The sequence below is a fragment of the Sphingobacterium sp. R2 genome (assembly GCF_040760075.1).
Classification (GTDB): domain Bacteria; phylum Bacteroidota; class Bacteroidia; order Sphingobacteriales; family Sphingobacteriaceae; genus Sphingobacterium.
This window is the reverse complement of sequence record NZ_CP142884.1, coordinates 4959749-5017419: the sequence shown is the minus strand read 5'-3', so window position 1 is coordinate 5017419 and position 57671 is coordinate 4959749. Positions and strand designations below refer to the sequence as shown.

Here is a 57671-nt window from a genome sequence, read left to right as displayed (position 1 = left end):
TGAACGGTTAGGGAAACCGCAATTTGACCACCACGCGGAGTAAATTTAAACGCGTTGGAGATCACATTATGCAGTATTTTTTCAAAGCTGTTGACTTCGATCCAAATTGGAATATCATCGGCCTCGTTGTGTACGGATAGCTGGATCTGATGGCTGAGCGCCTGATCCTTAAAAATGCTGATGATCTGCTTGACATAATCTACAGCATTGATTTGGCAAAATTTGAGATTCATGTGCCCGCTTTCCAGCTTTCGGATATCAAGCAACTGATTGACTAGACTCAGGATGCGCTGTGCATTGAGATTCATGTTCTGCAGCGTAGCTCGGGTTTGTGGATCTGCTGCATTTTTCATGAGCTTATCAATCGGACTCATGACTAACGTCAGCGGCGATCGGATCTCATGTGATACATCAGTAAAAAGCTGTAACCGGAAAGCATGCAGACGTTCGAGCCGCCGCTCATGCAGATATTTACTGATTAGGAATATAATACCGGTCGCAAGTAGGATATAAACGAAGTAAGCTAGTCCACTTAAATACCAGGGCGGTTGGATATGCAGCGTCACCATAAGGCTTGGCGAGTAGATGCCAAATTTACAGGCGCGTATTTCCAATTCATGCTCCCCCGAAGAAAGGTTGTTGTATGTGATCAGGTTTACTCCCGGAAGCGTAGCATTCCAGCTTTTGTTGATGCCTTTGATACGGTATTCGTAATGTACATTTTCTGGACTGTTAAAATCCATCGTGGATAGTTCAAAAGTGAAACTGTCGTCGTTGCTATGGAAGAAAAATTGATTTGCAGCCATCAGGTCATCTTTATAGATTACGCTTCCACTGGGGGCCATGCCCGGCTTAATGGGCTGGTTCTTGACATACAGATTGGTAATGAGGACAGGATGTGGATAGGTCTGCAGCTGTATCTTTTCTGGAAAAAATGAAGTAATCCCCTGCCGTCCGCCGTAGTATATTTTTCCTTGCGTATCCTGAAAATGCACGCTGCGGTTGTAGGACCGATCGACCAAGCCGTCTCCGGTATAGTAATTGACAATTTTACCTGAACCGGCATTCAGACAGTTGATACCCTTGAATGTGCTACACCAAATATTTCCTTTCTTGTCACTGCCTAAGCCAGTGATCACATTGCTGGATAGTCCGTTATTAGTCGTGTAAATGCTGACCGATCCTGATTTCTTATTGATTTGATATAGGCCGTTGTAAGTGCCTGCCCAGATGTGACCTAAATGATCGTCCAATAGAGAGATGGTGATCTGTTCGGATAATCGATGGGCTGTATACTGTTGAGAGAAGCTCTTTGTGGTAGGATCAAAACAGCTCACGCCCTTATGATGCCCAAGCCAGATAAGACCATCATCAGCGCATAAGACGGTAGCAATCCAATCATTGGCTAAGGCGCCCTTTGTCGAACTGCTGGTATTCATACTATAACTTTGAGCAATTTTTGTATCGAGGTCGTATTCCACAAAGCCCGATCCGAATGTAGCAATATAAATCTTATTGTTTTTGCCTAAGGCGAAAGATTTGACCTGTCTGGATGGGCAGATATCCCTGAGGGTGGATTGTCCTGCTACAGGATCAATTTGTCCAAGGCCTTTATCATAAGAACTGAACCAGATCGTACCGTCCGAAGCCACTTCCAGTTTATTGATATCCGCTATGGTATTTATTTGTTGATGTGAAATGCCTTGACGGTCAGTTTTAAAAACGCCTTCTCGCTCCACGGCATACCAAATGTTACCTTGGCGATCACGTGTAATGGCACTGATGATGTTTTGATCTGTTTTTTCCCGGCCTGAGATACGCCAAAATTCAAACTGTTTGCTTTGCACGGGGATAAAAATCAGGCCCCGTTGAAACCAGCCAAGCCAAAGATTATTTTCTCGGTCCTGCAGCAGCGCACGTATCCGTGCATGTCGGTAGTCATTATCCAAATTAGGAAGCTCAGCTTGTGCAGCAATCAGTGGCTTTTTTTCCAGATCCAGATACCATAGCCCATCGCCCTCGGTACTGATCAGCAGATGGTTTTTCCGGCCTTTTGATAGTTGGATCTCCGTTACGGTAGACTGCAGTTTCGACTTGTATTCAACCGCTTCAAATGTATTGTTTTGCGGATCATAGCGGCTAATCTTTGAGGGCGACGCAAATAGGAGCTTGCCGTCATGTTGCTGCACGATGTCATAATTGCCGCCCTTCGGCATCGGAAGTAGATCCGAAACGATTTGCCTTGCCCGCTTCTGGTCGGCAGAAACCTGCGAGACGCCTACACGGTCTATAGCTACCCAAACCCTGTTCATCCGGTCTTCAAAGAGACTGCGGGCAAACATGCCGCCAACCAGCGTATTGAGTCGCGGTAGCGATAGCGCCTCTCTACGGCTAACTTGAATGTCGAAGATACCCCAGCCTGATGTCGCTACCCAAATGTGACCATTTTTTTTATGGATGATATCTGTAATGTGCGGTGCAATCTGATCGGGAAAATGGATTCGAACAAATTGGTCACTATTTTCATCGTAATACTGCAGTCCATTATTGCAGCCCACCCAGAGTCTTTTGTCGCGATCAAGATAAAGGATGATGATATTATTACTCGATATGGACGTGCTGTCCTGCACATCGTGTAGATATTGTACAAAACGGGTACCGTCAAACTTGTTGAGCCCATACTCGGTACCTGTCCAGATATAGCCGTGTTTGTCCTGACTGATACTGGTGGTCAGATTGGATGAAAGTTCGCCAAAACCATAATCCCTATTGTCATAGATGCGCGTGGCCTGTCCATGGGCATACCCTATAAAAGCAAATAGTAATAAGATTATCGAAAAAAGATCCCTCCGCATTGGTATAATTGGTTTATGCTTTTGAAGATACATATTATTGCGCAACCCTGAAAAGAAAAAAAAAGCTTATGGGTTAATAAACCCTGTTTTACATGAAGATGTAACAAATTGAAATAAATATGAAACGTCAATGCAAGGCGTTGCAACAATGACCAAAGGGAATGTAACAGGTACAAATGCGCCGTTTTATCAAGAGTACTACTTTTAGGTTGCTGAAAATGATCATCATGCAACATTCCTCACGGTGCGAGTATAGCATGGGTAATGGAGGTGCTGCAAGTGCTGAATTCAGGAAGGGAAAAAACCAATTATAATGGAAATCATCATGTTTACTCACCATCGCTTTTGGCGAGCATTTTTGGTCGTTGTGCTGATCTACTGCTGTGGCAGCAATGCCCATGCTGTGTTGCCGAGTTACAGAGATACGGCGGCCCGCAATTTTATAGTTCACGAAGCAGGTCCCGGTTTCCTGGCCTTAGTCAATAATGGGGTGCCTTTGTCTATGCTTGTCGACCCGCAAGATCACAAGGGCGTATTGCGGGCTTACGAAAATCTAAAAAAGGATTTTATACAGGTTACGGGTCATGGTCCCGACCAGCAAAACAACGGGCGCTCTAAGATCATTATCGGTACCTATGGCAACTCGAGCCTGATTGACAGTCTCGTACATAAAGGTCTTTTGGACAGCAGTACGCTTGCCGGAAAGCGGGAAAAGTTTGTGATGACGGTGGTCAATGAGCCGTTGTGGGGAATTGATTCAGCGCTGGTTATCGCCGGCAGCGACAAACGGGGTACGATCTACGGCATTTATGAGCTGTCTGCACAGATTGGTGTTTCGCCCTGGTATTACTGGGCAGATGTGCCAATCCGCAAAGCAACCGCATTGTACGCCAAGCCAGGTCTCTACACACAGGGGGAACCAAAGGTCAGCTATCGAGGTATTTTTCTGAATGATGAAGCACCAGCATTAAGTGGTTGGTCCAAGGCGACGTTCGGTGGATTTAATGCAGATTTTTATGAAAAGGTATTCGAACTGCTATTACGCCTGAAAGCCAATTACCTCTGGCCTGCAATGTGGGGAAGTGCTTTTTATGATGATGATCCAAAAAATGGACCACTGGCGGATGAAATGGGTATTATCATGGGGACCTCGCACCATGAGCCGATGGCTAGGGCGCAGGCGGAATGGAAACGCTACGGCAATGGCGGAGCCTGGGATTATGCTAAAAATAAAGCCGGGTTGCAGAAGTTTTGGCGTAGCGGTATAGAACGTGCACGAGACTGGGAGTCTATCCTGACCATTGCCATGCGCGGTGATGGGGATGAACCCATGAGCGAAAAGCAAAATGTCAGTCTGCTGGAGCAGATCGTCCGCGATCAGCGACGCTTGATTGCGGAAGCCACAGGACGGACGGCAGCCGAGACACCACAGCTATGGGCTTTATACAAAGAAGTACAGGATTATTATGATAAAGGCATGCGGGTGCCGGACGATGTAACACTACTGCTTTGTGATGACAATTGGGGCAATGTACGCAAGCTGCCGGAACCGAATGCCTCGCCACGAAAGGGCGGTTATGGCATGTATTACCATTTTGACTATGTGGGTGCCCCACGCAATGCGAAATGGATCAATGTGTCCCAGATACAGCGGATATGGGAGCAGATGAACCTCACCTATAGACATGGCGTAGATAGAATATGGATCGCTAATGTCGGCGACCTCAAGCCCATGGAATTCCCCATTTCATTTTTTCTCGATATGGCCTGGGATCCAGACCGGTTTAACGCCAGCAACCTGATGGATTACACCCGCGAATGGTGTCGGCAGCAGTTTGGCGAAGCGTATGCCACAGAAGCGGCCAGCATGATCAACCGCTATACCAAATATAACCATCGGGTTACCCCCGAACTGCTGAACGAGCGTACCTTTAGTCTCACGCATTATAAAGAATTTGACAGTGTTGTCAACGATTACAACAGGTTGGCCATGGAGGCCTCGCGACTCCATTATTTGCTGCCAGATTCCCTAAAGGATGCCTTCGATCAGCTGGTGGCTTTTCCAATCAACGCCTGCGCGAACTTGTATGAAATGTACCATGCTAAAGCGATGAACGACTACTATTACGGAAGGAACGATCGCAGGGCAAATGACTGGGCCGATAAGGTAAAGGCTTGCTTTCTGCGCGATTCACTTTTTACCCACCATTACAACCATTCCATTGCCAAAGGGAAATGGATTCACATGATGGATCAGGTGCGCATCGGCTACAGCAGCTGGAATGAACCGCCTAAGGCTATCATGCCTGTGGTTCACTACCTGCCGGATACTGCCGTTCAGGGTTCGCCAAAGGTATTTCTGGAGACCGGCGGCTATATCGCCATGGAGGCCGCTAGCTATGCTGCAGCAAGCAGCGCACCGGGGGTACAATGGGTTGAGATTCCAGACTTGGGAAAGACCGTGTCGGCCATGACAACACAACCCGTTACAGCTAGCCTCGGAAATAACACCGCCCTAGAATACAAGATCCGCGTGAAAGAGAAGCGAGAAGCAAAGATCATAGTACTGTTGTCGCCCACGCTCAACTTCAATGGAAACCGTGGGCTGCGCTATGCGATATCCATTGACGGCGGTCCCGAAAAGCTGGTCAATTTTAATGGACATTATAAGGGCGAACTGGGACAATGGCAGGCACGCCGTATTATCGAAAGTGTGTCAGTACACAGCTTGCTGCCAGGACAACATACCCTTCGAATCCGATTCTTGGATCAGGGAATCGTGTTGCAGCGCATACTCATCGATTTTGGGGGGCTGAAACCCTCTTATCTCGGTCCGCGGCAGAGCGCAACAGCACAGTCGATAGACACGTACAGTAAATAAATATGAATAAAAAAATAATTGTAATCATGGAAAACAACACACATTACTTACTTCCTAACTTCAGCCTTAATCTGTGCGGATCAAAAGGTGGACGTAACGTACGAATAATTGAAATTGCATACCCTGATACAGTCGGTATGCTAGCGGTGGAGGGAAGCTGATGGGACATGTGATCCGATATGGTGTCTGCCTATTGTTAGCCGTGTTGTGCTATATGGCAGGTCAGGCAGAAGACGGTAGCCGACTTTGGTTGCGCTACAGCAAGGTCGAAGATAAGGAAGCTGCACTGCGCAAAATTCACTGCTCACTCCGTGATCCTGTGGCCAATACTGCGGTCCACGAGTTACAGCAGTACTGGCGCAAAGGTGATGTAACGCTGGTGCTGGATAAAAAATGGCCAAAATACCAGCCTGACGGATATCGTATCCGGTCGGAAGCGGGTAAGACGATTATTCGTGCAGGCAACAGTACCGGCCTGCTTTACGGAGCTTATCACTTGCTGCGGTTACAGCAGATCGGGAATGAGCTTACGCAGCTAGATATCGTTGAAACGCCGAGTTACCGTTTACGCATGCTCAACCATTGGGACAATCTGGACGGTACAGTTGAGCGGGGCTATGCTGGCTACTCGCTTTGGAAGTGGGACGAATTACCTGCAATAAAGTCGCCTCGCTACGTTGAATATGCCCGTGCAAATGCGTCCATTGGTATCAATGCGGTTGTGCTCAATAACGTAAATGCGTCACCACTGATCCTGCGCGAAGACTATATAGAGAAGGTAAAGGTGTTAGCGGATAGCTTCCGTCCTTACGGTATCCGCGTGTTTCTATCCATTAATTTTTCGTCACCGGCGATTCTGGGCAATCTTCAGGATTCGGATCCGCTAGATCCCAATGTGGCACGTTGGTGGAAGGACAAGGCAGATGCAATTTATAAGATCATACCTGATTTTGGTGGCTTTTTAGTGAAGGCCAATTCAGAGGGGCAACCTGGACCACAAGATTATGGACGGACGCATGCCGACGGCGCTAATATGCTGGCCGCTGCGCTGAGACCCCACCAGGGGTTGGTCCTGTGGCGTGCTTTTGTGTATAATCCCTCGGCCGAAGATCGCGCCAAACAGGCTTATCAGGAGTTTGTGCCGCTAGACGGCAAGTTTGACGACAATGTGATCCTACAAATCAAAAATGGGCCAATCGATTTCCAGCCGCGTGAACCGTTTAATCCATTGTTTGGAGCGATGCCAAACACGAGCCAGATGGTCGAATTTCAGATCACTCAGGAGTACCTCGGGTTTTCTAATCATCTGGTATACCTCGCTCCGCTGTTTAAGGAGACGCTCGATGCCGAAACCTATACACGAAAGGAAGCGAGTACGGTGGCCGGGCTAACGCAAAAAGGGCCGAATCCACAGCTATCGGCGATTGCAGGTGTTGCCAACATCGGCGAGGACAGCAATTGGTGTGGTCACCACTTTGCCCAAGCCAACTGGTACGCCTTCGGAAGGTTAGCTTGGAACAGCGGCTTATCCAGCGACAGCGTGGCGCGGGAGTGGCTCGCTTCAACCTTTTCGCCAGATTCGACCCTCGTTGCTCCGCTGTTGAAGGTGATGCTGGAATCGCGTGAGGCGGCAGTCAACTACATGATGCCGCTGGGTCTGCACCATATATTCGCTTTCGAACACCACTATGGTCCCGAACCCTGGGGCGATATTCCCGGTGGAAGACCCGATTGGATGCCTTGGTATTACCATAATGCAGATTCGCTCGGGATCGGATTTGACCGGACTGCTTCGGGCAGCAATGCCGTTACACAGTACCATAGCCCCCTCAAGGAGCAGTTTGCAGAGCTGGGCAGCTGCCCTGATAAATATTTGCTCTGGTTTCACCATGTACCCTGGAGCTACAGCATGAAAAATGGTCGCTCCTTATGGGACAACCTGTGCTATGCCTATCAGGCAGGTGTGGATCAGGTACGGTATGTTCAGCGTATATGGGATGGTCTTGAACAAAAGGTGGATGCGGAACGCTTTGAGGACGTGCAGGCAAAATTAAAAATTCAGGCAAAGGATGCCGTATGGTGGCGCGATGCCTGCCTGTTGTATTTTCAGACTTACTCCAAAATGCCCATTCCACCTACCCTGGAGCAACCGGTGCATAGGCTGGACGAATTGAAAAAAATTAAACTAAATCTTAAACACCATAATTAGCTCCTTTGGATAAAATTATTAGCGTTATTCATCGAAGTAAAAACCGCCAAAAAAACAGTATTGGCCGTTGGCGAGCGGAAGAACGTAACAAATTGAAATGCTTTTGTTACATATTTTAATTGTTGTAAATACACTTAAAAGTATGTTTGTATTCAGATAAACCAAATTATAAATAAACCAATCATGTTAAAGCGGAAAAGGAAAATCATGCTGGGCATGTCCGTCGTTATATTGGCGACATTAATGGCATTCAGTACAAAAGAGTATAAAAGAGAACCGCAGAAAGATCGTCTTTCTGGTCCTGTATTTTCGGATTTTGTTTACAAAGGTGGAGACGCAATTTATAAGGAAAACCCGTTAAAGCCGGGGCAGTTTTATTCGCCTATTCTTCAGGGTTGTTATCCCGATCCGAGTATTACGCGTAAAGGCAATGATTACTACCTGGTCAATTCATCCTTTTCGATGTTCCCAGGTGTTCCGATCTTTCACTCGGTTGATCTGGTCAACTGGAAACAGCTGGGGCATGTCCTCGACCGTGAATCGCAGCTAAAAGTGGGTACATCAGGAATTAGCGAGGGAATATATGCCCCTGATATCGTGTACAATCGGCATAACGACACCTTCTACATGATTACGACCCAAATCGCTTCGGGCATCGGAAATATGGTCGTGAAAACCAAAGACCCCAAAGCTGGAGACTGGTCCGATCCAATCAAGCTGGATTTTGATGGCATTGATCCGGCACTATTCTTTGATGATGACGGCAAGGCCTATGTGGTGCACAACGATGCGCCTGATAAAGGTAAGCTCCGCTATGAGGGGCATCGTGTCATCAAACTCTGGGAATACGACACACAGAAGGATCAGATCATTAAAGGGAGTGAGCGTATATTGGTGGATGGCGGCGTGCATCCCGCGGACAATCCCATCTGGATCGAAGGCCCACATATTTACAAAAAAGCAGGAAAATATTACCTGATGTGTGCAGAAGGAGGGACGGGTAGCGATCACAGCGAAGTGATCTTTTCGAGCGAACAGATAGCAGGGCCTTACACTCCGGCACCCAAAAATCCGATACTCTCACAGCGACATCTCGATAAAACTAGGCTCAATCCGGTGGAATGGGCTGGACACGCTGACTTGGTTGAAGGTCCGGATGGATCGTGGTATGGTATTTTTCTTGGCGTCAGACCCAATGAAGTCAACCGGGTCAACACGGGACGTGAAACATTTATCCTCCCGGTAGATTGGTCCGGTGAATGGCCTATCTTTCAAGGCGGCATGGAGCCCCTTAAACCTAGTGTTCCAATGCCTGCCGGTGTGGAAAACAAAGGAAATGCTCCAGGTTATTTTCCCAACGGGAATTTTACGTTCGCCGACCCGATGACTGCAGCGAAGCTCGACCACCGTTGGGTTGCTCTACGTGGAGCCCGCGAACAATTTGTACAGCAGTCCGATAAAGGTACCATCCTAAAGCCATATGCCGTTGATATCAGTGAACAAAAGCCATTATCCGCCCTCTTTTACAGACAACAACATAAGAACTTTGAGAGCACAGTATCGCTAAACTATGTGCCGTCTGCGCCCTCGGATCTCGCAGGCATCACCTGTCTGCAGAGCGAAAAATACCATTATGTGCTAGGACTGACAAAACAAGGCCAGGAAAACTATATCGTGCTGGCTAGAAATGAGAACGGTAGCACCAAAATCCTCGCGAAGGAGAAGATCAATCTGAAAGGGGCTGTGCAATTAAAGGTCAAGGCGGTTGGCGATGCCTATCAATTTTCCTATGCCCTAGCACCCGGCCAGTTTAAGCATATCGGCAATGCGGTATCGGGCGACATCCTGTCGACAGACGTTGCTGGCGGTTTTACAGGTGCGCTGATTGGTCTGTACAGTACCACAGCCAATAAAATCAGGTAGCTGCGGTGACCTACAAAAATGTATTGAAATAACGATTATAAACAGAAGTGAAAACAAAATTTTCTTAAATCCCTAAATTATGAGAATGACGAGATTTACTATTTTTGTGCAACTAAAAAGAGGATTACAGTGTATTCTGCCCTTGCTCTTTTTGCTGGCAGCCCTGCAGGTGGCTTTAGCACAAGATAAGCTGGTAAAGGGCCTGGTCTCGGATCCGAAGAGACAGCCCATTGAAGGGGTGACCGTATCCGTTAAGGGCGGCACCAAAAGTACCATCACCGACAAAAGTGGTGCATTCGCCATCGAGGCGGGCAGTGGTGCCGCATTGGTTTTTACCAATGTAGGTTACAAAACGACCGAAGTCAAAGTACCTGGCAGCGGAATGGTGCAGGTGACCCTGCAGGCTGACGATATTGCCATGGAGGAAGTGGTGGTCATCGGTTATGGTACCCAGCGTAAAGAGGCCGTCACTGGATCGGTGGCTTCGGTAAGTGGCGCCACGATGAATGAAGTGCCTGCAGCCAACATTAGCCGTGCCCTACAAGGACGTATTGCCGGAGTTAATATGCAGCAGAACTCGTCAAAACCGGGATCGCCGATGCAGATTCGCATTCGGGGCACACGCTCGCTGACTGCCGATAACAACCCACTTATTGTACTCGATGGAATTCCATTTGCAGGCTCCATCTCAGACATTAATCCAGCAGACATTAAAAGTGTCGATGTGCTGAAAGATGCTTCGGCAACAGCCATCTACGGTTCGCGTGGTGCAAATGGTGTTATCCTGGTAACGACCAATAAAGGTCGTATGGGACAGGCCGCACAATTGGCCTACAACGGTTTCACTGGCCTGCGCACGGTGTTTTCCAAATATCCGATGATGTCAGGTCCGGAATTTGCCGAAATGCGCCGCTATGTCGGACAATTTCAGAATACACTCGATGAGTCGGACGATACCAATACCGATTGGCAAGATCTCTTTTACAAAAATGGAATGGTCAATAGCCACGATATCAGTGTCAACGGCGGAGCAGAGAAGGGCAATTACAATTTCGGAGCGGGTTACTTTCGCGACGAAGGCGTGGTACCCTTGCAGAACTATACCCGATACAATTTACGTGCAGCGCTGGATCAGCAGGTAGGCAAAATATTCAAATTTGGGTTTAACCTCAACCAGAGCTATAGCATCACCAATGGCAATAACCTGGGGCTTTTTGGTGTGCTCAGCGCGACACCGATTGCTAATCCTTTTAATGCGGACGGCAGCTTGAAGTCGCGAATCCAACAGCAGATTTCTGGACAACAATGGGTACATACCCGCCAGTCCTACGAAGCACTGGGGGATAGTTACATCAACCAGCAGCGCGTGTTCGGTTCGTATAATAATATGTACGGCGAAATCCAGATCCCTGGCGTAGAAGGACTGACTTACCGCACCAATCTTGGACTCAATTTCCGCCAGAACAATGACGGAAGTTACACAGGACAGGGAGTCTTTAGCGGTACCCCCGACAATGTGTCCACTGCTTCGGTGGCAAACGGCAGAACGGTACAGTGGGTCATGGAAAATCTCTTGACCTACGACCGCACCTTTGCGCAAAAACATAATCTAAACCTTGTAGCATTGTATTCTGCCGAACAGAATACAAGCAACAGTACGCTAATATCGGCACGCGATATTCCAATCGATGCGTTCCAGTTTTATAACCTTGGCCGTGCTCAGGGGGAGATCATCGTAGATCCCAATCAGCAGGGCTATGCTAAAAGTAGCCTGATGTCTTTAATGGGCCGCGCCATGTATACTTTCGACAACCGCTATATGCTAACGATGACCATGCGCCGCGACGGTTCTTCCCGCCTGGCGCCGGGGCACAAATGGCATACCTATCCGGCGATTTCAGCAGGTTGGAACGTTCACAACGAGAAGTTTATGTCATCAGTATCTTGGGTAAACCAGCTTAAGCTTCGACTAGGCTATGGCGAGACCTCTAACCAGGCTGTCGATCCGTATAAAACGCTTGGGCTCCTGAGCACAAGACCGTATAATTTTGATACGCAATTCCTGACGGGTTATTACATGTCTGAATTGCCTAACCCGATCTTGGGATGGGAGTTTTCAAAAACCTATAACTATGGTTTGGATTTCGGACTTTTCAAGAACAGGCTGAGCGGTACCTTCGAGTACTATGTTCAAAATACAGACAATATTTTGTTACGTGTAGGGCTGCCACCGACCAACGGTGGTGGGAGTTATATGGCCAATATCGGAAAAACACAGAACAAAGGCTTTGAGCTCTCCCTCAATGGGGCGGTGATCGACAACGAAAGTGGCTGGAAATGGGATGTGGGGGTCAATTTGTATGCCAATCGCAATAAACTTGTTGAACTGACCTCTGGAAGTCAGCGCGATGAAGGCAACCAGTGGTTTGTGGGCCATCCAATAGACGTCATCTTCGACTACAAAAAGATTGGACTATGGCAACAGGACGATCCATATAGGGATATTCTTGAGCCAGGGGGCAATGTGGGAATGATCAAAGTGGAATACACCGGTGAGTACGATGATAAGGGTGCGCCAACACGTGCCATCGGTGCAGCAGACCGTCAGATCATTCATATTCAACCCAATTTTCTGGGAGGATTCAACACGCGTTTGGCTTATAAAAATGTCGACCTGAATGTGGTGGGAACTTTTCAGAACGGCGGTAAACTTATCAGTTCGCTCTATGGTAGCACCGGTTATCTAAACCAGCTAAATACCCGCTCAGGCAACAATGTGAGTGTCGAATACTGGCGCGAAGACCGTACGGATGCCAAATACCCTAAACCAGGAGGCATACAGAGTGGTGACAATCCCAAATATGGCAGTACCCTTGGCTATTTTGATGCCTCTTATTTAAAGGTGCGCACAATCAGCATGGGTTACAATTTTAAACAGAAATGGGTAGAACGCATGGGAATCGGCCGACTGCGGGTATATGCGACGGTGGAAAATCCATTTGTCCTCTTCTCGCCCTACAATAAGGAGTCGGGGGGCGATCCAGAACCCAATTCTTATGGGGACGAAAATGTGGCCGTGGGTGGTCTGAGAAGAATCCTTGTGGTGGGTACCAATACGCCAGCGATGAGAAGTTATATTTTGGGATTAAATCTTTCATTTTAAAACATTCAGGCATGAAAACTTTCAATTCAAAACTTATTATAGGACTATGCGTCGGTTCACTCATGCTCGGCATGAACAGCTGCTCCAAATTTTTGGATGAACAGCCCAGGGGAATCTTTACACCTGGTGATTTTAAGACAGCAAATGGTATTAATAACAGTATTGTGGGACTTTATGCCCACCTGCGCAACATATATGGACAGGCGTATTATTACAATGCCTGCCTGACAGGAACAGATGAAGTGACGTATGCCCAAAGCGCCGACGAAAATTTTCAGGTAATGGACTTTTCAGGTCTCAGTACCATGACGGCTGTAAATAGCCGGGCGGATGTGGCGTGGCAGGCCGCCCTGCCGAACATCAACATGGCTTCGGGCATCATCGAAAATGCACCGGCAGTAGGTACATCGCCGGCGATCATTGCCGAAGCGCATTTTTTTCGCGCATTTGACTATTTCCTGCTTGTGCAAACCTTTGGCGGCGTGCCGCTCGACCTGGGTGGGGGCGAACTAAAATATAGTACGTCTGTAGAGCGAAAATCAACCCGCAATACCGTGGCTGAGGTGTATACACGTGCCATCTTTCCCGATCTGCTGCAGGCAATAGAAGATTTGCCGGAATCACCGCGCTTAAAAGGTGCTGCCACAAAAACTGTTGCCCGCTTGTATCTCGCAAAGGCCTATCTGACCTATGCCTGGTGGCTGGAAAATCCTAAAAACATACCCACTTATCCCGAAACCGCTCGCACGGATCCTGCTGGTAAAACCAGTGCATGGTATTTCCAGCAGGCTTACGACATAGCGGTTGGCGCAATAGAAAATCCGGGACCTTTTGCTTTGCAGCCCACGTTCTATGATGTCAATGTCGGAACAAATGACCGAAACAACGAAATCTTGCTCTTTGCCGATCATACCGAGAGCAGTGAACTGTACAATGGTGGAAGTCTCAGCTATGGAAGCGGTGGTGCACCGGATAACTTTGCGGGCTGGATGATGACCTGGAATTACCCTTCGCTGACGAGTTCGAAAACTACCGAATGGGCTACAGCCGACCTTGTCAATTCGGTACAACGGGAGGCAGCACAAGCACTGGGACGTCCTTGGACACGGATGGCACCGACCATCAATGTGGTCACCGAAACCTTTGCCGATAAAACCAACGACTCGCGTTACGACGGCACCTTCACAACCGTATACCGCGGCAACTGGGATAAAGCCAATATCAGCAATCCTTCATTGTTCAATGCCAACAATATGCCGGTCAAACCAAAGGAAGCAATCTTGACTTTCTTGAATGAAGAACCGCAGACACCCATCAACTACGACAATAAAACCTATAAGAGTAGTATCGGCGCTGGGGTATTGCCGGGTCGGGCCGATTATGTGATCTCTCCAGAGGGCATCAGCCGTCGCGTTTATCCGGGGCTGTGGAAGTTAGGACCTTACCGTACGGACAACGGCAATGGTCTCGGCCAGCCTAACGCGGGCAGCACCCGGCCGTTTAATATTGCCAAATTCTCGGAGTTGTATTTTATCGCTGCCGAAGCAGCGGTAAAAGGAGCTACGACCAAAGCAGGCAAAAGTGCTCGCGATCTGGTCAATGTCATCCGCGGGCGAGCGGGGGTATGGCGTTGGGATAACAATGGAAACATGGCCAAGGAAGCCAACCATCGTGACGACATGATCGCAGCGACACCGGCGCAGATCACACTCAGCTACATCCTGGCGGAGCGTTCCCGTGAGTACTATGGCGAGGGCTATCGCTGGTATGATTTGGTACGTACCCAAACCTGGTCTGATATAGCCAAAACCTACCGCATTGCAGGTTCTAATGTTGGCGACCACACAGCGGTTACCTTTACCCGAACCATACAACCTTTTCATTATCTGCGACCTATTCCGCAGGGACAGCTGGATGCTATGGATATGTCGGCAGCTGAAAAAGCAGCTTATCAGAATCCCGGTTATAATTAATGGGCCTGCTGCGCCTGCCATCCGTGTAGGATGGAAGGCGCAATGGCTCTATTGCTATACTATTCCATCGCATGAAAATAAAAAGAGGAAGATTTTGTGTGGTTTTGCTATCGTTAGCATTACTCTTCTGTGCCGGAGTTTCTTCCGCAGCGATACGGCTACCCGCACTGATTGCGGATCGCATGGTATTGCGGCGTGATACGGAACTGAAAATTTGGGGATGGGCAAACCCCGGTGAAAAAATAACAGTACGTTTCCGGGATAAAAACTATCTTACGGAGACAGATGCTACAGGCAACTGGGCTGTTAGGCTACCCGCACAAAAGGCGGGGGGGCCTTATATGTTACAGGTGAATGAAATTACAGTCCGGGATATCTTGATTGGCGACGTATGGCTCTGCTCGGGACAATCCAATATGGAGACACCAGTCGCGCGGCTGGTAGAACGGTTTCCGGAGATTAACGTGTCCAACAACCATATGATCCGTTATTTTAAGGTGCCAACACAGCACGCGCTAGAAAACCAAAGCGAAATTGCCGATGGTGGGCGATGGTGCTCCGCAGTAGCTTCGGAAGTCATGAATTGGACCGCACTGGCTTATTTCTATGCGCAGCAGAGCTATGCACATAACGGCGTACCCGTCGGTATGCTTGTCTCCAGCCTTGGCGGATCTACCATCGAAAGCTGGATTAGCCAAGAGCAATTAAAGGAATTTCCGAAGCTGCTGCTCGACCGTCCAGCACTGGACAGTATGCGCTTGGCCGAACGTGACCAAGGGATCGACGATTGGATAAAACCCGAATGGGATGATAGCAATTGGCCCACTTTTACGGTACCGGGCTTGTGGCGCGAGCAGCAAGTGGAAAGCAAGGGGGTACTTTATTTCAGAAAGTCGTTTGAATTGCCCGCCGACCTATCAGGTCGATACGGAATGCTTTATCTAGGTACCATGATCGACAGCGATTCGGTATTTGTGAACGGACGTTTTGTGGGAGCCACAGGCTATATGTATCCACCCCGTAAGTATGCTGTGCCAGCGGGCATTTTACGTGAAGGTTCAAATCTGGTTACGATACGCCTTCGGTCAACTAGTGGAAACGGCGGCTTTGTAGCAGGCAAGTCCTATAAACTGGTCGTAAATGATAAAGAGATCAATTTGGCAGGGCAATGGAAATACCGGGTCGGTATGGATCTGGCGTTATCCAAAAGTTATCGCGCGCGACTTAAAAATAAAAATGAGGTCGGGTCGACGCTCTATCATGGAATGATCTACCCATTGAAAGATGTAAAAGTAACTGGTGTCATCTGGTATCAGGGCGAAGCCAATTCAGATGCGCCGCAGAATTACGAACGCTACCTTAAGCTGCTGATCAAAGACTGGCGACTCACATTAAATCGGCCCCAGCTGCCCTTTTTGCTCGTACAGTTGCCCAACTACATGCCTCAACAAGAACGTCCGTCTGAATCGGGGTGGGCGCGCATACGGGAGGCACAGTTTAAAGTAGCCCAAGAGGTGCGCTATACGGCGCTGACAGTCAACTACGATATTGGTGAATGGAATGATATCCACCCTTTAAATAAAAAGGATCTTGCTGCACGGCTACTGCTAGCTGCCCGAAAGTTGGTGTATGGTGAAAAATTGATCAGCACAGGACCAACTTATCAGCGCATGGAAATCAAAGGTAACAAAATCGAACTCTTTTTTACCAACGTCGGAAGTGGTTTAGCGATCCGAGATGGCAAGGTGCTCAAGCATTTTGCTATTGCTGGACAGGACGGCAAATTTAGATGGGCTAGAGCGATTATCAGTGGTCATACAGTGGTTGTAAGCCATCCGGATGTATCCCATCCTGTGGCGGTACGTTATGCATGGGCCGATAATCCAGCCGATGCGAACCTCGTAAACAAAGAAGATTTGTTGGCTTCCCCATTTAGAACAGATAATTGGTAAGCCATACGCGAGCGAACAGGGTAGTCGAACCTATGCCTGGATGTTGTCATTCATAGGGAATTAATTTGTTGTGTAACGCATGGTACATGTCATTGTCTAACGCATGGTACATGAAAAGCATAGTGCATCAAAAAGAAAGACTGGCGTATACATGCGCCAGTCTTTCTTTTTAATGTCTTTTAAATCATCTCAGATTTAGAGATCGCGCATAATTTTAATATTTTCATGCGCTTCCCGTTGCTGGCTGAGTTGAATCTGAATCAGATTTTTAGCACCAACAGATAACTTATCCGCTTCCTCGAGCGCTTTGCTGTAAACCTCGCTAAAAGCAGTCTCGCCACGCTCGCATTGCTGCAATAAATCCTGTAAATCGCCGCGCGACAATTTTGATTTGATCACCATCCATAACCGAAAAAGTTCGCCACTCAATTTGGTGCGATCCGTAGCATATTGACCGGCAAGCTCAACCAGTGGAGTGAGTTCAGTGATAAACTTTTCAGACTGCGCGATGCGTTCTTTGAACACGGCCTCATGGGCACCATCGCCCTGCTCATTGGCTAAGTCAATAGCAAGTTCGTAACCTTCGATGCGGTCATTGTTGATCTTAATAAGGTCATTTAAAATATTGGGGTCGTTCTGATTACTTTTCATTTTTTTCTTTATGCTTTTTGTTTTCCTTTATATTGTTTTTTCTATACATGCTATATTGTCTTTCTTTATGTGCTATCTCACTTATTATATTAATTCCCTTTTTATACTATCTTCCTTCCAGTGCTATCTATTAACATGAACACGGAAGATTAATCATTAGTTTGTCTTTATTTCTTTGATGATAATAAAATACCGGTAACCCTTGATTTTGAGCGGTTTTAATTCGAATGATAATTGACTGTTTCCTATGCTCATGGTGTATAAGAGCATAGGCCATGCAAAATTTTCTCATAAAAACAAACGTTCTGCCTGGTTAAAGAGTTTATTTCTTAAAAACACTAAATACAATGGATTTAAACAAGGAAAAGAAAAGCAAGCTACAAACGTATTGGACGATATTAAAAAATACCGTATCCGGATTTACAAATGAAGACTCGATGAAATATAGTGCGTCCCTATCGTACTACACCGTTTTTTCCATCGGACCAATTTTGGTTTTGATGATTTCATTGGCCGGAATATTCTATGGAGCCGAAGCAATTCAGGGGAAAGTTTTTGACGAACTGAATGGATTGGTAGGAAACAATGCTGCTAAACAGATCGAAGAGGTCATCCAAAACCTTCAATTATCGGGCAAGTCCAACATGGCACTGGTCATCAGTATTGTGACGCTAATTATCGGTGCAACGACCGTTTTTGGCGATATGCAAAATTCGATTAATAAAATATGGCACGTGCGGCCAAAACCTAAGAAAGGATGGTTAAAAATGATTCAGGATCGATTGCTGTCATCGTCGCTTGTGATCGGGTTGGGCTTTTTATTAGTCGTCACATTGATTGTCAATGGAATAATCTTGGCCTTAACGGGGCAGTTGCAACGCTATTTCCCAGATATTACTGTTGTGCTGATGAATGTAATCAATTTTGCCATTTCCTTTATTGTCATTGTAGTACTCTTTAGCGTTATTTTTAAAACCTTGCCGGATGTGAAGATCCAATGGAAGACGGTGCGTGCAGGCGCCTTGTTTACGGCCATTTTATTTGTCATCGGTCGCTACCTGATCGGAATCTATTTGGAACGGTCAGCAACGCAGGATACCTACGGTGCGGCTGGTTCATTTGTGCTTATTCTGCTTTGGGTATATTATACGGCGGCCATACTTTACTTCGGTGCGATATTTACGCGGGAGTATGCAACTGAGATGGCTATCCCAATTGAACCTTCTGAATTTGCGGTACATGTAGAGACTCAGGAGATCGAGCGCGATGTCGATGAGATCCCACCGGCACCGCTGGATGCAGAGGAAACAACAATTGATACAACGGAGCAATAACACCGTAAAAGAACAGGAATATTTTTAACATTTGATAACATTTTTTTTAAAACGATTAAAGCTATAGGCTGTTATATCTATAAAAAACGAAAGGAAAATATTATGAGTGAATTAACATGGAAAGGTCGTTGGAACGAAATTAAAGGTAAGGTAAAACAGCAATATGCAGATCTTACAGATGATGATTTACTATACGCAGAAGGTAAAGAGGACGAATTGGTAGGTAAACTTCAAAAGAAAACAGGAAAAACACAAGATGAGGTGAATAGCTGGTTAAACGGCTTGTAGCATAGTGTTTTTATGGTAAAGGCGGATAACAGCAATGTTATCCGCCTTTTTTATGGCCGCTTTCTGTAAAAAAGATAACTACTTAAAAGACTTACGTTTATAAGAACAGCAAAACTGTTAGAATAGATAATAGTGGTAAGTTCTACAATAAGCTTCAGCAGCATCAAGGGCGAAAGATCGTCCACATTCTTTTCCTTCCAACCGCTGATTAGCTGGGTTAAGCATAGAAATTACGCTTTATAATGCTCAGCTGCTTAACACCATCCCTTAGAATGGGTAACCGATCGCAAGGTTAAACATAAGATTGTCTTTACGCCATCTTGAACTTCCAAAATCGATATCCTTTAACACCCAGCGCTCACCCTTAGGTAAATAAGGTACGCGGAGTGGAATGGAAAAGTCGGTACGCAGGATGAGGAAGGTAAAGTCGAAACGTAAACCTAATCCGCCGCCCACAGCGAGCTCCTGGAGAAAATCTTTACTAAATTTCCCTCCCGGTTTGGTTTCATCTTCACGTTGAAGCCATACATTCCCCGCATCAATAAAGGCCGCCCAATGGATTGGACCAGTAATTTTTGCGCGGTATTCGGTATTGAGCTCCAGTTTGATATCACCCGTCTGATCGGCGTAAAAAAGACCATTACCAAGACGTTCTGGTGCCACGGTACCGGGTCCGATCGCACGCGCACCAAAGGCACGGATACTATTTGGTCCGCCTACATAATATTGTTTCAAATAGGGGAGGGAACGCGAATTGCCGTACGAGTAACTCATTCCGATACTTACCCGCGACGCAAGCTGTGAATTTTCGCTAAGCTTGAAATAATGCCTGCCGTCAACGCTTGCTTTAATATATTGCGAAAAGTACGCGTCGAAGAGCTTAAAAGTTTTGCCCTTATTAAAATCCGCGCCTTTGATCAATCCCAGAATATTGCCCGAAAAATCCAGATTTCCCTTAAAATAAAAAGTGTTTTGCAGATGTTTTTTCATGGTATTCTGAAAGGTGAAATTGTAGTTGGGACCAATCGTAAATTGGGGGTCGATCACATGGCGTAGCGCGGGAATGGTATCCATCTGATTTTTGTAGCTTTCTGAAATACCCCGCGGTTGCACATAGGTAATTTCCATCAATGCAAGATCATGCTGTTTCTCTTCGTTCTCCTGCCAGGTATACCCATAGTCCAAAGCAATGGAATTAAGGGTATAGGCCTTTCTCCGATTTAAAAATTCGTAACGTGCTTTGATATAGGTATTCGGAATAAATTGGCGCGACGGATTTATGGTACCAAATGGCGTTAGTATGCGTGGGAAAGTCAAGGTAGCCTCAGTACCGTAGCGGAAATAGCTGGAGTTGAGATCAGCATTGCCACCCGTCTGTAATTCGTAACCGCCGAATACATTGATATTAAGCTTTTCGGCACCTTTGAAAGCGTTGCGCAAGGTCCAGTTCACATTGACTTCGGTCCCGTTGTACACGCTGGCCATTTTGCCAAGTAGCTCTACCCGTATGGACTTCTTGGGCAGCGGTGTAAGGTAATAGTACACATCAAGCGCATTTGGTACTTCTTTGCTATCGACAAAATTGTTTTTAACAAATTTCCAGCTATTCAGGTTCACGAGGTGGCTGATGGTCCTGTTGTGGCTATCCCTGTTATAGAGGTCGCCTTCTTTGAAAAAGATGTGATTTGCAATAACGGGTTTGCGAAAGGTATGATTTGGATCGATAAAGTAATAACTGCTGTCAAATAATTCAGCATTTCTGGCCGAACGTTGGTATCCCGTACCAGTCTCGTTATAGTTGGGGTAGATGTAAATCTTATTGATCTTGGAAGGCACCCGAGCCTGTTCAGGCGTTTCTTTTTTGACCGTCACATAGAGGTTAACTTTGTGGTCGCCGATTGTACTATCTACCTGCACGAGGATGTAGTCTGGACTAAAGTAATAGTAGCCTTTGTTTTTTAATACATTGTCGATGCGGTCCCTTTCATTGAGCACCACGTCAAGACTATAATTGTTATTAACCCGCAAGAGGCTCTCGCTTGAATTCTCCCGAATATCGCGGCCGAGTTGGGTGGTGCTGTCAACGTCGAAAGTGACGGATTTTATGCGGTAAATCAAGTTTGGGGTGGCGGTATAGTCTACCGTAGCTTTTTTATTTTCGACAATGGTATCTGAGGTGACTTCTGCATTAAAAAATCCAATATTCTCCAGTCGATTGCGGAGAAGATTTTCATTGTATTCTCGATTGACATCGCTTAGCAGTACCGGCTCTTCGCCGATTTTTTTGAGAAAACGTTTGATAAAATTGCTTTGGGCAGTGTCACCGGCCATGTTATTAAAATAGAGTTTATAGGGCATTCCCAACACCCTTTTATTGGGCTTAGGTCGAAGCGACTCTGCCAAATAAGTCGCCAGCTTTTCCTTGTTTTTCTTTGAAATGGTATCCGATGCTATCTTGACATTCCCTTTCACATATAGACTCTCGCCTTCAGGCAGGTTTTTAGTAGAAGAACAAGCAGCAATTAGTCCCCCTATTGTCAGTAAGGCTATAAGCCATTGTAATTTAATTTGCATGGTAAGCCCTTTCCTCATCTTCATTTTTAATCGCTGTAGTTTTAATCGTATCTAAATGTTTCGGCGCATTATTTTTTTGCGTCCTATGTGTTGTACTGTCCACCTCCTGGCGGCGTTGCTGTTCTTTTTTCTGCTCTTCAATCCGTTTGCGGTATTCTGGGCTATGCAGCATTAGACTGTCGCGAATAACTGTTCTAACGCTGTCGCGATACGCCGAATCCTGCTCCATACGATCCACATCAAAGCGTTTCCTAAACTTCTTGCTGCCGGTGTCGTAGAATTCCTTCAATTTTTTGGAGCGCATAAAGATCTCCTTGAATCTGTTGTAGTCCATGTTGATAATGAAACCGATTCCGGTTTCAACAAATTGCCCCTGTAGGGTAACTTGATATTGATTTTTACGGTAGAAGCGCGCAAAGTAGCGTCCATCTTGGGAGAGTTGATAATCCAGTTGAATATCACCCGCGATGTTATTGGAAGCCTCTCCGGGACGGGAATTTCCTTCTACCTCAAAATTAGATCCGATGCTGACTTTCAGGCGGTCGTTGAGTAACATCTTGGAGACGCCAATGTTCAGGTCGGTACGCGTCTGAGCCGCACCCGTGCTGTAATCGTCTTCCGATGTGAGGTTGAAATCAAGCTCCACTCCAGTAATCAGGTCTGAAGCCAGTCGGTTGAGCTGAGCACTCAAAAACGAACTGACGCTATTCCGTACCAGTGCTTCTGTACCACCGCCGCCGGAAAGGCTTTCAAATGGATTGGCAGACATAAACCGGCCGAGTACAATTAATGAAAACACCTGTTTATTAAGATCGGACGGGTTGTCGCGCAATGTTGTTAATGCGTTGTCCACCTTACTGATGACATCCTGCGATACAATGGCATTATTAGCATTCAGGTCGATGTCGAAATTAAGCTGTGGCTGAAACAACTGATCCGAGATCTTCAACAGCACGTCAAATGGAATCTTTTGTTTATATAAGTTGGCGTTTTGGGTACCGAGCTGTGGTGCAACCAATTCTAACGTTGGCGCCTTCAAAGTGTATACGGCTGTTATGTTCAACTGTGCGTCCAAAGGATCGCCATTCCAGGTTATTGTGCTTCCTTTTTGAAAGGTAAAATCTTTACTGACCGGTCCAAAGCTAAATGAATAACTTCCTTTCTCCACGGTAAATGTCCCTGACATCGTAATTTTACCGCTGGCATCCACGCCGGCATTAAGTTCGGCTTCCCCCTGAATGTTGAGAGCGTCCTGCGAACCTGCATCGAGTAAAATCTTAAACTTGGCATCTTTATCGGTCTGTAAATTCAGGTCGACATCTATTCCAGTGAGTTTCGTTACGGTCATCGAATCTAGTCTGGCAAGTGCATTTGCAGTGGCGGTATCCCGTTTGTCGACAAATTCAACCACCCCTTTCCGGTCGGCCATCCCAGGTTCATTGTTGGGCATGACCAGCGTAAAGTCGGTGCTATCGAGTACCTTGATAGTTCCATCCACAATTGGTTTGTCCAGATTTCCGCCGATTTGCAGATTGGTGCCAAGATACATTTTTCCATAAAACATATCGTTGTCCGCTTGCGTGGAATTCAGTACTTCAAAGTTGTCCATCTCGATGTTGAGGTCAAAGTCGAAATCGGTGTAGGTCTGCGTACGGATCGAACCACTAATTTGAGCCATATTCCCTTTGCTATCTTCAAGCTCAAAATTTGGAAAGGATATGCCGTTTTGGTCGAAGCGGATCTGTTCATCTTTTGCTTTAAAAAGTGAATTGAGCATGGCAACATTGAATTCGGCCTCCCTAAAATTAAGGTCGCCCCTAATCTGTGGTTTTGACGGCGACCCCGTTATTTTTAGCTGACCTTCGAGGTTGCCCTTGGCATCTTTCAAGTTACCCATACTAAAGGCCTGCACGGTCTTCATGGTTAGCGGTGCGACATCCAGCGTAAAGTCAAGCGTGGCATCACCCTGTGGTGGATTGATAAAGTCTCCGCTAAGGACGAGGTTATTTCCGTTTTCGGTAATGCTCACATTGGCATTGTAGGTGTTTTCACGTGCATTGTTGACTTTTATATTGATATTTCCGACGGTATCTTTTCCGAAGTAAAACTTATCTACCACAAGATCGGCAACAAACACAGGACTACTTTCGAGTCGGGATAGTGTGGTTTGTCCGTTGATACCACCGCCCACATCGAGACTGTCGCTCATCACCATTTTGGTCAGCGTCTCAATGCGAAAATTGTTGAACGCTACATTTAAAGGTGAATTGAATAGGCTATCCTGGGAAGCAATGCGGAGTTCCTGGCCCTTGTTACGCAGTACAAAATTGTTGGCCAATATCCCGGCACTACCAAATTTAAGCGTGTTGTTGGGGGCCACATCCCACTTATCGTAATTGAGCATTAAGCCGTCCTGCAGCAGGCTGAATTCGAATAGTCCATTTCGCGCCTGCATGTCTGCCCCAACGTGATATTGCTCTTTATTTTGTTTATCTTTGATCCATAGCCCCATGTTAATCATGTTTTGCGCGACCTTTCCGCTGAAAACCGTATTGGTAAGCTCAATACTGCTGACTTTAACCTTGTTGATAAGCGCCGAATAGTAAAGTGCGCTATCGAGACTATTGATATCCAAGGTTACATTGTTTATTTCTGTACCGCCGTAAACGATGCGCGGTGCATCTAACTTGGCTGAGAGGTTTTTGGACGCGCTGTTAAATAGACCGTCCAAACTGATGGCTTTCATTTCAGTGAGTTCTGGAAGAAAATCCTGAATCAGTCTATTTCGTGTCAGCTGTGCCGAAAATTCGATGCGCTGCGGCGAATATGGTGGAATCGAAACGGGTTTTTCAGGTTTATAATATACCTGCAGAAGATCCTGAACGGCACTTTGCAGTTCCAGAATTTTGTATTGACCAACCAGGTGGGCATTTAAAAAATCAGATTTCAAGATCAGCTGGTTGCGGCTCGTATCGGCCTTGGCCAGTAAGGATACAGAGTCCAGCGCATAACGATCGTTGTTGTATCGGATCAGCGAGTTGGTAATATGTGCTTCACCGTTGAGGAAGTTTGGATCAGCAGTGGCAAAATTACCAGTTAGCTTACCCCGGTAGGTGAGAGCATCCGGCATTAAGTTTAGCTTTTGCAGATTGATGCTATCTACGGCTAGTTCAAAGGCCACCTTAGGATACTTAGCCCTCGTATTGGCCGTAGCGTTCAGTTTCAGTTTGATATTTGGGTCGGGACTTAAAACGGATGCTTTGATAGCGCCTTTATCTGCCGAAAGCGTCATGCCGATATCGTGATAGCGGTAGCCCATAGCGTCGAGCCTGTTCACTTTACCATCAAAGTTTGCCATAAGTTTCTTGGGGTCAGTTCCCTTTCCCTTAATCTTTCCTTCAAACGAAAGAATGCCCAATGTACTGTCCATCTGCATAATCTGACCGATATTGAGGTCACGGACGCTGACTGCTGCATCGTAACTGGTATCTTGTTTGGCCATATTGACCTTTCCATCGAGTTTGGCTGTCCCTTTTTCAGTAACCAGTGCAAGTTTCGTATTAAAGGCAGTCATTCCGCCTTTGAAAGTACCACTAAGGCCAATGGTGTTGGGGAGTTGAATGCCACTCGGCAACATGGACTTAGCAACTAGTTTTTCGATATCCGAACGGCCTGTGGTCAGTTTTTTCAGATTCAGGTCTACCGACAACTTATTCATATCGGGAAGTCCTTTTAGATGAAGACTGGCGATCAGCCGCGTATTTGATAACGTTTGAAAATCGATTGTAGGGATATGAAGGTCATTTACACGGCCGACAATACGGGTATCAATATAAAATTTCTTATCGAGCAACGGCTTCATCACTTGCATGGTATCGAGGAAGGGTGCAAGAAATCGGATATCTCGCATATCGATATGACTCTTGCTGATGTTGGCGTTCACGGTAATCAGTTCTGGTTTTTTGGCAATCAGATCTAGGGAAGGGTAACTGAATTTGACATAGTTTCGGATCAGTGTCCGCGGAGTTTCTACATATAGGTTTTTGATTTCGGCACCGGTATTGGTATAGTTGAAATCGGCTTTCAGCTGTTTGATAACGAAGCCAGAATGGTCTGAAGCTACAAGCTCTTTCAATGATCCGCTGATGGAATCTGCGCTATAATATAAATCAGTCAGCTGCGTTTTAAGACCTGGCATGTGGATGTTAAAATAATCGAAACCCTTCATGCGGGGCTGGTTGTCATCTCTAAAACGAATAGTGGTGTTATTGACGCGGATGTCTTTGGCCGATACCACCCAATTCATTTTTCCAGTCGCACTTGAATCTATTTGCGCTGCATCGGCTTTCTTCGGGTTAGCTTTTCCCTCTTGGGAAAGCGTTTTTTGAATTTTTCCCAGCAAGACATTGTTGTCCGACCCGTCTAGATCAAGCTTTTGAATATCCACAAACTCTTTGTTCAGATCAATTTTATTGAGGTCGGCATAAAAGCTTTTTATTTTAAATTCGGACTTAAGTGCGCTGGCCTGATCTTCATATCGGACCAGAACATTTTTGAGGTCTGCCACTTGAATGCCAACATCGGGGAGGAGGGACGTCGTCTGCGCGGTTTTATCGGTGATCCCAAAGTCTTCAACAGAAGGACCCGAGCCATCCACGGCGGGTTTCCATTGCTTAATGGTCGCATTTAGTCCGTCTATATTAATTTTGGGAAGCTCAAAGGCCATGTTGTTCGTGAGGTCAAACTTCTTTATATTGGTGTTTAAACTGCCTAAATACACGTCGGCGCCGCTACCGATTACTTCGTCGGTATAGACAACATGTATTTTTGAAAATTTAATTTTATCGAGGTTAAACAGCAGGGCAGACGTAGTATCAGCAGTAGGTTGACTTTCTTTTTCAGACGCAAAAGCCTTAACGATATAATCGAAATTAAAGGCGCTATCGGGTAAAGTACGTTGTATTTTGGCCGTAACACCCTCAACTTCCAAACTTTGGATTTCTACTGTATTTTTCAATAATTTTAGCATATTGATATCCACCGCAATGCTCTTTCCAGCAACTAAAGTGTCCTTACTCTGATCTTCGAGATAGATGTTTTCCAAAACCAGCTTTTTTGGAAAATCAATATTGATATAGCCAATTCTAACGGGGGTGCCAATCTTGCCTTCGACATAATGGGTTACTTTTCCGGCAATATAATTCTGTATCGTGGGAAGACGCAGCAAAAAAATAATTAGAATGAAGAGTCCAATGATTCCGCCAATAATCCACAATAATGTTTTTAAAGCAATTCGGGTAAATCTGTTCAATGTGTTGTCTGATTTAAGTTTACACATAAGACAACATAACCATACAAATGGTTTGGAATTTATAGATAGATATCGCTATAATGTCATTTTTTTACCACAGCATATACGCCAGGATGATTAAAAAGCCTCCCCGGATAAGTAATTCTTGCGCCAGTTCCTCGCGGTCCAACTTATACCAGCTATATTTTTCGTAATATCTACTGATCGTTTTCCTGTTTTTCTCGCTGACAATTTTATAATTTGTTTTCATAACCGATTTATATTGATGTCTTGTAACAGTATGCAATTATGGTGCAATTTTGGCAATTTGTTAGGGAATTTAGGTAGTTGATGTGGTGGTTTAGGTTATAAAATACACTGTCAAGGCGTATTTAAACGCTGCACCTCATTTCACATCAAAGGGAGTGTTTTATCTATACACTCATTCCGGCTTTGCTAATAGCGTATCGAAGCCGGAATGAGTATATGCAAATGAGTATACGTAATAGCGTTTGTTTATAGTTCGTTGTTGTTGTTGCGTGTACCAGGTTCATACGCTGTCCCATGTTCGTATCGAGCAGCCACTCTTCTAGTCCGTTGAGCTTGATCAGAAGGAAGTGTATCCATTTGTTTTCCTTCGCTATAAAAAGTATCTTCGCTAAAGTGGTAATGCGTATAAAATGTGGATGGATCATAACTATTGTCGCTTACGACAAATCCAACATTTCCGGTGCCTTCAAAGATGTGCCGGATAGATAATTCCGTTTCCGGATCGACATGATCTTCATGGTAAGCAGGCAGTCGAATGACCTGATCTTCAGTAATGGATAGAACCACCACCTCTCCATCATCAGCAGGATTGTATAAATAATCCGTTGCGGGCTCTTCTGTCGGAATCTCGTCGACAGTAAAGATCACGCTATGATTAATCGGCTCAACGGGGGGAGTTGGGTAAGCGGTATCATTACTCGCCTGAATCTTCGTGCCGTCATAAAGCGAGGCAAGACCGATGGGTACAAGTATTTTCTTATCTTCCTCCACAACAAATTCAGCATCATTCAGGTCGATGATAAGATAGCGAACCTGTTGGCTCTGCGGATCAAACAGCAGATCTGTTACCTGTCCGATCAATTGACCAGCCTCATTTTTCACTTTCCATCCGCGGATATCAGGTTCTCCATCGACTATTTCATAATCGCTTCCGCCGAGTTCAATCAAATGATTATAATTTTTGTCTTCTATTGCCATGTTTTTAGTTTTTGAGTTATTCAATTATTTCACGAGGGTCTAAAGAGTATCTCTTAGTGGCGCTGTGGTGTTTACACTTGTGTCTGGAGTAGCCTCGTTTAATTGTGCGCCGCTGTTGTAGCGGTTTACAAAATAGAGAACCAATCCCAATGCAAGAAGTGATAGCAGGAGCCATAGCCACCAAGGTGCTCCATTTTTAGGTTTTACTTCTAAATGTGCCATATATACTTTTTTAAAAAGAACAACACTTCATTGGCTTCGTTTGAAAAAAAAAATTATGTATAGGTTTGGCTATTGTAATTTGTTAGCTGTAATGCACGATTGGTATGAGCGATGTAGCTGGCTGAACACGTATGAGCTTAACGTTGAAGGTTGCGTGTTTTATAGTGTTTGATGGGACACTATCAAAAAAAAATAAAAATAATTTAAACGATTTGCCGTGAACACTGTTATTTGATCGGAAATGTATTAATTAGTTAAATAAACGCAGGTTAAAGGATTGTTTTTTGTAGAGGCTAGGTTCGTGGTTGACCTAGCCTTTTTTTTGTTTAAATGATTCCTAACTTTTTTTATCTCTTATTTCTTAGCAGCAGCAAATGAGAATCAACTGGTAACCAAATTGACCTATTTTACACTGCTCGTTCAGTGCTTGTTCAGTAATTACTCAGTGTGCACTGAATAAGCAATGACGAATTACTGTCTAAAAATTGAATAAAAATTGCTGTTAGGGATAAGTTGGTGTTAAGTTGTAGGCATATGATGGATTCCATAAGAATTAACTAAGTTTGTAGCATAGCGCTTTTAAGTAATGCAATCTTTTTATTTCTATTGTTTATTTTTTTGTTCCTTAATCAGTACTTCGGTTGTTGGACAATCGCTGGATTATCCGTCTTTCCGAAATATTTCTTTGGGTACGAACGCAAATACCGTACATTCATTTGCGCAAGATAGTTTGGGAATGTTATGGCTAGGAAGTAACAATGGCCTATTTAATTATGATGGCTATGCGCTGCAGCCACTTACGGGGACTAAAGATCCTTTTCAGACCTTTGTATACTGTATTGAAATGGTCGATGATAAGCATTTTGCGTTGGGTACGGGACAAGGCGTGCTACTCTATAATTACCAGTTAGACCGTTTCGATCCTTTCCCTTCAGGAGGCCCTTCTGATGTCAGATCACTATTGGTCGTGGGCAATACATTGTGGATCGGTTCCATTGGTGGTTTGTACTGCTATGATATCAAGACGCATAAACTTGTCGACTATACCAAATCATTTCCCGCGAATAAAGCCAGATCTGCCGTTTACGCACTTGATAAGATAGACGATAGCATCTTGATAGGCACGTATAATGGACTTTTTGAGTTAGATGCAGTCCATAAAAAAATTGTTGCCTTAACACTGCCCGATTATAAAAATGGAAGCAACCAATTTGTAAATTCCATATTTTCTGTTCCGGAGTTAAGCAAAACGTTTATTGGGACGGAATACGGGCTATACTTGTATGATGCTAAAAAACATGTGCTTCGTAAAACTCCTGTATTACAGAACCATCCTATCAAGGCGATGGCCTCGAAAGATTCCAACACTTTATTGGTCGGGACCGACGACGGTCTTTTTACTTATCAGCTGAAGGAGCAGATCGTGAAGCGGATCAAACATGATTCCCGTAATAGAAACTCGCTAGCCAACAATATCATATGGAGTATTTTTAAAGACCGAGCGGGAAATATTTGGTTAGGTACGGATTTTGGTTTTTCATTGTGGTCTAATCGCAAGGTAGAAAAAACACTGCCAATATATCAATTGACAGCAAGTAACGACGGTAACCGTTTTTATAAAATTGCTAAGGACCGTAACGGTTGGTATTGGCTGGGGGGCGACAATGGTTTGATTCGGGTACATGGATTGGGCGATAGAAATGCTGAAAGCAATTGGTATCGGATGGATGCTGAAACCTATCGGCTGACCCACAACCGTATCCGCGATATCTATCAAGATCATGCGGGATTGGTCTGGATTGCTTCCGATGGTGGAGTTGATGTGTTCGACGCGCGGACCAAGCAGTTTAAAAACCTGACGATTATCGATGCAACCGGCAAACGGAATGCGAAATGGTCCTATAATATGCTGGAAGATGGACAAGGTAATCTGTGGATAGCCTCCTATATGGGCGGTATATTTGTGGTCAACAGAGATAGGCTCTTGGAAGCTACGGGTTCGGTGGTGGCAAACCGAAATTTCAGCAAAGAGGATGGCCTCTTAGAAGATTTTGCCAATCAGATTGTCGACAATGGAAGGGGAGAAATCTTGGCACTTTTCTATAACAAAGGAATCAGCAGCATTGATGTGGCTACCGGGAGGATCAGGGATCTTAAGGATAGTGCGGGCCACCCATTAGATCGCGCCACCTTTATGCTGCGGGATAAACAGCATACGGTGTGGGTCGGAGAACATGGCGAGTTGCGAAGAATTGCCGCGGATGGAAAAAACACATTGATTCGTTTTGATCCTGTTGGTAAGGGTGAAGTGACCGCTATGGCTGAAGTCAATGCCTATATCTGGGTAGCAACGAGTGCTGGCGTCTGGCAGATTAATAAGCAAAGTTTAAAAGCCGAATTATTGCGGTATGGACAGCGTGTATCTTCGATGTACTACGATACGGAGCGAGGGGAGGTCATCTTGGGTGGCGTTGATGAAATAGTTTTGTTGCCTGCACAAAAGGAGGAAGTGGACGTAGAACGCTCGAAAAAGATTGTACTCACCGCAATGTATGTCAATAATAAAAGATTTGGTAGTTATGATTATGGTTTGCGCTACCGAAACGAAATCACGTTAGCGCATGATCAGAACAACCTGCGGCTGGAGTTTTCCGACCTGGATTATGGAAATCATCTCGGCTATCGCCTTGCCTATTCGTTTAAAGGTAAAAATGAAACCTGGATTCCAATGGAACGCGGGGATAATAAGGTGTTACTGTCAAACTTAAATTCTGGAAGCTACGATCTTCAGTTGGCAAGGGTGGATATTGCTGGGCATGTAGTTTCTGAAATCTATACCTATCCGATTACAATACGTTACCCTTGGTATGCGACCTATTGGGCCAAAAGTCTTTATATACTCATTGCTGGTTTCTTGATCTTCTGGATGATCAACTTTTTCAGGGTACGCAGTACGCTGAAATGGGAGAGACGCGAGCGCCGTAAAGTTCAGGAGCTCACTAAGATGAAAATGGATTTTCTAACTGCTGTATCGCATGAGCTGAAAACACCCTTAAGTCTGATCTTGGCTCCCGTGAGCCAAATGATGCGGCAGACCAAGAATAGCGATAAAAAGAAACAGTTAGATGGCGTACATCGAAATGCCTTAAAAATTAGTCAGCTTATTCAGGAATTGATGACTTTTGATCAGGTGGAGCAGCAGCAAATGCCTTTACAGGGATTGCTGAATTCTCAAATTGATCTGGTCGATTATTGTACACAGCTCATAGCTGAATGGCAGCAAGTGCCTGAATACAAGAATATCCATATTGAATTCTCCACAACTGTAGAGAGCGTTTTTATACAGACGGATGTTGCCAAATTAGGATCGATTGTCAACAACCTCATCGCCAACGCATGTAAGTATAATCGACCTGAGGGTAGCGTGAACCTGCGGCTGGAAGTAAATGGTGACGACATAAAGCTGATCGTTCGAGATACCGGAATTGGCATCACTTCTGAAGATTTTCCGTATATATTCAGTAAATTTTATCGCTCTTCTTTAAAGGAGGTCAATGAAGTACAGGGAACGGGAGTAGGCCTTTACTTAGTCAAAAGTTATTGTGAACAATTAGGCTGGGACGTTGCGCTAACGAGCGACCAAAAGGGCACAACTGCAACACTTAACTGGAAGCAGGATCGTATAAACAGCAAGAATCCCGCCGCTGATAGCGACACCACAACCAGAAACAAAATATTAATCGTCGAAGATAATGCCGAGCTTGCTGATTTTTTAAGAAATACCCTGCAGACAAATTATGATTGCAGTATCGTTGGTGACGGAAGCGAGGCATTACGGTTGATTGATGGGCATAGCTTTGTGCCGGATGGTATTATTACCGATGCCATGATGCCTAATATGGGAGGCATAGAAATGGTCAAAAAACTGCGCCAAAATACATTGACAGCGACAATCCCCGTCATTTTGTTAACTGCGCAAAGCGATGAGATCATCAAACGCGAGTGGGTAGCTGTGGGCATAGATGCTTATATATCGAAGCCTTTCGATCTGCATTTGCTGCAAATTCAGCTACAGCAGCTTCTGGAAAGGAAAAATAAGATTGTCGCTCAAGTGCGTATCGATCAAATCAGTCAACCAGCAGAACCAGTTGCAGTACATTCACCGGATGAAAAATTCCTGACCAAAGTAACGCAGTTGATTGAAGAAAATATGGATGATTCGGAATTCTCCGTGCAGCGGCTCAGCGAGCTCACTGATGTAGCGGCAAGGCAACTCTACCGAAAAATGAAGCAGCTCACGGGATATACTCCTGTGGAATATATTCGCAGTATCCGCATTAAAAAAGCCGCCCTGTTGCTACAGCAAAAGAAGTTTACTGTAGCCGAAGTGATGTATATGGTCGGATTCTCCAATTCGTCCTATTTCTCAAAGTGCTTTCAGTCGGAATTTGGTATGTCACCAAAGGTTTATATGGAGTCTTATTCGTAAAGTACTGTTGATCAGCACTGTATATTAGGTTAGAGATGTGGAGATGTCCAATTTGTGTTGTTCTTTGTCCGATATGTGGCCTTAAAAAATAATGCGATTTGATAGGTTTGTAAGCGTAATAACCAAAAAATTATAAATCGATACAATCCATGCGTGTAATTATTTTATGCTGCCTTGCTCTTTTGGGGTACGCCAATACCTATGCACAGGTTAAGGCCAATAAAAATGTTCCTACGGTCTTTGTTGATCGCGAAGGCGTGATGCGCTGGTCCGACACTAGGGCTGAGGCCTCATTTTATGGGGTCAATTATACCGTTCCTTTTGCCCATGCTTTTCGGGCACTTCAGGCTAGAGGAATCGACCGTAAGCAGGCTATTGATCGGGACGTCTACCACTTTTCCCGTTTGGGGTATAATGCTTATCGTATCCATATCTGGGATGTGGAAATCTCGGACAGAAATGGAAACCTGATAAGCAATGAACATCTGGATCTATTGGACTACCTCTTTTTCAAACTGCAAGAGCGTGGCATCCGGATTTTAATTACCGGCATGACGAACTTTGGAAATGGTTATCCCGAAAAAAATGAAAATACGGATGCCTTTACCTACCATTATGATAAGTGTCAAATCCATGCCAATCCACAGGCAATTGCAGCACAGGAAAAGTATATCAGCCAGTTGCTTCGCCATGTAAATCCTTATACGGGCTACGCTTATCAGGAAGATCCTTACGTTATTGGATTTGAAATTAATAACGAGCCGTGCCATACAGGTTCAGTTCAAACGACTTCGAACTATATTGCACGGATGGTTAAGGCTATAAAAAAAAGTGGTCATAAAAAGCCGATTTTCTATAATGTCAGCCATAATATGGATCATGTGCAGGCTTATTTCAATGCTGATATCCAAGGAACCACCTATCAATGGTATCCTGTGGGACTGGTTGCAGGGAGAGAACGTTTGGGAAATTTTCTGCCATACATTGATCAATACCGCATCCCCTTTGCAAACTTGAAAGGGTTTACCAATAAAGCAAAGGCAGTATACGAGTATGATCCTGCAGACAATCTCTACAGCTACCTGCATCCCGCGATGAGCCGTACATTTCGTTCCGCTGGATTTCAATGGATCACGCAATTTGCTTACGATCCGATGGATATTGCAGCCTACAATACAGAATATCAGACCCATTATCTCAATTTAGCCTACACACCGGCAAAAGCATTGAGTACGTTAATTGCTGCCGAGGTGGCCTATACAATCCCCAGGAATAAAAAATTTAATCCATACCCGCAGAATACTTCGTTTGGCGATTTTGAGGTGTGCTATGATCAGGATCTCGCCATGATGAATGCACCGGATAAATATTTTTATACGAATAATACAGCGGTCAAACCCGTGAAGCCAGAGCAATTGATGCATATTGCCGGCCATGGTTCATCGCCTGTAGTGGAGTATGGCGGATCTGGCGCCTATTTTTTGGATCGTTTGGAAGAAGGCTTATGGCGTTTGGAGGTAATGCCAGATGCAGAAAAAATTGCCGATCCTTTTGCCAAGCCGTCGCCAAGCCGCGAGGTGGTACATATCTTGTACCGGTCTCAGGCGATCGATATTCAAATTCCTGACCTTGGCGAGATGTTCACCGTACAGCAGCTGTCGCACAAAACTGGTGTGGTGGAAGATCGTATAGTGCCTACAACCAGCTTCAGTGTTGAACCAGGCGTTTACCTGCTGAAGCGAAAGCATGTGCAGCTAAAAAATAGATGGACAGCCTCTTCATCCTGGAAAAATGGACGCCTGGGTGAATTTTATGCGCCAGCAGCTGCGCCATTGAAACAAGCTCTGCTAATACACCAGCAGCCCGAGGCACTGGAAAAAGGGCGTAGCGCCAAATTGGAGTTCCGCTACATCTTTGAACAGCAACCCGATTCGATTATTTTACAGACGGATCAGATCTCATTTTGGAACGAGCATAATCCTTACATCAAGCTGATCCCGAAAGATAGTTATAGGTATGAGGCGGATATTCCAGCAGCTTTGCTAAATGGCAACGCGCTAAAATATACGGCCACGGTGTTTGTTGGAGGTAAGCAGTTTACTTATCCAGACAATCAGGCTGGAGCTCCGCTTGACTGGGACTATCGCGTCAATAGCTATTGGACGGTTGGGTTATATGAACAACATGCGCCAATTTCGCTGTTTGAATCATTGTCCAAGGTCGCTACTTTTGAAACTTTCGCGATTCCAGAAACCGCTTATATGACTGCAGAATGGCAACAGCAAGATTTAGGGAAGCTGCCTTTGTGGACGTATAGTTTTCACGCGAAGGATTTGAGCGCGCAGTATTTCTGGCTTAAAGATATCAGAACAAAAATTCTTGGTCGGCCAGGAGGGCTCGATCATGTTAAAACACTTTGTATACTCTTAAAACATACTGGTGGCAATCCGACGCTAAAAGCAGGATTTGTTACAAACAAAGGGTACACCTACGTCAAAAAAATAGATGCTGTTTCAGCTACTGAACGGTTAATTTGCATCGATTTAGCAGATTTACAGCTGGTACCGACGGCTTTGCTGCCTGCCCCTTATCCCGTTTTTCTTGAACGGTTTTTTAAACCGGTAGTTTCCGATCAATTGGATAAAAGAGCTATCGAAAAGCTCATTATCTCGGGCGAAAATATGTCGGACGTCGTGCTGTCTCTAGCCGCGGTATGGCTGGAATAGTGGAAAAAATAGCAATTTGCCCCATTGGCCGAATCGAGCGCTGAGGTGAGTATAGTGGAGGAATTGCATTAAAGGAAAGAAACAATTATAAACACATAAATCTAAAAAAATGAAAGGTTTTGCATTTAAAACAAGTTTATTGAGCTTGTCATTGCTGTCCTGCCTTGGGGAAACGCAGCTCTATGCGGCAACGAAAGGGGAGAGTAAATGGATCAGGTTGATGCAACAACAGGATGTCCGCGGGGTAGTCCGCAATGAACAGGGGCAACCGATGGCCGGTGTTACGGTGTTGGTGACTGGTACCACTGTGGGGACTTCTACGGCCAACGATGGTACTTATCGTATTTCTTTGCCGAGAGGCAAATCGCAACTGTCATTCTCGATAGTGGGGTATACCAGTCAAACCTTGACGGTATCCGGAACATCTTTAGACATTAAGTTGGTATCGGCGGGAAATGTTTTGGAAGAGCTGGTCATCGTAGGTTATGGCAGTAGTACAAAAAAGGATCTAACGGGTGCCGTCAGCACGGTAGGTAGCAAAGATTTTAATACGGGGTTGGTTGGTTCTCCCGAACAGCTGATCAATGGAAAAACGGCTGGCGTCCAAGTGATGTCCAACAGTGGCTCGCCTTCCTCGGGCAGTACCATACGTATTCGTGGCGGAGCTTCATTGAGTGCCAGCAACGATCCACTGATCGTATTGGACGGGGTACCTTTGGAAACTGGCGGCATCAGCGGCAACAGTGGAAATTTTCTTAGTCTGATCAATCCCAATGATATTGAAAGCATGACAGTACTCAAAGATGCGTCCTCCACAGCGATTTATGGATCTCGTGCATCAAATGGGGTATTGTTGATAACGACAAAGAAAGGAAAAGGGGATACATTACGGCTTTCTTTTTCCTCCATTGTATCCATGCAACAGGCGATGGGAGTGGCTGATATGATGTCGCGCGATGAATTTGCCAACCTGATCAATAGCAAAGGAACTTCTGCGCAAAAAGCGCTATTGGGTAATGCCTCGACAGATTGGCTTTCTGAGGTTTTTCAGGATGCCATAGGAACGGACAATAATTTAAGTTTGCAGGGAAAGATCGGTAAGGCCCTGCCTTTTCGAGCTTCTGCGGGCTATTACAATCAACAGGGAACTTTGCGCACCGACAAGACGGAGCGTATGACGGGAGCATTTGTGCTAAATCCGACATTTTTTGACAAACACCTCGCGCTAAATCTGAATGTTAAAGGAGCTCGAAATAACAACAGTTTTGCCAATACTGAAGCAATATGGTCTGCTGTGGCTTTTAATCCAACGCAGCCAATTTATTCGGGGGTAGATGCCTACGGGGGTTATTACGAGAGTCTCGATAATGCCGGTCTTCCAGCAACAGGTGCAAATCTCAATCCACTGGGCCTGCTTCGTCAGGAGAAGCACCTTAGTACAGTCAATCGAGCTGTAGGTAATCTTGATCTTGATTATAAGTTTCATATGCTACCCGAATTAAAAGCTCACGTAACGCTCGGATATGACTATGCTAAAGGGAATGGATCAAATCTAATTCCCGCAAGTGCAGCCAATAATTTTACGATTGGAGGAGCTTTTGACCGCTATGAACAGACCCTTAAAAATAAATTATTCACGGGTTATCTAAATTATAACAAGTTCTTTGCAGACTTAAAAAGTACAGTCGACATTACTGCTGGCCACGATTATCAATATTGGAGTGCAGGGCGCCCACCGATCGTGTACTATAATGAAGCAGGCGATATACGTTCTACCGCTATCGCATCAGACGAGCGCCATACGCTGATCTCTTGGTATGGTCGGATCAACTACAATTACGATAGCCGTTATTTACTGACAGCAACGGTCCGGAAGGACGGTACATCACGATTCAGTCCAGAAAATCGCTGGGGAACGTTTCCTTCTATCGCCTTGGCATGGCGTCTTTCACAGGAATCTTTCATGAAAGGCATATCGTTTTTGGACGATTTGAAGCTCCGTGCAAGTTATGGTATAACAGGACAGCAGGAAGGTATCGGCAATTATGAGTATTTGCCGGTTTATAATTTGGGAACCGCCTATGCCCAATATCGGTTTGGCGATCAGTATCATCTGGTGTATCGGCCATCGGTCTACAACAGGGATTTACGCTGGGAGACAACTAAAGCATTTAACTACGGTCTGGATTTTGGACTTTGGAAGAATAGGGTATCTGGTGTAATTGAATATTATACAAGAAAAACACATGATCTACTGGCCAATGTGCCTGTGGCGGCAGGAACAAACTTTGACCAGAACGCAACCATTAACGTCGGCAATGTTGAAAGCAGTGGTTTCGAATTTCAATTGAATACTGTCCCTATTCAGAAAGATAATTTGCGCTGGGAAGTGAATATCAATGCAACCAATCAACACACAAAAGTAACCAATATAGCCTTGGTACAGGATGCCAATGCGGTTGGAACGTACGTCGGTCCTAATGTCAGTGGCCGTGGCATACAGATCCTAACAACGGGATATCAACCTTACATGTTTTATGTGTACAAGCAATTGTACAACGAGGCAGGAAAACCGCTGGAAGGCGTGTACGCTGATCTGAATGGTGATGGTGCGATCAATGAAAAAGACCTGTATCGCTATCAATCCCCGGCCGCAAAATGGCTGTTCGGTTTCAATACACAGCTAACGTACAAAAAATGGACTGCAGCCACTACTTTACGCGCAAATTTGGGGAACTATGTCTTTAATAATACAAAAATGAACCTCAGTGCGTGGGAGACCGTTCAATATGTAGATCCGTCGATCAATAACCTTCATCGGGATTACTTGCATACGGGATTTCAGACTAGACAGTATTATTCAGATTACTATGTTGAAAATGCTTCCTTCCTTCGAATGGAAAATCTTTCCGTGAACTATACTTTCGGCAAAGTGGGCAAGATTTCCAATTTACGCGTGGGTGCAGTAGCGCAAAATGTTTTTATTGTGAGCAAATATAGCGGTATGGACCCTGAGGTTCCGAGTGGATTTGACAGTTCGTTTTACCCGCGCTCGAGAACATTCTCCTTGAGCGTCAATATGGATTTTTAATGGCTACCTCAAAAAAGAAAACTTATATAACGATGAAAAATATAAAAAGATTTTGTTTTGGAGTGTTAAGTATAATTTTGTTACTACACTCCTGCACCAAGGACTTAAACCAATATCCAACTGTGGAAACGACATCGGAATCGGTCTATACTTCGGTAGAGGGGTACCGTTCGGTCCTTGCTAAACTTTATGCCTCATTTGCTGTTGCAGGCAATGGACGCGGTGATGCTGATCCGGACATGGCCGGCAGCACAGCCTCTTGGGGCTACCTTCGGGTGTATTTTAATTTGCAGGAAGTACCTACAGATGAGGTGATCTACACTTGGGCGGGAGGTGATAACATGACCGATATTCAGTATATGACCTGGGGAGCGTCCGATACATGGGTCAATGCCATGTATTACCGGATTTATTATACGGTCGCTATCTGCAACGAATTTCTGCGAAATGCCACCACAGCGAAACTGGCAACATTTAATTCGACCGAACAGACGCAGATTCTGACATTTGCGGCGGAAGCTCGTTTTCTGCGTGCACTGGCCTATAGCCATGCCATGGACTTGTATGGAAATGTTCCGTTTGTGACTGAGAGCGATCCTGTAGCTGCATTTTTTCCGCCGCGGATGGCGAGGGGTGATCTTTTCAAATTTATTGAAAAGGAACTTTTGGAGGTCGCAGCAATCTTGCCAGAAGCGCGTAAAAATGAATACGGACGGGTGAGTCGTGCTGCCGCATGGTCTTTATTGGCAAAGAATTATCTGAATGCTCAGGTGTATACGGGTACAGCACGGAACGCAGACTGTCTGAACTATGCAAAAAAGGTGATTGATGCCGGATACACCTTAAATGCGAATTATAAGCAGGTGTTTAATGCCGATAATGATAAGCGTACCAATGAAATTATCTTTCCGATAGAAGCCGATGTGGCACACACCACTACCTGGGGTTCGACAACTTATCTGGTTAATGGCCCTATTGTGGGGAGCATGAAATCGTCAGACTATGGGGTGCTTTCTGGCTGGAATAGTTTTCGTACACTTCGCGAATTTGTAGGCATTTTTGAAGCGGAAGATAAAAGAGGTGATTTTTGGAAAAATGGGCAGTCTTTGGACGTAGAAGATCCAGCTGCATCAAGCCAGGGTTATGGATTGGTAAAGTTTACAAATTTGAAGGATGATGGCACCTATACGACAGATGAAGGTTTGGTCAGTACGGATTTTCCGATGATCCGCCTGGCTGATGTTTATCTGATGTATGCCGAAGCCGTACTTCGCGGTGGCGGCGGTAGTGTGCAGGAAGCCCTTACTCTCGTCAACGCGATCAGACAAAGGGGATATGGAAGTTCCGCTGGCACTATCGAGCAGGCGCAGCTCACGCTTGACTTTATCCTTGCGGAGCGCGGACGTGAACTGTTTTGGGAATGTACGCGCCGCACAGATCTCATTCGATTTGGAAAGTTTACCGGAAGTGCTTACCTCTGGCAATGGAAAGGAGGGGATATGAATGGGCGTTCTGTGGATACAAAGTTCAATCTGTATCCGATTCCAACAACAGATATGAGCGCTAATCCGAATTTAATTCAAAATGCAGGTTATTAGGGTAGTAATGTATTGGTAAATCGATGGTATAGTTATGCGGCCCAGCAGTGGAGCTGAAGCGCATCAACGAATATTTCCATACGGGTTTTAAAGATAATGATGACTTATGAAACAATTGACACTTTATATTTTGGTATTGCTTTTCGCTGCTTGTAAAAAGGAGGGCGGGACACCAGCTGTCGGGGGAATAAAACCTGCAGTGTTGCACAGCAGTACATCGGAATTGGTTTTAAAATCTACCGATCGCAAAGCTGTGGCACTGCAGCTTGTTTGGGACGAGGCGATCTTGACCAGCGAAGAACCGATGGCGCAGTCGGCCTTAAAAAATAAGATAGAAATAACGGCAGACCCCTCTTTTTCGGTTATTGCCAAAAGTATCGAGCAGGTGGCAAGCTCGATCAGCTATACGCATGAACAACTGAATAATCTCGTCACGGGGATGGGATTTGTGCCTGATGAAAAAAAGGTGTTTTATATCCGAGTTGCTTCGCGACTGGGTGCCAATACAGCATGGCTGTACAGTAACGTGATTGCCTTGACTATCACGCCTTACCAACCAATGGATGAGGCAGCTTACCTTTATCTTTCGAACAAAGAAATGACCCAATTCCCGTGGAAACTTTGTTCGAGAAAAGAAGATGGTTTCTACGATGGTTTTGTACGTCTCGACCAATGGTACAACTTCTATTTAGCCAATGCAGAAAGTGCCAGTGCATCTCTCATCTATGGTTCTTATCCATTGGATGGTAGCCAATATATTTTATATAGCGGGGCAGATCGCTGGAACTGCTGGACAAGCAAAGGCGGATATCTGTACCTGACCGCCGATGTTAATAAGTTGGCCTGGAAAGAAACGGCTGTGGAATCGATGTCGGTGACGGGCGACTTTAACGGTTGGAACGCAACAGCCACGCCGATGACCTATGACCAAACGGCGAAAGTTTGGAAGGCAATAATCACGACAACAGCAGCTGAACAGTGGGGCATAAAAGTGTTGATCAATGGCAGTTGGACTTGGTTTTTTGGAGCCGCGGAAGGGGATGGCAACTGTGCACTATATACAGCAGATGGTAGTGGATTTGCTTATGACAAGGTGGGTACACATACCTTGATCCTCGATCTGAGCGATCCCAAACAGTTTAAGTATCATGTGGAGTAAACATCAATAGGATGACTCCTTAAATAATTGAATCGAATGAAAAAATTAACAATAGGAAAGGTATTTGCCGCAGCGATAGGCTTTTGTTTGGTACTGTCTAGCTGCAGCAAAAAAGAGAGCTTCGAGCCCACTGCAACCACATCACATTTGGCAAAAGGGGCTGATATCAGCTGGATTACGGAAATGGAGGCTTCGGGTGTACAGTTTTTTAATGCTGGAGGAAATGCAGTAGATGGACTAAAATTATTGCGTGGATTGGGGATGGATGCTGTACGACTACGCGTTTGGGTAGATCCCGAACGTGGTTGGTGCAATAAGAACGACGTGTTGGTTAAAGCACGTCGCGCAAATCATTTGGGAATGCGGATCATGGTGGATTTTCATTATAGTGATACCTGGGCAGATCCTGGACAGCAGACAAAGCCTGCGGCATGGAAGAGTTTGGCATTTGATGACTTAAAGAAAGCTGTAAGCAACCATACAAAAGAGGTGTTACAATTACTGAAAGACAACGACATTACACCGGAATGGGTGCAGGTAGGCAATGAAACCGGGAATGGTATGTTGTGGAATGAGGGTAAAGCCTCGGAGAGCATGGCTAACTATGCTGTATTGAATAATGCAGGCTATGATGCGGTAAAAATGATTTTTCCGACAGCAAAAGTGATCATCCATCTTCACAATGGATTTGATAATAATTTGTTCCGTTGGATGTTCGATGGTCTGAAGGAAAACGGTGGGAAGTGGGATGTGATCGGTATGTCACTTTATCCGACTCCCGAGAATTGGAAGGAACGGAATACAGCCTGCGTCAGTAACATCAAAGATATGATTGAGCGATACCATTCAGAGGTCATGATCTGCGAAGTGGGCATGAGCTGGGATGCCGCCGATACCGCAGAAATCTGGCTCAAAGATCTTTTCAGCTCGGTCAATACCGTGCCAGATCATAAGGTGTTGGGAATATTTTATTGGGAACCTTTGGCTTATGGCGGTTGGAATGGTTATACGTTAGGCGCATTTGATAACAATGGACGTCCCACAAAAGCCTTGAATGCTTTTAAATAGACTATATTTATAGCGCTGAATGATGATAATGGAATTAAACTTTAGACCCTAAACCCATAATTTGATGATGAGACTATTGCATATCGCTTTCGTATTATTGTTTTTGTTTTTATTCGTGCCGAAAGAAATGCATGGACAATCGGTACGTCAGTCTTTCTTGTTGGAGAAAAACTGGCGCTTTTTTCAGGGTGAAGTTGCCCATGGCGAACAGACGACATTGGACGACAAGAATTGGAAAAATGTGACGGTACCGCACGATTGGGCCATTGCGGGACCTTTTGACCGTGCACACGATTTGCAGGATGTTGCAGTGACACAAAATGGAGAGAAAAAAGCAACTGTAAAAACGGGCCGAACCGGAGGCCTACCGTATGTTGGTATAGGCTGGTATCGCACCAAGTTTGATGTACCTCAGTTTGACCCCAGTAGTAAACGCGTGGTGCTTAAATTTGATGGTGCAATGAGTGAAGCCCGGGTCTATGTCAATGGAAAGGAAGCTTGCTTCTGGCCGTATGGTTATAATGCATTTCATTTTGATGTGACCGAATTGCTGCATAGGGATGGCAGAAACAATACCGTTGCCGTCCGATTGGAAAATAAAGCACAATCTTCACGTTGGTATCCAGGTGCAGGACTCTATCGGAATGTGCATGTGATTGTTACCGAGAAAATTCATATGCCTGTTTGGGGAGCCCATATCACCACGCCGTTTGTCTCAGACAGTCTGGCTTCAGTAAAGTTGGAAACCACTTTGGAGCATGCAGATGGTAAATTGGTGCGCATGGTAACTGCAATATTGAATGCAGAAGGCCGTGTCGTGGCGCAGAAAGAAAATGAGCAAAAATTAAACTACGGTAAGGCTTTTGTACAAAATTTTGAAGTAAAAAAGCCTGCATTATGGAGCCCCGAACAACCTAATTTATACCGAGCTTCTACGCAAGTTTATGTTGATGGTAAGCTCATGGATAGTTTCGAGACCCGTTTCGGAATTCGGGAGGTACGTGTTATTGCCGACCGGGGATTTATGTTAAATGGAAAGATTCGAAAATTTCAAGGTGTATGTAATCATCACGATCTCGGCCCATTGGGCGCGGCAATCAATGTGTCGGCTTTACGCTATCAATTACAATTGCTCAAAGATATGGGCTGTGATGCTGTGCGCACCGCTCACAACATGCCCGCTCCGGAACTGGTTTCGCTATGCGATGAATTGGGATTGATGATGATGATCGAACCTTTCGACGAATGGGACATTGCCAAATGTAAAAATGGATACCATCGTTTTTTTGCGGATTGGGCAGAGCGGGATATGGTCAATATGATTCATCATTTTAGAAACAACCCATCTGTGGTCATGTGGAGTATCGGGAATGAGGTGCCGACACAATGCAGTGCCGACGGATATAAAGTGGCTTCATTTTTACAGGCTATCTGCCATCGGGAAGACCCCTCTCGACCGGTGACCTGTGGTATGGACCAGGTTAGTTGTGTGCTGGAAAATGGTTTTGCCAGTTTACTGGATGTTCCGGGACTAAACTATCGTACGCACCGTTATGAAGAGGCTTATTCGAAATTGCCACAAAATATAGTATTGGGTTCGGAAACGGCATCCACCGTAAGTTCCAGGGGCATATATAAATTTCCTGTAGTCAAGAAGGGCGATATGCTATATCCTGATCATCAATCTTCGTCTTACGATATGGAATATTGTTCCTGGTCCAATCTACCGGATGAAGATTTTGCCTTGGCAGAAGACCATCATTGGACGATGGGGCAATTCGTATGGACTGGATTTGATTACCTCGGTGAGCCGTCTCCATACGATACAGATGCATGGCCCAACCACAGTTCCATGTTTGGCATTATTGATCTGGCAAGTATTCCCAAAGATCGTTATTACCTCTACAGAAGTTTGTGGAATAAAAATGAACATACCTTGCACGTTCTTCCACATTGGACATGGCCAGACCGTGAGGGACAGCAGACACCTGTTTTCGTTTATACGGACTATCCAAGTGCAGAACTTTTTATCAACGGCAAGAGTCAAGGGAAACGAAGTAAAAATAAGCATTCTTTACAGGAGCGTTATCGCCTGATGTGGATGGAGACACAATATGAACCCGGAGAAATCAAGGTCGTTGCTTACGATAGATCTGGAACGCCAGTCGCTGAGGAGACTGTACGAACAGCGGGTAGCCCGTTCCGCATCACAATGGAAACAGTGCATGATTCCATTGCTGCTGATGGCCGCTCATTGGCTTATATCCGGGTCAAAGCAGTAGATAAACAGGGCAATCTCTGCCCGCATGCCAATGGGTTAGTTCGATTTGAAGTCGGGGGAGCGGGTGCGTTTAAAGCCTTGGCTAATGGAGATCCAACGAACTTGGAGTCGTTTGAAAAACCACAGATGCACCTGTTTAATGGGCAGCTTACGTTGATTGTTCAGGCGGGAGAAGAATCGGGAAAAATTCAGATCAAGGCAAAGAGTACAGGACTGAAAGAGGGTTTGTTCACTGTTCAGACATATTGATCTTTTCGTTAGAGGCCTTTCAGAGTGCTTTTTGAAAGAATTACACTATTTGTACTTATTCAAAGATGCTAGAGTTGATCGATTTCTTTGATCAGCTTTAGCATATTGATCAATAAGGATTTTACAGTTGGTGGATTTTATAAATTTGATCATCCAGTGATCGTAAGAAAGGACATGCTTTGGAAATAACCGATAGAAAACGGTTATTGGTTTTAGGAGTATATAAATCTGATGGCACACAGCAGCATGAGCAGCGGTTGTTTTGGCATACCCATAATGCCTTTCAGGGCTTCCATGGCGCGATTATTCAATTTATACAAACTCTTAACAGATATGTTGGTTAGTACACTGATTTCTTCATAGCTCAGTTCCTCGAAATACCGAAGAAAAATTACCTCTTTTTGTTTAGCTGTTAGTTGTTCTAATGCCTGAATAAGCTTGAATGCTGTCTGTCGTTGTTCTTCCGTTGCAATATAAGCAGATTCGACATCGTAGGTAAGTTGGAAATCATCTTTTTCACCAAATGATGAAAGTTTGCCATCTCTCAATTGCGTGTTCAGTAGGCTGTTTTTCAAAGCGATAAGCAAGTAATGTTTCGGATTGGAAATGCTTTGTAGCCTGCTCCGATTTTCCCAAAACTTAATAAATATATCCTGAATGGCGTCTCTAACATAATCCTCATCGTTTACACGACGCATACCATACTCATATAAGCTCGGTAATAAAGCACGATAGATCTGCTCGAACGCGTGTTTGTCGCCGACAATAAAATCATTCCAGTACCGATCTATGGTGTTGTTCATCTTCGAATTAGGCAATTAAATGAAATAAATCATTCGTTACTCCAAAAATAGTAAAGATTTAATAACAATACTAAATCCCTTATTTAAAATCACTACAATGTTGTAGATTCTCTTTTTACCTAAATATGCAGCATTGCGCATTAATTGAGCAACTAAATTATGAATTTGGTAAGTGAAAGAGATGACTTTTAAATTTTTTTAAAAAAAAATTAGATTCCATGGGGTAAAATCTAAATATTATTTGTCTTGAATTTAACAAAAGCGTAATAATGGAGAAATATACGAGTTACGGTACACAAGATTTTTTGGATGACCTGGATTTTGTCCGATTTGTCAAACAGCCGGAACGTGATGATGTTTTCAATTGGAAGGCATGGCGTGCTGGAAACCCCAAAAATGCGGCTTCCTACGATGACGCGCTTGCTTATCTGCATGCCTTGTATGGCATTACCCGGATTAGGCCGGATCAGGAATTTGCGGATGAACTTTTTGAGGATATTGAACGAGGTATAGCTGGAAATAGAAAGAAGAGAAGGGGTCAGATTGTTCGTTTGTGGGCAGCAGCCACTGGAGCAGCAGCGGTAGCAATTTTTATAACTTTATCGTGGTATTACCGCTCGATGATCGTTATCGCAACCAGAAGCGGTGAATTTCAGACTGTGCTATTGCCCGATAGCAGTACAGTACAGCTCAATGCCAATTCTTCCATTGCATACCGCCGCGCCTGGAACTGGTTGTCCAAGCGTGAAGTATTTACTACCGGAGAGGTACTACTCGAAGTCAAGCATCTTAACAAGGATACGTCAGCTATTCGGGAAGACGAACGGTTTACGGCCTATACCGGCGATGTTGCTGTGGAGGTACTCGGAACAAAGTTTAACCTAAAAAATAGGGATAACAAAATAACTGTAACACTATTGGAAGGACGTATTGCACTGCGTAATAGCAAACATCTTGGTGAAACCAAGATCCTTGCACCCGGCGATATCGTTGAGGCAGGTATCGAAGGCTTTCGTCATTTGAGCACAGGCAAAAAAGCGGCCCAGCAGGCGGTGGGATGGACCCAGAAAACGCTGATAGGCGAAAACTTAACAGTCGCTGATTTAACGAATGAATTGCGCTATGTGTATGGAAAAGAAATTATTATAAACGATCCCACACTTTTGAATCGAAAAATCGACGGTCGTATATCGCTAGGTTCGCAGGAAAGTATCATCTATTCGATCGCGAATATTTTACAGGCGAATATCCGAATGGAAAAAGATACCATCTACCTCGATCCAAAAGAAGAAAAACAAAAATAAGCTAATACAATAGTAACATCTAACCTAACAAATATGAAAATTACAGAAAGCAGGTGGCAACCACTACGTTGCTTGTTGATGGTTCCGGTCACTTCGCTGCTATTTACCGTTGGACAGCAAGCCTATGCACAGCAAAAGTTGCCACTTAACCAAGCCGTAAAACAGATTGAACAGCGTTTCAACGCGAATTTGAGTTATGAGCACAACCTTTTGAACGGGAAATTTGTCGACCCCGAATTGCTCAAGGGAAATAAGCTGGAAGAAGTGCTTAAAAAAGTGCTTTATCCTAATCAATTGGTATTTCTTTATGTGGATGACAGATCCTATTCCATTGTACGTCGCGCTGTCGGAGACGGAGAAGCTAGTCCCGTAAAAAATGGTAGCGATCAACAGGCGATAGATCGGGTCGCCGGCACGGTTGTTTCGGCGAGCGGTAAACCGATACCACTAGCAAGTATATGGGTAAAAGACACGCGCAAAGGTGCGAAAAGTGACGAGAATGGGCGATTCCTGATTTATGATATCAAACCCACGGATATTATTATGGTCTCGGCCGTCGGTTATGAAAGTACGGCCTTAACGGCTGGAAATCGTAGCCAGATCATGTTTACGATGGAGGAAAAAAATAACGTGCTTGAAGAGGCAGTGATTTCAACGGGGTATCAAAAGATATCCAAAGAAAGAGCAACAGGTTCAGTTTCGCTCATTACGTCCAAAGAACTGGAAAAAATTCCCTCCGCCAATCTGATTCAGCGCTTGGAAGGACAGGTTCCCGGATTTCAGGTTTCCATTGGAACCGGCGACCGTAGCTTTACCTACAACAATAACCAATTGAGTATTAACTCCAGCACGCGTACCATCGGTCGGAATGACTATGATTTTAACGTAAGAGGAATAGGATCAATAGACACCGAGACCGAGAAATTACCATTGATTGTTATCGACGGAGCGATCTCCACCATGGATCTTGCGACCCTTAACCCAAACGATGTTGAAAATATTACGGTATTGAAAGATGCAGCTGCAGCTTCGATCTATGGGGTTAGGGCAGCTAACGGTGTTATTGTAGTCACAACCAAAAAAGGTTCGGTTACAGGTGTGCCTCGCATTAGTTTTTCTGCGAATACTGCATTTTCGGGAAAACCTGATTTAGGTTACTTGCGTACAATGAATAGCGCGCAGATGATCGATTATCAAGAAGAGTTGGTCGCCAAAAACATTTTGAACGGTAATAATATTGCGACTAGTCTTTATTCTTATGCGACTTACTATCCGGGTGAAGTTGCAGCAGCAGCGATCCGTCTTAAAAATGGACAGATTACCCAAGCTAATTATGATGCGCTAGTCGGTCCACTAAAAGCTATAGACAATAAGGCGCAGATTCAACGCTATCTGTTGCGCCCGATGAGTAGCCAGCAATATAACCTATCCATAAGCAATGGGACTGAAAATAATAACTATTTCTATTCGGCCTCATACGCGAATGAGAATCCATATACTAGGGGTGAAAATGGCAAACGTCTGACGTTAAACCTCAATAATAACTGGAAGCTTTTTAAAATTGCAACGCTATCCACGAGTGTGCGGGGTACATTCTTAAATCAAAAACAGAATGGGATAGGAATTTCGCAGTTTTACGATACCGGGGCGGCTACACTATTGCCTTATCAATTGCTGGCAGATGCCGATGGAAACGGCATAGCATACGACCGGCTGACACCTGAATTTGTTAGTGGACTGGGAGCAGCTTACAAAGATTGGCGCTACGACTATCTGCAGGAATTAAGGGAAGTGGACCGGGTACTCAAGAACAATAGTTTTTCGGCAGTGATTAATTTGTCGGTACCAATTTATAAGGGGATAAAAGGTACGGTCATGTATGCCAATGAGCGATCATTTGGAAGTAATCGCATGTTCAGTGGAGAAGAATCTTATGCGAACCGTTCCTTATTGAATATATTTACGCCGGTCGGCCAAGCGAAAAATACCCTGGGTATCAATAAAGGTGGCATTTATAACATCGGCAATACCGAAGTCAATAATTATACGGTACGTGGACAGCTGAACTACGATGCTTTGCTTGCCCAAAAACATGATATTTCTGCTATCGCAGGTGCTGAGATCCGGCAGACGGAGACTGAGCAGGGAAGCAGTACCTTATATGGGTATAATATGCAGACTGGATTCAATACTGCTGTAAGTTATCTGCAGTCGGCCTATCTCAGTATCCAGGGATTTAATGAGAGCCTTTCAGGATCACCAATACAGGCCGACCGAAGGAGACGTTTTTTGTCGTATTTTTCGAATGCAGCCTATACTTATGATACGAAGTATACCCTGTCGGGAAGTGTTCGTTATGATGATTATAACAATTTTGGACTTGACCGAAGTTTTCGGGCGACCCCGTTATGGTCGAGTGGTCTAAAGTGGAATGTGCGAAAAGAATCGTTTATGAACAGCCTGGCTTGGCTAAGTCAGCTGGGATTGAGGGCAACTTATGGCGTCAACGGTAATATCACACAGGATGTACGTCCGTTTACTAACATATCGCTTGATGATGGCACGCGCAATCCTACGGGACAGCCTACAGCGAGCATCATTGCCATTGCTAATCCACAACTTCGTTGGGAGAAAACGTATGTCACAAACCTTGGTCTTGATTTTGGTTTGTTCACTAATCGTTTGACCGGTACCTTTGATTATTATGTAAAAAAGGGTCGCGATCTATTGTACAGTTTTCCGATTGCTGCGCCTTACGTAGGAACAATAAATAATGGAAACTTAAAAAGAAATACGGCAACCATGAGCGGAAAAGGGGTTGATCTAGGCTTAAATGCAAGATTGATTACCACCGCCGCCTGGAATTGGGATATGGGCGCTAATTTTTCCTACAATACCAATGAGATTACTGACAACCGTTTTAAAGCAACTGATATTGCTAATTTTACCTATTCCTATACGCCAGTGGGGATTGGTTATCTGGAAGGATATCCTAGTGACAAATTGCTCGCATTTCGACATGCTGGACTGGATGCCAGTGGATTGACACAGATTTACAACAAAGAAGGTGAGGTTGTTTCCGTGAAGCAAACCTTGAAAGGAGTGGATGATCTTAAATATATGGGGCGAACAACCGCGCCTTATTTTGGGAGTTTAAAAACAAACTTACGTTATGGTCAATGGTCATTTTTTGCCCTGATGACCTATCAATTTGGGAATGTATTTTTGAAACCAAGTATTGAATCTTACATGACCCCCAGTAGGGGATTAACTTCACCAAAATTTGATCTCAGCGCTGATATTGCTAATCGATGGCGTCAGGCCGGCGATGAGGCTACCACCAATATCCCTGCTGTTACAGCGGATATTTATGGGCAATATAGTTTGTACCGCTACACCTATTCGGATATCAATGTACTGAAAGGCGACTACATCCGACTGCGGGAAGTGTCCCTGAGTTATGCGCTGCCAAAAGATTTCTTAAAGAGAATGAAAATTGAGCAAGTCAACCTAACGGGTTCGGTCCGTAATCTTGGATTGATCTGGACAGCCAATAAAGAAGGTATTGATCCTGATTTTGCCAATTATGTTGGTAATACAACCAACCTGCGTCCAGTTCCTTCGTACAATTTTTCAATCAATGTTAACTTCTAATCGCCAAAATCATGAAAATAGCTATAAAAAACAGCGGTCTTAAACTGGTAATAGCGTTAGCCGCAACAGGTATGGGCTTTACGATGACAGGTTGTGAAAAATATGTAGACATCAAAACACAGGGGCAATTGACACCTGGTACGATAGAAAACTACCGCTACGTCTTAAACAATACGGCAACCTTTGAAGCTTCGCCCGCGCTGTCTGATATGGCAGCTGATGACCTTGAGCTCATCGATGGTTCAGCCCAACAAAAATCATTGTCAAGTAGTGATTTTTATGGCTATTATAGTCGTTCATATCAATGGGCAGATGATATTTACCCCATCGGAAACCAGAATTATAAAGATGACAACTGGTCTCGATTGTACAATGCGATTGCCTATGCGAATACCGTCATTGCCGAGGTACCTCTAGTTTCAGACGGTAGCGCGTCTGAAATTGCCCAATTGATAGCAGAAGCGAAAATACACCGTGCTTCAGCGTACTTAATGTTGGCCAATACGTATGCGGTACCTTACGTTCAATCAACTGCAAATAACGCGTTGGGCGTTCCATTAATTTTGCAGCCAACTACAGAGCAGTCACTTGAGCGAGGTACATTACAGCAAGTCTATGATGCGGTTTTAGCGGATATTGAAGCAGCGCTTCCTGCATTGCCATCACAGCAGCAATTTACAACCTTACCCTCCAAAGCTTCAGCCTATGGTTTGCTGGCACGAACATACCTGTATATGAACCGCTATGCGGATGCGGCAAAAGCGGCCGATCAGGCGCTGGCTCTGAATGACAAGCTAGTAGATTTGACAAAAATTACGGAGGCAACTATGGCCAACTATCCATTACGAATCTATAATCCTGAGATTTTGTTGTCCAAAGTACCTATAAATGGTATTACCGCCTATTCGCCGACAGCATTTCGGTTAAGCAAAGAATTATTGTCTTTATTTGACGGAAGCGACCAGCGCTATAATTTATTTACGGTTCCTGGATCGAAAATATCAGCATGGGAGGTCTATGATGGTCGGTATTATTATTTGGATTTTATAAAAAGTGAAGGCCGAAATGTAGGTCCGTCAGTTCCTGAAATGCTGTTGATTAAGGCGGAGGCTGCTGCGCGGGACAATCAACCTGCCAATGCAATGACATTCGTCAATCGGTTACGGGCCAGTAGAATTCTGCCGGGGTCAACAGTCAATCTGAGCGCAACAGATGGGGATGATGCTTTGGTGAAAGTGATGCAGGAACGCCGTCGGGAGTTTATGTTCCGCATGTTGCGCTGGTGGGATATGCGCCGTCTGAAAGACGATACACGCTTTCAGAAAACGTATACGCGTACATTCGGTGGAATTACTTTTACATTGGCTCCGAATAGCAACCGCTATGTGTTTCGGATCGCGCAATATGAAATTAATTTGAGTCCAGAAATAGTGCAAAATCCATAAAGAACAGGTCTACTGTTCATTTATTTTAAAAAGGAAAAATAAGAGATATGAAAAATTGTATGATAAAAACTACAGCTGTATTGGCATGGACATTTTTGTGTTGCACTGCTGCCTCTGCGCAACAACAGAAACAGCCGCAGGTTTTTAAGGTGATACCGGAATTTCCAAAACAACAGGATACCGTACAGCTTGTATATGATGCTCGTAATACGCTGCTGAAGGATGCCAAAGATATTTCGGCACAGCTAACGGGTTATACTGATTTTAAATGGACGACTACGGATCTCAAGTTTACTAAAAATGATTCGGTATGGACTGCAAAATATGTACTGCCGGCACATTTGGCCTTAATGAATCTTGTTTTTAAATCGGATACCCTGGTAGACAAAGGTGGGGAGCAAACTTATTCCTATATCCTCTCCGGAAACGATAAACGCCAGATGTCGGGAGGAATGGTCGGTTGGGGCATGTTGCGGACGCCGCACATCGTTGCGGGTGTTCCTTATGTCGTAGATACCGTGGCCTACAAATCGAATGAGATACTTTTGATGTGGGTGAAATATGAATTACAGTATCATCCGGAAAACCGATTTCGTGTGCTTTACGCTGCCGCAAGTGCCTTGAAACACATGAATACCCCAGAGTCCTTAGCCAAGCTTGATCGGGAGCTGAACAGCCTGGAACAGATGCCCAATATCAAAGAAGAGGATCTACTGGAAATTTATCGTGTCTATAAGGATATTTTAAAAGATGCTGCTAAAGCTGAGGCATTACAGCAAAAAATTGTCACCCAGTTTCCAAAGGGTCAATATGTAAAGGATCAACAGCGTCTGGCTGATTTTAAGCTCATTCAACAAGCGAAGACGGACGATGAACGCCTGAAAGCTGCGATGGACTTTATTGATAAACATCCCTATGAAGAAGCTGAAGATGCTTTTAACGAAGCGAATCGAATCAGCTATATCAGTGCTTACTGGATTATTTCGGTGTACACCAGCATGAAAAAAGATCTGTCCAACTATAGTAAGTATATGTCCAAGATCGCACCCTACGAGGCCCTTTCCAATGTGATCTACCGTTCCTTGGACGTGCCGTATCTTTCGCAAAAAAGCATAGGACCTGCCGAAATATTGCCTTATGCCCGAGTTATTATGGAACGTCTGAATTACTACAAGGATAACTTTCAGGGGGATAAATATGCAACGTTATATTATTCAAATGCACCTTTATTTGCCAAGATATTGGTGGACAATAAACTTTACGACGAAGCCTTTGCCTATGCCGCCGCCGCGCAGAGTACCGCGAGCTACAAAAATGCAAACTTAAATGATACTTATGTACGTGTGCTTGAGGGGCAGGGGAAAACCAAAGAACTGCAAATGGCACTGGAGCAAAGTTATGCCATGAATCAGAGTTCGACCTATATGCTGGAGCTGATGAAAAAAATCTATAATGCAAAAAACAAATCAGATAAAGGCTACGAACAGTATTTGGCTAGTCTCAAAAATGCCGACAAGGGAAAGGAGCTAAAAGAAAAGGTACAGAACCTTTTAATCAACAAGAATATGCCGGATTTTGAGTTGTTGGATCAACATGGAAAGAAAGTACGCCTTTCTGCACAGAAAGGAAAAATTGTTGTATTGGATTTCTGGGCTTCGTGGTGTGCCCCCTGTAAAGGTGCATTTCCGGGGATGAAATTGGCGGTAGATCATTTTAAAAATGATCCGAACGTTGTCTTTTATTTCATCAATACACAGGAACGTAAGCCAGACATGAAAGAATACGTGACCAATTATATGAAAGAAAATGGCTATCCTTTCACGGTATTACTGGATACGGATAGTAAGGCTTCAAAGGCCGCTGGTGTAGGACCTATTCCGCATAAGATGGTGGTGGGGCCAAATGGCAAACTTCGTTTTTCGGAGGTTGGTTATATGGGCAGCACCTCTGAGCTTGCCGATGAAATCATTGAAATGGTCAACATGTTAAAAGCTGGGAAATAAGGATATGAAAACAATCAAATCACTCTTTCTAGCTGTAGCTTCATTGCTTTTTTACGGCATTACTTCAGCACAGTCCATCAATCAAAGGGAGGTTATGTTTAAGTCAAAAGCAGATAGTATTACCATTGGCGCCACCATTTCCTCGCCTATCAAGGCGGGGAAATATCCGGCCGTTATTATCGTTTCAGGTACTGGACCACAGGACCGGGATGGTACAATGGCCGGGACAAAGATGTTTGCCCGTATTGCCAATTTTTTAACACCCAAGGGATATGTGGTGTTACGTATGGATGATCGCGGTGTTGGTAAAACGACAGGCGAATACCGATATGCTACAACAGCAGATTTTGCACTTGACGTTTTAGGTGCGCTGCAATTTTTGAAAACTGAAAGAAATGTTGACTTAACGCATATCGGTCTGCTGGGGCATAGCGAAGGGGGGGCTGTGATTTCGATAGCGGCTTCACAAAGCAAAGATGTCGCTTTTTTAATCAGCTTATCGGGCTTGGCTTCTAGCGGTTTGGAATCGCTTTTTGTGCAGAATGAGAACCTTGTGAATACCTCACCTCTGAAAGAGGTCGACAAGCAACGTTCCAATGAAATCAATCGGTTAATGTTTGCGACCGCCTTCCAATATGCCAATTCGGACAGCCTGGAGAGTAAGCTTCACGCGACATATAATTACTGGAAACAAAAAGATGATCTTTACTTTAAATCTTTAGGTATTGAATACGATCATTTCCGCTTTCCGATTTGGTCCTATGTGCAGCAGGCTATCGGACCTTGGTATCGCTATTTTGTCACCTACGACCCACGGATCTTTTTAAGTCGCGTGGATGTTCCCATTCTGGCGATCAATGGTAGTAAAGATGTTTTTGTAGATTCCATCAATTTAACTTACTGGAAGCAGTACAGTCGTGCCGGCCAGCACGGAAAGGTAACGACCATCCTGCTGCCAAATGTAAATCATTTATTGCAGCCTTGTCAAACCTGCCTACCTGCGGAATACGCAAAACTTGGTGAAATACCCGAGAGTACGTTAGGCTCAATTGTGAAATGGTTGAAAGAAACCGTAAAGTAAGATGAGAAAGACCATATTTATACTAGTTGTTTTATCGCTGATAGGAAATCTAGCAGTCGCTCAACAGATTGATAATGTCAAATCGATTGATCGGATTATGGCGGCCATGAATAAAAAAGATGCTGTTACTTTGTTGGGTATGATGGCCGACAGTGCAACGATTGGTAATCTGCCCAAGTTGAACAACCCTGTTGCTGTACCAGAAATTCTGGCTAAATTCCCAAGTATGAAAGCTTTTCAGATTGTGGATCAGCAGATGCTTGCGGATGGCGATGAACGGATTCAGCTTGAAGTAACTTATTCGGATGGTAAACCCGGTAGACCAACTTTTCTATTTAATCGTGCCGGAAAAATTATAAATCTTGGCATTATCAGAGGAAACATAAAGGGCGATCCTGATAAAGCGTTGGCGGATGCATTGGGGAATGCAGAGCAACCTGAGACACTGGTCATCCCATTTAAAATGGTGAATGGATTGGTCTACCTTGAATCGATGCTCAACGGTATAAAAGGTTATTTTCAATTTGATAGCGGTGCTCCAGTAGTCATATTACGCAAAGAATTTGTGGTCCCAGAACAAATTCGCAAAGATGTTTCGGTAGATTTCGCAGGTATTGGCGGACAAATGCAACAGGTGGTCTGGTCAACTGGTAACAACCTTCAGGTAGCTGGCATTGTACTCCATAAACTTGATGCTCCAGTCTCTCAGATGGATGATATGCACCTGGAAATTGGAGATGGAAGTCCAATTTTAGGTTTACTCGGCATTGGCGTATTGAAAAACTATCAGTTTACCATAGACTACAGAAGGCAAGAGTTGTTACTAGAAAAAATGGATGATCGAGGTGAGGTGCCTGGGGAGCCAATCGATAAGGGGCTTTTGCTGGCGCAATATCCTTTACGCCTGAAAAGGCATATTCCTATTGTGGATATTACTTTCGGTGGAAAGGTGTATCCGATGGGAATAGATTGTGGTGCTAATGCCAATGTGCTGAAAAAGGCATTGGAAACGGAGCTAAAATCTTATATTGATTATGAGGAAGGTGAGGTGGATATCAAAGGGGTGAATGGAACAAGTCAAGGCAATCGTATCGCGTTTCTTACTCATGCTAAAGTAGGTCAGCTGGCATTAAAAGATATGTACACAGTTATTACAGATCAAGCTATTGGTGGCGGACAAGATTCCGACGCATTGCCTATTGAGGGTTTGTTGGGTACACCATTTTTAAATCAGTACAAGATGACATTAAATTTCAAAAAGAATACAATTAGTTTTTATTGATGTGATAGATCAAAGGAGCAATGGTTTTTTACAATGTAATAATTGTATTTGTTACAACGCATGCTGCATTTGTGGAGAATCTTCATTGTCGATGTCCTGTCCTCAATAGAAAAATACCGAAGCTTAAATCGCTTCGGTATTTTTTGTGAGAAGGTCATCTATTTTGTTAGAATCCTGTTATTGTTAACCCTTAAATTGTTTTGCTGTCGCGTAACATTTTAATGATATTGTGTGCTTCAAGCTGTTTACTAAGTTGGGTATTGATTAAACTATGCACATTTTGCGAAAGTTCATCGGATCCGTCTGCCAGCGCTGTTTGGTAGGTCGATTTAAAGGCGTCTTCTCCCTGTTCGCAGGTCTCCAATAAACTTCTTTCGTCGTCGCCTGTGATATTAACTTTGATTCCCATCCAGGCACGGAATAGTTTGCCGCTTAACATGGTGCTATCGGTAGCCTCTTTTCCCTCAAGCTCAACATAAGGAGTTAATTCGGCGATAAATTCTTCTGACTGTCCGATAAATTTTTGAAAGGTAGGGATCAGTTTATCTAAGCCGTGACTGGTTGCCAGATCAATTGCTTTTTTATACCCTTCAATACGGTCATTGTTGATCTTAATAATGTCGTTGATGATTTCTGGGTTGTTGATGTTGTTTTCCATAATATTATTATTTGTTATCATTTTTGTTTATTCGGAAAACAGCATCGACACAGCGTTCGTTTGCAGAATCGCAGATTCAGGTATTTAAATCGCAATCCGTATTTATCGCAGTTTTTATTGCGGCGTAATAAATGCAACTTAAAACTTTATGTAATTTATTGTTGTTCTTATTTCCGAAACTGCCATTCAGGCAGCGCAATGAAAACTATGCAACAAC

General features: G+C 44.5%; 31 protein-coding genes (2 of these 31 running past the window's edge). 22 read left to right on the top strand and 9 right to left on the bottom strand.

What is annotated here, in order from left to right:
* Positions 1-2855, bottom strand: the 5' portion of a protein-coding gene (locus VXM68_RS20945) for a two-component regulator propeller domain-containing protein (RefSeq protein WP_367209907.1). Its footprint begins 1150 nt before the window's first position; 2855 of the gene's 4005 nt are visible here — the first part of the coding sequence; the start codon lies at positions 2853-2855; its stop codon lies off the left edge, out of view.
* Positions 2856-3168: 313 nt separating this feature from the next.
* Here VXM68_RS20945 and VXM68_RS20940 point away from each other — a divergent pair, with 313 nt between their 5' ends.
* From VXM68_RS20940 to VXM68_RS20915, 6 genes are all read left to right on the top strand, one after another.
* Entirely contained in the window at positions 3169-5736 is a 2568-nt protein-coding gene (locus VXM68_RS20940) for a glycosyl hydrolase 115 family protein (RefSeq protein ID WP_367209906.1), read from the top strand.
* A gap of 214 nt (positions 5737-5950) precedes the next feature.
* A complete protein-coding gene (locus VXM68_RS20935; protein ID WP_367209905.1) occupies positions 5951-7945 on the top strand; it encodes an alpha-glucuronidase in 1995 nt (664 codons plus the stop codon).
* Between the two features lie 183 nt (positions 7946-8128).
* A complete protein-coding gene (locus tag VXM68_RS20930; RefSeq protein ID WP_367209904.1) occupies positions 8129-9868 on the top strand; it encodes a glycoside hydrolase family 43 protein in 1740 nt (579 codons plus the stop codon).
* Between the two features lie 79 nt (positions 9869-9947).
* The gene (locus VXM68_RS20925) at positions 9948-13031 is read left to right on the top strand and encodes a TonB-dependent receptor (protein ID WP_294182989.1); all 3084 of its coding nucleotides are present in this window, start codon (positions 9948-9950) and stop codon (positions 13029-13031) included.
* A 71-nt stretch (positions 13032-13102) separates the two neighbouring features.
* A complete protein-coding gene (locus VXM68_RS20920; protein WP_367209903.1) occupies positions 13103-15004 on the top strand; it encodes a RagB/SusD family nutrient uptake outer membrane protein in 1902 nt (633 codons plus the stop codon).
* A 71-nt stretch (positions 15005-15075) separates the two neighbouring features.
* Complete coding sequence (locus VXM68_RS20915) at positions 15076-16956, top strand: sialate O-acetylesterase (RefSeq protein WP_367209902.1); 1881 nt, start codon at positions 15076-15078, stop codon at positions 16954-16956.
* 195 nt (positions 16957-17151) lie between these two features.
* Here VXM68_RS20915 and VXM68_RS20910 read toward each other — a convergent pair whose 3' ends face one another.
* The gene (locus VXM68_RS20910) at positions 17152-17607 is read right to left on the bottom strand and encodes a PA2169 family four-helix-bundle protein (protein ID WP_293954319.1); all 456 of its coding nucleotides are present in this window, start codon (positions 17605-17607) and stop codon (positions 17152-17154) included.
* Positions 17608-17954: 347 nt separating this feature from the next.
* Here VXM68_RS20910 and VXM68_RS20905 point away from each other — a divergent pair, with 347 nt between their 5' ends.
* Both VXM68_RS20905 and VXM68_RS20900 read left to right on the top strand, forming a co-directional pair.
* A complete protein-coding gene (locus tag VXM68_RS20905) occupies positions 17955-18941 on the top strand; it encodes a YihY/virulence factor BrkB family protein (protein WP_367209901.1) in 987 nt (328 codons plus the stop codon).
* Positions 18942-19043: 102 nt separating this feature from the next.
* Entirely contained in the window at positions 19044-19229 is a 186-nt protein-coding gene (locus VXM68_RS20900; protein ID WP_046675215.1) for a CsbD family protein, read from the top strand.
* A 267-nt stretch (positions 19230-19496) separates the two neighbouring features.
* Here the strand turns inward: VXM68_RS20900 and VXM68_RS20895 are convergent, their stop codons facing one another.
* From VXM68_RS20895 to VXM68_RS20875, 5 genes are all read right to left on the bottom strand, one after another.
* Positions 19497-21827: a BamA/TamA family outer membrane protein gene (locus tag VXM68_RS20895; protein ID WP_312362116.1), complete on the bottom strand. Its 2331-nt coding sequence runs from the start codon at positions 21825-21827 to the stop codon at positions 19497-19499.
* Positions 21793-27114, bottom strand: coding sequence for a translocation/assembly module TamB domain-containing protein (locus VXM68_RS20890; protein WP_367209900.1), 5322 nt, complete (start codon positions 27112-27114; stop codon positions 21793-21795). The genes VXM68_RS20895 and VXM68_RS20890 overlap by 35 nt, the downstream gene beginning before the upstream one ends.
* A 91-nt stretch (positions 27115-27205) precedes the next feature.
* The gene (locus VXM68_RS20885; protein ID WP_367209899.1) at positions 27206-27364 is read right to left on the bottom strand and encodes a hypothetical protein; all 159 of its coding nucleotides are present in this window, start codon (positions 27362-27364) and stop codon (positions 27206-27208) included.
* A gap of 245 nt (positions 27365-27609) precedes the next feature.
* Positions 27610-28341 carry a PRC-barrel domain-containing protein gene (locus VXM68_RS20880; RefSeq protein WP_367209898.1) on the bottom strand — a complete coding sequence of 244 codons (732 nt, stop codon included), beginning with the start codon at positions 28339-28341 and terminating at the stop codon, positions 27610-27612.
* 39 nt (positions 28342-28380) lie between these two features.
* On the bottom strand, positions 28381-28563 hold the full coding sequence (locus VXM68_RS20875) for a hypothetical protein (RefSeq protein WP_028071410.1): 183 nt from the start codon (positions 28561-28563) through the stop codon (positions 28381-28383).
* Positions 28564-29149: 586 nt separating this feature from the next.
* Between VXM68_RS20875 and VXM68_RS20870 the strand changes: the two genes are divergently transcribed.
* The 7 genes from VXM68_RS20870 (at position 29150) to VXM68_RS20840 (ending at position 45224) form a co-directional block, all read left to right on the top strand.
* Complete coding sequence (locus tag VXM68_RS20870; protein WP_367209897.1) at positions 29150-33052, top strand: ATP-binding protein; 3903 nt, start codon at positions 29150-29152, stop codon at positions 33050-33052.
* 149 nt (positions 33053-33201) lie between these two features.
* On the top strand, positions 33202-35778 hold the full coding sequence (locus VXM68_RS20865; RefSeq protein ID WP_367209896.1) for a hypothetical protein: 2577 nt from the start codon (positions 33202-33204) through the stop codon (positions 35776-35778).
* Between the two features lie 109 nt (positions 35779-35887).
* Entirely contained in the window at positions 35888-38869 is a 2982-nt protein-coding gene (locus VXM68_RS20860) for a SusC/RagA family TonB-linked outer membrane protein (RefSeq protein WP_367209895.1), read from the top strand.
* A gap of 122 nt (positions 38870-38991) precedes the next feature.
* Positions 38992-40467, top strand: a complete 1476-nt coding sequence (locus VXM68_RS20855) for a RagB/SusD family nutrient uptake outer membrane protein (RefSeq protein ID WP_367209894.1) — start codon at positions 38992-38994, stop codon at positions 40465-40467.
* A gap of 106 nt (positions 40468-40573) precedes the next feature.
* Complete coding sequence (locus VXM68_RS20850; protein WP_367209893.1) at positions 40574-41626, top strand: DUF5111 domain-containing protein; 1053 nt, start codon at positions 40574-40576, stop codon at positions 41624-41626.
* Positions 41627-41662: 36 nt separating this feature from the next.
* Positions 41663-42694, top strand: coding sequence for an arabinogalactan endo-beta-1,4-galactanase (locus VXM68_RS20845; protein WP_367209892.1), 1032 nt, complete (start codon positions 41663-41665; stop codon positions 42692-42694).
* 64 nt (positions 42695-42758) lie between these two features.
* Positions 42759-45224: a glycoside hydrolase family 2 TIM barrel-domain containing protein gene (locus VXM68_RS20840; RefSeq protein ID WP_367209891.1), complete on the top strand. Its 2466-nt coding sequence runs from the start codon at positions 42759-42761 to the stop codon at positions 45222-45224.
* 212 nt (positions 45225-45436) lie between these two features.
* Here VXM68_RS20840 and VXM68_RS20835 read toward each other — a convergent pair whose 3' ends face one another.
* A complete protein-coding gene (locus VXM68_RS20835) occupies positions 45437-46027 on the bottom strand; it encodes an RNA polymerase sigma factor (protein ID WP_294182964.1) in 591 nt (196 codons plus the stop codon).
* 269 nt (positions 46028-46296) lie between these two features.
* Here VXM68_RS20835 and VXM68_RS20830 point away from each other — a divergent pair, with 269 nt between their 5' ends.
* Genes VXM68_RS20830 through VXM68_RS20805 form a run of 6 tightly spaced genes read left to right on the top strand, consistent with a single transcriptional unit; the run spans position 46297 to position 56796 of the window.
* On the top strand, positions 46297-47331 hold the full coding sequence (locus VXM68_RS20830; RefSeq protein WP_367209890.1) for a FecR family protein: 1035 nt from the start codon (positions 46297-46299) through the stop codon (positions 47329-47331).
* A 33-nt stretch (positions 47332-47364) separates the two neighbouring features.
* Positions 47365-50985 carry a SusC/RagA family TonB-linked outer membrane protein gene (locus VXM68_RS20825; protein WP_367209889.1) on the top strand — a complete coding sequence of 1207 codons (3621 nt, stop codon included), beginning with the start codon at positions 47365-47367 and terminating at the stop codon, positions 50983-50985.
* An 11-nt stretch (positions 50986-50996) separates the two neighbouring features.
* Entirely contained in the window at positions 50997-52430 is a 1434-nt protein-coding gene (locus VXM68_RS20820) for a RagB/SusD family nutrient uptake outer membrane protein (RefSeq protein ID WP_367209888.1), read from the top strand.
* Positions 52431-52489: 59 nt separating this feature from the next.
* Positions 52490-54433, top strand: coding sequence for a peroxiredoxin family protein (locus VXM68_RS20815; RefSeq protein WP_367209887.1), 1944 nt, complete (start codon positions 52490-52492; stop codon positions 54431-54433).
* 4 nt (positions 54434-54437) lie between these two features.
* Positions 54438-55514 carry an alpha/beta fold hydrolase gene (locus tag VXM68_RS20810; RefSeq protein WP_367209886.1) on the top strand — a complete coding sequence of 359 codons (1077 nt, stop codon included), beginning with the start codon at positions 54438-54440 and terminating at the stop codon, positions 55512-55514.
* A 1-nt stretch (position 55515) separates the two neighbouring features.
* On the top strand, positions 55516-56796 hold the full coding sequence (locus VXM68_RS20805) for a pepsin/retropepsin-like aspartic protease family protein (protein WP_312330548.1): 1281 nt from the start codon (positions 55516-55518) through the stop codon (positions 56794-56796).
* A gap of 190 nt (positions 56797-56986) precedes the next feature.
* Here the strand turns inward: VXM68_RS20805 and VXM68_RS20800 are convergent, their stop codons facing one another.
* Positions 56987-57454, bottom strand: coding sequence for a PA2169 family four-helix-bundle protein (locus VXM68_RS20800; RefSeq protein WP_293954370.1), 468 nt, complete (start codon positions 57452-57454; stop codon positions 56987-56989).
* Between the two features lie 207 nt (positions 57455-57661).
* On the opposite strand from VXM68_RS20800, the gene VXM68_RS20795 reads away from it, so the two are divergent.
* A protein-coding gene (locus tag VXM68_RS20795; RefSeq protein WP_367209885.1) for an FAD/NAD(P)-binding protein crosses the window boundary here: on the top strand, positions 57662-57671 show its beginning. 1706 nt of this gene lie beyond the right edge of the window; 10 of the gene's 1716 nt are visible here — the first part of the coding sequence; its start codon is at positions 57662-57664; its stop codon lies off the right edge, out of view.

Excerpts from the sequence above, each read along its gene's own strand:
- VXM68_RS20930 (WP_367209904.1), top strand. The coding sequence starts at position 8,129 with ATGTTAAAGCGGAAAAGGAAAATCATGCTGGGCATGTCCGTCGTTATA.
- VXM68_RS20825 (WP_367209889.1), top strand. The coding sequence starts at position 47,365 with ATGAAAATTACAGAAAGCAGGTGGCAACCACTACGTTGCTTGTTGATG.
- VXM68_RS20815 (WP_367209887.1), top strand. The coding sequence starts at position 52,490 with ATGATAAAAACTACAGCTGTATTGGCATGGACATTTTTGTGTTGCACT.
- VXM68_RS20915 (WP_367209902.1), top strand. The coding sequence starts at position 15,076 with ATGAAAATAAAAAGAGGAAGATTTTGTGTGGTTTTGCTATCGTTAGCA.
- VXM68_RS20845 (WP_367209892.1), top strand. The coding sequence starts at position 41,663 with ATGAAAAAATTAACAATAGGAAAGGTATTTGCCGCAGCGATAGGCTTT.
- VXM68_RS20810 (WP_367209886.1), top strand. The coding sequence starts at position 54,438 with ATGAAAACAATCAAATCACTCTTTCTAGCTGTAGCTTCATTGCTTTTT.
- VXM68_RS20920 (WP_367209903.1), top strand. The coding sequence starts at position 13,103 with ATGAACAGCTGCTCCAAATTTTTGGATGAACAGCCCAGGGGAATCTTT.
- VXM68_RS20875 (WP_028071410.1), bottom strand. The coding sequence starts at position 28,563 with ATGGCACATTTAGAAGTAAAACCTAAAAATGGAGCACCTTGGTGGCTA.
- VXM68_RS20800 (WP_293954370.1), bottom strand. The coding sequence starts at position 57,454 with ATGGAAAACAACATCAACAACCCAGAAATCATCAACGACATTATTAAG.
- VXM68_RS20850 (WP_367209893.1), top strand. The coding sequence starts at position 40,574 with ATGAAACAATTGACACTTTATATTTTGGTATTGCTTTTCGCTGCTTGT.
- VXM68_RS20880 (WP_367209898.1), bottom strand. The coding sequence starts at position 28,341 with ATGGCAATAGAAGACAAAAATTATAATCATTTGATTGAACTCGGCGGA.
- VXM68_RS20835 (WP_294182964.1), bottom strand. The coding sequence starts at position 46,027 with ATGAACAACACCATAGATCGGTACTGGAATGATTTTATTGTCGGCGAC.
- VXM68_RS20870 (WP_367209897.1), top strand. The coding sequence starts at position 29,150 with ATGCAATCTTTTTATTTCTATTGTTTATTTTTTTGTTCCTTAATCAGT.
- VXM68_RS20860 (WP_367209895.1), top strand. The coding sequence starts at position 35,888 with ATGAAAGGTTTTGCATTTAAAACAAGTTTATTGAGCTTGTCATTGCTG.
- VXM68_RS20905 (WP_367209901.1), top strand. The coding sequence starts at position 17,955 with ATGGATTTAAACAAGGAAAAGAAAAGCAAGCTACAAACGTATTGGACG.
- VXM68_RS20910 (WP_293954319.1), bottom strand. The coding sequence starts at position 17,607 with ATGAAAAGTAATCAGAACGACCCCAATATTTTAAATGACCTTATTAAG.
- VXM68_RS20895 (WP_312362116.1), bottom strand. The coding sequence starts at position 21,827 with ATGAAGATGAGGAAAGGGCTTACCATGCAAATTAAATTACAATGGCTT.
- VXM68_RS20885 (WP_367209899.1), bottom strand. The coding sequence starts at position 27,364 with ATGAAAACAAATTATAAAATTGTCAGCGAGAAAAACAGGAAAACGATC.
- VXM68_RS20940 (WP_367209906.1), top strand. The coding sequence starts at position 3,169 with ATGGAAATCATCATGTTTACTCACCATCGCTTTTGGCGAGCATTTTTG.
- VXM68_RS20820 (WP_367209888.1), top strand. The coding sequence starts at position 50,997 with ATGAAAATAGCTATAAAAAACAGCGGTCTTAAACTGGTAATAGCGTTA.
- VXM68_RS20935 (WP_367209905.1), top strand. The coding sequence starts at position 5,951 with ATGGCAGGTCAGGCAGAAGACGGTAGCCGACTTTGGTTGCGCTACAGC.
- VXM68_RS20865 (WP_367209896.1), top strand. The coding sequence starts at position 33,202 with ATGCGTGTAATTATTTTATGCTGCCTTGCTCTTTTGGGGTACGCCAAT.
- VXM68_RS20830 (WP_367209890.1), top strand. The coding sequence starts at position 46,297 with ATGGAGAAATATACGAGTTACGGTACACAAGATTTTTTGGATGACCTG.
- VXM68_RS20840 (WP_367209891.1), top strand. The coding sequence starts at position 42,759 with ATGATGAGACTATTGCATATCGCTTTCGTATTATTGTTTTTGTTTTTA.
- VXM68_RS20805 (WP_312330548.1), top strand. The coding sequence starts at position 55,516 with ATGAGAAAGACCATATTTATACTAGTTGTTTTATCGCTGATAGGAAAT.
- VXM68_RS20900 (WP_046675215.1), top strand. The coding sequence starts at position 19,044 with ATGAGTGAATTAACATGGAAAGGTCGTTGGAACGAAATTAAAGGTAAG.
- VXM68_RS20925 (WP_294182989.1), top strand. The coding sequence starts at position 9,948 with ATGAGAATGACGAGATTTACTATTTTTGTGCAACTAAAAAGAGGATTA.